At 42.6% G+C, this 57,671-nt stretch carries 47 protein-coding genes and 2 pseudogenes (2 of these 49 only partly in view); 21 read left to right on the top strand and 28 right to left on the bottom strand.

What is annotated here, in order from left to right; translation table 11 throughout:
- Nucleotides 1–111: the 5' end (the start) of a 50S ribosomal protein L14 gene (rplN, locus tag C2M25_RS19990; RefSeq protein WP_010378257.1), read on the bottom strand. 258 nt of this gene lie to the left of the window's left edge; only the first 111 of its 369 coding nucleotides appear in the window; the start codon lies at nt 109–111; its stop codon lies off the left edge, out of view.
- Nucleotides 112–386: 275 nt separating this feature from the next.
- On the bottom strand, nt 387–2,330 hold the full coding sequence (locus C2M25_RS19985; protein ID WP_063702332.1) for an AsmA family protein: 1,944 nt from the start codon (nt 2,328–2,330) through the stop codon (nt 387–389).
- 229 nt (nt 2,331–2,559) lie between these two features.
- On the opposite strand from C2M25_RS19985, the gene C2M25_RS19980 reads away from it, so the two are divergent.
- The 4 genes from C2M25_RS19980 (at nt 2,560) to C2M25_RS19965 (ending at nt 5,471) form a co-directional block, all read left to right on the top strand.
- Complete coding sequence (locus C2M25_RS19980) at nt 2,560–2,979, top strand: hypothetical protein (protein WP_063702334.1); 420 nt, start codon at nt 2,560–2,562, stop codon at nt 2,977–2,979.
- 8 nt (nt 2,980–2,987) lie between these two features.
- The gene (locus tag C2M25_RS19975) at nt 2,988–3,188 is read left to right on the top strand and encodes a helix-turn-helix transcriptional regulator (RefSeq protein WP_063530018.1); all 201 of its coding nucleotides are present in this window, start codon (nt 2,988–2,990) and stop codon (nt 3,186–3,188) included.
- A gap of 151 nt (nt 3,189–3,339) precedes the next feature.
- Nucleotides 3,340–4,506 carry a hypothetical protein gene (locus tag C2M25_RS19970; RefSeq protein ID WP_063702344.1) on the top strand — a complete coding sequence of 389 codons (1,167 nt, stop codon included), beginning with the start codon at nt 3,340–3,342 and terminating at the stop codon, nt 4,504–4,506.
- Nucleotides 4,507–4,793: 287 nt separating this feature from the next.
- A complete protein-coding gene (locus C2M25_RS19965) occupies nt 4,794–5,471 on the top strand; it encodes a TorF family putative porin (protein WP_063702346.1) in 678 nt (225 codons plus the stop codon).
- A gap of 63 nt (nt 5,472–5,534) precedes the next feature.
- On the opposite strand, the gene C2M25_RS19960 is transcribed toward C2M25_RS19965, so the two are convergent.
- Complete coding sequence (locus C2M25_RS19960; protein ID WP_199775199.1) at nt 5,535–6,431, bottom strand: aldo/keto reductase; 897 nt, start codon at nt 6,429–6,431, stop codon at nt 5,535–5,537.
- 167 nt (nt 6,432–6,598) lie between these two features.
- On the opposite strand from C2M25_RS19960, the gene C2M25_RS19955 reads away from it, so the two are divergent.
- The 4 genes from C2M25_RS19955 to C2M25_RS19940 are packed head-to-tail and all read left to right on the top strand — an operon-like array spanning nt 6,599 to nt 10,461.
- The gene (locus C2M25_RS19955; protein WP_105174358.1) at nt 6,599–7,309 is read left to right on the top strand and encodes a YIP1 family protein; all 711 of its coding nucleotides are present in this window, start codon (nt 6,599–6,601) and stop codon (nt 7,307–7,309) included.
- A 47-nt stretch (nt 7,310–7,356) separates the two neighbouring features.
- Nucleotides 7,357–8,523 (top strand): efflux RND transporter periplasmic adaptor subunit, encoded by a 1,167-nt coding sequence (locus tag C2M25_RS19950; RefSeq protein ID WP_063702349.1) that lies wholly within the window; start codon nt 7,357–7,359, stop codon nt 8,521–8,523.
- Complete coding sequence (locus tag C2M25_RS19945) at nt 8,523–9,230, top strand: ABC transporter ATP-binding protein (RefSeq protein WP_063702351.1); 708 nt, start codon at nt 8,523–8,525, stop codon at nt 9,228–9,230. The genes C2M25_RS19950 and C2M25_RS19945 overlap by 1 nt, the downstream gene beginning before the upstream one ends.
- Nucleotides 9,223–10,461 carry an ABC transporter permease gene (locus C2M25_RS19940; protein WP_063702354.1) on the top strand — a complete coding sequence of 413 codons (1,239 nt, stop codon included), beginning with the start codon at nt 9,223–9,225 and terminating at the stop codon, nt 10,459–10,461. Before C2M25_RS19945 ends, C2M25_RS19940 begins: the two co-directional genes overlap by 8 nt.
- Here C2M25_RS19940 and C2M25_RS19935 read toward each other — a convergent pair whose 3' ends face one another.
- Both C2M25_RS19935 and C2M25_RS19930 read right to left on the bottom strand, forming a co-directional pair.
- The gene (locus C2M25_RS19935; RefSeq protein WP_063702356.1) at nt 10,462–10,785 is read right to left on the bottom strand and encodes a Bor/Iss family lipoprotein; all 324 of its coding nucleotides are present in this window, start codon (nt 10,783–10,785) and stop codon (nt 10,462–10,464) included.
- Complete coding sequence (locus C2M25_RS19930; protein WP_054554401.1) at nt 10,782–11,096, bottom strand: Bor family protein; 315 nt, start codon at nt 11,094–11,096, stop codon at nt 10,782–10,784. Before C2M25_RS19930 ends, C2M25_RS19935 begins: the two co-directional genes overlap by 4 nt.
- A gap of 175 nt (nt 11,097–11,271) precedes the next feature.
- Between C2M25_RS19930 and C2M25_RS19925 the strand changes: the two genes are divergently transcribed.
- From C2M25_RS19925 to C2M25_RS19915, 3 genes are read left to right on the top strand one after another with little or no spacing between them, the layout of a single operon-like run.
- A complete protein-coding gene (locus C2M25_RS19925; protein WP_105181967.1) occupies nt 11,272–12,126 on the top strand; it encodes an endonuclease/exonuclease/phosphatase family protein in 855 nt (284 codons plus the stop codon).
- Nucleotides 12,127–12,134: 8 nt separating this feature from the next.
- On the top strand, nt 12,135–12,497 hold the full coding sequence (locus tag C2M25_RS19920; RefSeq protein ID WP_063702541.1) for a DUF5329 domain-containing protein: 363 nt from the start codon (nt 12,135–12,137) through the stop codon (nt 12,495–12,497).
- A 29-nt stretch (nt 12,498–12,526) separates the two neighbouring features.
- Complete coding sequence (locus C2M25_RS19915) at nt 12,527–13,204, top strand: nitroreductase family protein (protein ID WP_054554404.1); 678 nt, start codon at nt 12,527–12,529, stop codon at nt 13,202–13,204.
- Here the strand turns inward: C2M25_RS19915 and C2M25_RS19910 are convergent.
- From C2M25_RS19910 to C2M25_RS19900, 3 genes and pseudogenes are all read right to left on the bottom strand, one after another.
- Entirely contained in the window at nt 13,197–14,258 is a 1,062-nt protein-coding gene (locus C2M25_RS19910) for an efflux RND transporter periplasmic adaptor subunit (RefSeq protein ID WP_063702361.1), read from the bottom strand. The two genes, C2M25_RS19915 and C2M25_RS19910, sit on opposite strands and share 8 nt — an antisense overlap.
- A pseudogene (locus C2M25_RS19905) lies at nt 14,248–17,534 on the bottom strand (efflux RND transporter permease subunit). Before C2M25_RS19905 ends, C2M25_RS19910 begins: the two are co-directional and overlap by 11 nt.
- A 7-nt stretch (nt 17,535–17,541) precedes the next feature.
- Nucleotides 17,542–17,844 (bottom strand): ArsR/SmtB family transcription factor, encoded by a 303-nt coding sequence (locus tag C2M25_RS19900; protein ID WP_063702365.1) that lies wholly within the window; start codon nt 17,842–17,844, stop codon nt 17,542–17,544.
- Between the two features lie 133 nt (nt 17,845–17,977).
- Between C2M25_RS19900 and C2M25_RS19895 the strand changes: the two genes are divergently transcribed.
- Both C2M25_RS19895 and C2M25_RS19890 read left to right on the top strand, forming a co-directional pair.
- Entirely contained in the window at nt 17,978–18,166 is a 189-nt protein-coding gene (locus C2M25_RS19895) for a YgaP family membrane protein (protein ID WP_054562832.1), read from the top strand.
- A 1-nt stretch (nt 18,167) separates the two neighbouring features.
- Nucleotides 18,168–18,512: a rhodanese-like domain-containing protein gene (locus tag C2M25_RS19890; protein ID WP_063702368.1), complete on the top strand. Its 345-nt coding sequence runs from the start codon at nt 18,168–18,170 to the stop codon at nt 18,510–18,512.
- Here the strand turns inward: C2M25_RS19890 and C2M25_RS19885 are convergent.
- The 6 genes from C2M25_RS19885 to C2M25_RS19860 all read right to left on the bottom strand — a co-directional run bounded on the left by C2M25_RS19885 (nt 18,509) and on the right by C2M25_RS19860 (nt 27,775).
- Complete coding sequence (locus C2M25_RS19885; RefSeq protein ID WP_105174363.1) at nt 18,509–19,051, bottom strand: PH domain-containing protein; 543 nt, start codon at nt 19,049–19,051, stop codon at nt 18,509–18,511. The genes C2M25_RS19890 and C2M25_RS19885 overlap by 4 nt on opposite strands.
- 99 nt (nt 19,052–19,150) lie before the next feature.
- Nucleotides 19,151–23,467: an alpha-1,6-glucosidase domain-containing protein gene (locus tag C2M25_RS19880; protein WP_105181966.1), complete on the bottom strand. Its 4,317-nt coding sequence runs from the start codon at nt 23,465–23,467 to the stop codon at nt 19,151–19,153.
- 22 nt (nt 23,468–23,489) lie between these two features.
- Nucleotides 23,490–26,384 carry a TonB-dependent receptor gene (locus tag C2M25_RS19875; RefSeq protein WP_105181965.1) on the bottom strand — a complete coding sequence of 965 codons (2,895 nt, stop codon included), beginning with the start codon at nt 26,382–26,384 and terminating at the stop codon, nt 23,490–23,492.
- A gap of 188 nt (nt 26,385–26,572) precedes the next feature.
- Nucleotides 26,573–27,190, bottom strand: coding sequence for a LysE family translocator (locus tag C2M25_RS19870; RefSeq protein ID WP_063702377.1), 618 nt, complete (start codon nt 27,188–27,190; stop codon nt 26,573–26,575).
- A complete protein-coding gene (locus C2M25_RS19865) occupies nt 27,190–27,369 on the bottom strand; it encodes a DUF4177 domain-containing protein (RefSeq protein ID WP_054554414.1) in 180 nt (59 codons plus the stop codon). Before C2M25_RS19865 ends, C2M25_RS19870 begins: the two co-directional genes overlap by 1 nt.
- A gap of 1 nt (nt 27,370) precedes the next feature.
- Complete coding sequence (locus tag C2M25_RS19860) at nt 27,371–27,775, bottom strand: DUF3224 domain-containing protein (RefSeq protein WP_063702379.1); 405 nt, start codon at nt 27,773–27,775, stop codon at nt 27,371–27,373.
- A 77-nt stretch (nt 27,776–27,852) separates the two neighbouring features.
- On the opposite strand from C2M25_RS19860, the gene C2M25_RS19855 reads away from it, so the two are divergent.
- Entirely contained in the window at nt 27,853–29,625 is a 1,773-nt protein-coding gene (locus C2M25_RS19855) for an ABC transporter transmembrane domain-containing protein (protein WP_105181964.1), read from the top strand.
- A gap of 61 nt (nt 29,626–29,686) precedes the next feature.
- Here C2M25_RS19855 and C2M25_RS19850 read toward each other — a convergent pair whose 3' ends face one another.
- Together C2M25_RS19850 and C2M25_RS19845 are read right to left on the bottom strand one after the other, a co-directional pair.
- Entirely contained in the window at nt 29,687–30,319 is a 633-nt protein-coding gene (locus C2M25_RS19850) for an OmpA family protein (protein WP_063702385.1), read from the bottom strand.
- Between the two features lie 80 nt (nt 30,320–30,399).
- Entirely contained in the window at nt 30,400–31,179 is a 780-nt protein-coding gene (locus C2M25_RS19845) for a substrate-binding periplasmic protein (RefSeq protein ID WP_063702387.1), read from the bottom strand.
- 122 nt (nt 31,180–31,301) lie between these two features.
- Here C2M25_RS19845 and chrA point away from each other — a divergent pair, with 122 nt between their 5' ends.
- Entirely contained in the window at nt 31,302–32,438 is a 1,137-nt protein-coding gene (gene chrA, locus C2M25_RS19840; protein WP_063702389.1) for a chromate efflux transporter, read from the top strand.
- Here chrA and C2M25_RS19835 read toward each other — a convergent pair.
- From C2M25_RS19835 to speA, 4 genes are read right to left on the bottom strand one after another with little or no spacing between them, the layout of a single operon-like run.
- A complete protein-coding gene (locus tag C2M25_RS19835) occupies nt 32,435–33,685 on the bottom strand; it encodes a mechanosensitive ion channel family protein (protein WP_063702391.1) in 1,251 nt (416 codons plus the stop codon). The two genes, chrA and C2M25_RS19835, sit on opposite strands and share 4 nt — an antisense overlap.
- On the bottom strand, nt 33,682–34,605 hold the full coding sequence (locus C2M25_RS19830) for an acetyltransferase (RefSeq protein WP_063702393.1): 924 nt from the start codon (nt 34,603–34,605) through the stop codon (nt 33,682–33,684). Before C2M25_RS19830 ends, C2M25_RS19835 begins: the two co-directional genes overlap by 4 nt.
- A 28-nt stretch (nt 34,606–34,633) precedes the next feature.
- Nucleotides 34,634–35,512, bottom strand: coding sequence for an acyltransferase (locus C2M25_RS19825; RefSeq protein WP_063702395.1), 879 nt, complete (start codon nt 35,510–35,512; stop codon nt 34,634–34,636).
- Between the two features lie 21 nt (nt 35,513–35,533).
- Nucleotides 35,534–37,414 (bottom strand): biosynthetic arginine decarboxylase, encoded by a 1,881-nt coding sequence (gene speA, locus C2M25_RS19820; protein ID WP_063702542.1) that lies wholly within the window; start codon nt 37,412–37,414, stop codon nt 35,534–35,536.
- Between the two features lie 198 nt (nt 37,415–37,612).
- Here speA and speE point away from each other — a divergent pair, with 198 nt between their 5' ends.
- Nucleotides 37,613–38,476, top strand: coding sequence for a polyamine aminopropyltransferase (gene speE, locus C2M25_RS19815; RefSeq protein WP_105181962.1), 864 nt, complete (start codon nt 37,613–37,615; stop codon nt 38,474–38,476).
- Nucleotides 38,477–38,531: 55 nt separating this feature from the next.
- Here speE and C2M25_RS19810 read toward each other — a convergent pair whose 3' ends face one another.
- From C2M25_RS19810 to C2M25_RS19800, 3 genes are all read right to left on the bottom strand, one after another.
- A complete protein-coding gene (locus tag C2M25_RS19810) occupies nt 38,532–40,133 on the bottom strand; it encodes a methyl-accepting chemotaxis protein (RefSeq protein ID WP_063702398.1) in 1,602 nt (533 codons plus the stop codon).
- 74 nt (nt 40,134–40,207) lie between these two features.
- Nucleotides 40,208–41,437 (bottom strand): hypothetical protein, encoded by a 1,230-nt coding sequence (locus tag C2M25_RS19805; protein WP_063702400.1) that lies wholly within the window; start codon nt 41,435–41,437, stop codon nt 40,208–40,210.
- Nucleotides 41,424–42,041, bottom strand: a complete 618-nt coding sequence (locus tag C2M25_RS19800; RefSeq protein WP_063702401.1) for a methylamine utilization protein — start codon at nt 42,039–42,041, stop codon at nt 41,424–41,426. The genes C2M25_RS19805 and C2M25_RS19800 overlap by 14 nt, the downstream gene beginning before the upstream one ends.
- A 160-nt stretch (nt 42,042–42,201) precedes the next feature.
- Here C2M25_RS19800 and C2M25_RS19795 point away from each other — a divergent pair, with 160 nt between their 5' ends.
- Nucleotides 42,202–44,244 (top strand): glycoside hydrolase family 97 protein, encoded by a 2,043-nt coding sequence (locus C2M25_RS19795; protein WP_063702403.1) that lies wholly within the window; start codon nt 42,202–42,204, stop codon nt 44,242–44,244.
- 134 nt (nt 44,245–44,378) lie between these two features.
- Here the strand turns inward: C2M25_RS19795 and envZ are convergent, their stop codons facing one another.
- Both envZ and ompR read right to left on the bottom strand, forming a co-directional pair.
- A complete protein-coding gene (gene envZ, locus C2M25_RS19790; RefSeq protein ID WP_063702405.1) occupies nt 44,379–45,674 on the bottom strand; it encodes a two-component system sensor histidine kinase EnvZ in 1,296 nt (431 codons plus the stop codon).
- A gap of 5 nt (nt 45,675–45,679) precedes the next feature.
- The gene (gene ompR / locus C2M25_RS19785; protein WP_063702407.1) at nt 45,680–46,399 is read right to left on the bottom strand and encodes an osmolarity response regulator transcription factor OmpR; all 720 of its coding nucleotides are present in this window, start codon (nt 46,397–46,399) and stop codon (nt 45,680–45,682) included.
- A 156-nt stretch (nt 46,400–46,555) separates the two neighbouring features.
- On the opposite strand from ompR, the gene greB reads away from it, so the two are divergent.
- The 4 genes and pseudogenes from greB to C2M25_RS19765 all read left to right on the top strand — a co-directional run bounded on the left by greB (nt 46,556) and on the right by C2M25_RS19765 (nt 50,540).
- Nucleotides 46,556–47,038 carry a transcription elongation factor GreB gene (greB, locus tag C2M25_RS19780; RefSeq protein ID WP_063702409.1) on the top strand — a complete coding sequence of 161 codons (483 nt, stop codon included), beginning with the start codon at nt 46,556–46,558 and terminating at the stop codon, nt 47,036–47,038.
- 114 nt (nt 47,039–47,152) lie between these two features.
- A complete protein-coding gene (locus tag C2M25_RS19775) occupies nt 47,153–47,458 on the top strand; it encodes a hypothetical protein (RefSeq protein ID WP_063702411.1) in 306 nt (101 codons plus the stop codon).
- Between the two features lie 50 nt (nt 47,459–47,508).
- A complete protein-coding gene (locus C2M25_RS19770; protein ID WP_063702413.1) occupies nt 47,509–48,090 on the top strand; it encodes a CBS domain-containing protein in 582 nt (193 codons plus the stop codon).
- A 135-nt stretch (nt 48,091–48,225) separates the two neighbouring features.
- Nucleotides 48,226–50,540, top strand: a pseudogene (locus tag C2M25_RS19765) (Tex family protein).
- A gap of 143 nt (nt 50,541–50,683) precedes the next feature.
- On the opposite strand, the gene C2M25_RS19760 reads toward C2M25_RS19765, so the two are convergent.
- From C2M25_RS19760 to C2M25_RS19750, 3 genes are all read right to left on the bottom strand, one after another.
- Nucleotides 50,684–55,714, bottom strand: a complete 5,031-nt coding sequence (locus tag C2M25_RS19760; RefSeq protein ID WP_105181961.1) for a S8 family serine peptidase — start codon at nt 55,712–55,714, stop codon at nt 50,684–50,686.
- Nucleotides 55,715–55,996: 282 nt separating this feature from the next.
- Nucleotides 55,997–56,728: an outer membrane beta-barrel protein gene (locus C2M25_RS19755; protein ID WP_063702419.1), complete on the bottom strand. Its 732-nt coding sequence runs from the start codon at nt 56,726–56,728 to the stop codon at nt 55,997–55,999.
- A 217-nt stretch (nt 56,729–56,945) separates the two neighbouring features.
- Nucleotides 56,946–57,671, bottom strand: partial view of a putative metalloprotease CJM1_0395 family protein gene (locus C2M25_RS19750; RefSeq protein WP_105174372.1) — the 3' portion only. 141 nt of this gene lie beyond the right edge of the window; 726 of the gene's 867 nt are visible here — the last part of the coding sequence; the start codon falls outside the window, past its right edge; its stop codon occupies nt 56,946–56,948.

Here is a 57,671-nt window from a genome sequence, read left to right as displayed (position 1 = left end):
ATCGCCAACCGCTGCGTAGCGACGGTGCGAACCGCCAAGGACTTTAATACACTGCACTTTGCGAGCGCCGCTGTTATCAGCAACGTCCAGCTGAGTTTGCATTTGGATCATGTTAATGACCTCCGGTGTAGAAATTACAACACGCCTTAATTTTGTTTAAAATCAAGACATTTCGGTTAAATTCCACTCAAAAAACAAGCAAGTTGTCTCTTAAGGGCGGGCAATTGTAGCAGCAATGGCAAGGAAGTGGTAGGTTATTTTTTAATTAATTTGGAATTAATCGCAATGCCTGCATTGAGGAATTACAGCAGCTTGCTGGTTTGTTATTGATTATAAAACAAACAGGGCGCAAATGCGCCCTGTTTTAGTATTTAATTAAATTTTAATTAATTACCAAATAGACCTTTTAATTTGTCTTTAATTTTATCTTTAGCTTTTTCTTTCACTTCTTCTTTCGCCGCATCACTAACATCTAAGCTATAGCCAACATCATGAAATGGACCTTTGATACGCAGTGGAATTTTAAAGCCTGTGCTGTCATCGGTCGTGCCTTGACCTTCGATTGAATCAACAATACCTGTCACTAAACGGTAATCAACAGTCGTCATTGGTAAATCAACCTTACCTGAACCAGTAATACGGACAAGCGGGCTAAGTAGCGACAAGTCTTTATTTTCACCTACACCATTAGTGAATACAAAACTGCCCTTCAATGCCGAGAAGTCTGTTTGCTGTGAGTTATCAAAGCCAGTATCTAACCCTTCAGATACTGCACTTAAGTTACCTTTTATAAGCTCTTTTGCTTTACGAACCATCTCTGCGATGTTGGCACCTTTTACCGCACCATCTGCAAACTCAAAGCCTAACTTACCATTTAATGCATTAATAAAGCTCTTTTGACTTTGACCTGTGGTCGTAAGATCCCAGTTTAGAGAGCCTTTACCCATCAACTTATCGAAACCAGCTGCATCAGTCAGTAATGGCTGTGCATCAATTTTATCTAAAGCAAAGTTGGTACTAATTTTATACGGTGTTTGCTTGGCATTGACGGTGATCACACCTTTACCATTGCCTTCATAAGCAACAAACTTATCTAGGCTGATTTTAGCCACTGCATTTTTTAGGTTCACCGTTAACTGGTTTTCACCAAGAGTAATATCATTTGCTTTTAAGCCACTTGAACGCACGACTACATTTGCATCCAATGCATTTAAGCCGCTCATGTCAATTGCAGTATCATCCCAAACAATTGGCTGTGCAGGCGCATCTGCTGCAGGCTCTGCTTGTTCTTCTTTAGCTACGCCCTCCGGTAAGTAAGGGTTTAAATCAAGCATCCCTAAATCAATATCGGCATTTACAGCTAAACGGTCACCAAGCTTAATATCGCTTTTACCTTTAATTTGCAGCTCATCTAGCGTGGCTAGTAGCTCAGTAAGCTTAAACTGCTGTCCTTTTAGGTGCATTGAACCTTTTACATTAAAGGCATTAAACGCATTTTCTTTTGCATTAAGCTCTACACCTTGCCAGCTCGCAATGTTTTTAACAGAGTCACCACTAACAGAAAGAAGCCCTTGCACATCATTACCCATTTCTGCAATTGCACCTTTAAAGTTCAAGTCGACTAAGCGAGAATCAACCTCAGTGCTGACATTAAAGGTTTCGCCTTCAATTGCTTTTACCGGTGTATCTAGCGTGACATCTAAGTTAAAGCGCTCACCCATATAGGTAATACCGCCTTTTAACTCTAAGGTCTTACGAAGAGAAGGTAATAAGATGGCTAACTCTAAATCGCTTATCTGTTGTTTTGCCCCGGTTTTACCGTCTAGATAAGTAAAAGTACCGCCATAGATTGCCACTTCACCAAGCTCGATATCAAAGTTATCTGGTAAGTTAACTGCGCTAGAACTCTTTTGCTGCTCTGTCTGTGGTTGCTCAGCAACCGCATCAAATAATTGCCAGTTTGCTTTACCATTTTTATCGGTTTCTAACAAAATCGTTGGTTCGTTAATCACAAATTTATCTAGCTTAAACTCACCGCCAAATAACGACATCCAAGGGATACGAATAGCAAGTTGTTGCATGCTCGCCATATCTTTTTGCGAGCCCGTTTGCATATTGGCAAAGTGCACATCATTCAATTCGAGTTTTAATGATGGAAATACCGACAACTTTTTATCGCCGTTAATAGTCAGACTACGACCTGTGGTTTGTTCTACTTGCTCCGATACTTTATTAAATATCGCGTCTGTAGGTATGAGAAATGGTGCTGCGACTACCAATGCAATCAGTAATACGAAGATGACACCAACGATTTTCAGTAAGGTTTTCATAATCATCCTTAAAAATGGGCAAACAATGTTCATATCATAGCGGGAGTTAGGCGCAAATGCATTGCCCAACACATAAAAAGGTTCGTAAACAAGCTTAGGTACAAGAATATGAATCAGCGCTGAAACTTTTTGATACCTACAGGTTACAAAAAAACTTGACCACATGATACCCTAGGGTTACATTGATACCTATAGGTTACATTTGAGTTGAAAATAAAAGGAAACGATTATGTCTAAGCAAGATATCAAAACGGAAGAAAAGTTTATGAGTCATAACGCATGGTTTTCAATATTCATGGGGGTCACGTTATTAATTATTAGTGTTTACCCAATGCTCAAGCAAACATCAGTGCCTTTACTGTTTATTGGTGGTGCCGCATTTATTGGTTCATTCTTTATGTTTGTAATTAGAGGTGGATTTACATGGAAACTTGGCTATCGCCTTACATATAAGGATGAATTTTTAAATACGGTTGATACCATCGCTTATAAACATGTTGTGCTTGGATTACTTTTTAGCATGGGGGCTATTTTTTTATTAGCTGATGAACTTGCTTTAAATGTATCTCATAGCATGATGGCCACATTTTACCTTGCCTTGATGTGTTTGATATATGGCGTATCAATTATTTGGCAAAGTAGAGACTAGGTGTAAAAGTGCAAAATAATATCGCTAAATTCCGTAAAGATAAGGGGTTATCGCAGCAAGAACTTGCTGATGCCATTGCAGTATCACGTAAAACCATTAGCACAGTTGAAACAGGCCGCTTTATACCCTCGGTGATTATCGCGTTAAAAATTGCTGCTCACTTTGAGCTCAGTGTTGAACAATTATTTACACTCGATGACAATGATTAATTAACCACGTCAGACGCAATCTTACTTATAAATTATCAGTAAGATTGCATCATTTCATTACTTCGGTATGATGCACGCCCCTGTTGTTTTTGCACCCTGTGTACTAAAATTAAACAACCCAATTTAGTCAAAACTGGAGTATCGATTAAGCATGAAGAAACTGCTTATTTCACCGTCAAAAATGGCGCTTGGCGAGCAAGAAAGTCAAATTTATCAAAACATCCTCAAGCAAGCCTCTGATATCAGCTTAAACCTAATGGCAGTTAAAGTAGAAAATCACCCTGAAGACTTTTTAGGTTGGTGCTATGAGCTATTAAGTGCAAGCCGCGATCGCATTAACTACGATCTGTTAGAAGATAAGCAATTACCGACACTTAAAAAACTTCATGACTTATTAATTTCTGCAATCAGCTTTTTGCAGCTAAAAACACTAAGGGTTGCGCCATGGCCTGTTATCGCAGGCTTCATCGAACAGCATAAAGAACTGATAGCGCTTGATGAGCAACTACGCTTGGCTAATTACCTTGCAGCAATTAAATCGCAATCACTCAAAGAAATGATCCCTGAAGACCGTTTAGCGTTTTCAGGTAAACACAGTGCTTCACTAGACCCAAGCAGCTATAACTTCGACGTTGAATGGTTTGCTTCTACCAAGAACGCAAAAGGTTTCCACCAAATGTTGAGTGATTTACCTGGCGCATTTGATGAAGCGCTTGCACACATTCCACTCGAGGGTGAAGTAACGCAAGAACATTATCAGCATTTTATGGTTGCTTACTTCATGGCATTTAATGGCAGCGATGAAAAACCAACGCTTGCTCCTGCTACTCGCTTACTTGCGATGCGCCGACCTGACGTGTTTACACCAATCGTAAATAGTAAGCTCGATGCTCTTTGTGCGGCATTAGGCATTACTAAGCTTAATAACCGCGATTTTGAGCGCTACTGGCAAGATGTTGTCGAAGCCATTCATAGTATGCCTTGGTTCAAAATGGCCAACGCAGCAAATGAGCTTGAACACTCTCTGGTTGAAATCAAAGCCCTATTACCGAGCTTCTTTTATTATGCAGATAAAAGTACCGCTGATAACTCAAACTATATTAAGTTGTTAAACAAACCTAAGAGTACCACGAGCTCAGCAGGTAAAAAGACCGTACGCCGTGGCAAAGAATCAGCTGAGATACTGGTAGACCGTGCACTAGCAAGCGATGATATCCCTGAACATATCAAAGCTAAGCGCGATTCAATCATCAGTGAAGTTGAAAAAGGCCGCAGCGTCGAAGAAACAATTAGTCTAATGCGTGCAATTTTCGGCTAAGTCACTCTCAAATAAGCAAAACCCGGTTGCTTCGCAATTGTGCAATCGGGTTATTTATTGCACCACACGTGTGCGCATGAATAATTCAAATAACCACCCCTTCCAAAATTAAACAAGCTTAAAAGTCTGTTTTTAAAGCGTTTAAGCATAAAATATCCCATACAAAATGAACTTGGCACAACCAGTGCAATATCGTATCCAGACAACACATAGAAAATGTCCTCAAATAATAACCAGACTGCAATCTGAAATGGGACAAAATCAACATAACAACAGGATACAGAAACATGCTAAAACTAAAAAAAACGGTCGCAGCAAGCGCCCTTGCGCTATTAACTTTGAGCTCAACATATAGCTATGCAGAAGTCACAGCAAACGCTGCGGCAACTTCAAACTACTTATGGCGTGGTCAAGAGCAAGGCGGTGGTGATGCTGCAATCCAGGGTGGTATCGACTACGCAAGTGAATCTGGCTTTTATGCAGGTACTTGGGTGTCGAATGCTAGCTGGGCTGACGACATGACTTACGAGCTAGACCTTTATGCTGGTTTTGGCGGTGAAATCAATGAAACCTTTAGCTACGATGTTGGCTACATTTATTATGCATACCCAGATGCAGCATCTTACACAGATGCAGACTTCTCAGAAATCTACGGTAGCATTAGCATGGGTAGCTTCACCTTTGGTGCAGCAATACTAGCAACATCAGCAGCAAGCGGTGACGGTACAGATTTTGGTGATTCACTTTATTTAAATGCTGACTACAGCTTCCCAGTTGGTAGTACCGGTGCAGAAATGGCCCTTCATTTAGGTCATTACTCAGGGGATTTCATTGGTGATGATGACATCATCGACTACGGCGTTTCAGTGTCGAAAGACGGCTTTACTTTCGGTCTTTCAGACAATGACATCGATGGTTCAGATGTAAAAGTGTACGTCGCTTACGCGGTTGACTTCACTTTATAAAGAATGTGTTACTTGCTGCAACACGAAGGGCCGTAAGGCCCTTTTCTCATTTTGGGCTGTACGTTAAGGCACACTATGACCAGTTGAGCCTTGCCAAATGCGATACCATTGTTCACGGTTCATTGTAAGCTGCTTAGCTTCAACCGCTGATTTAACACGCTCAATATTCCCCGTACCGAGTACCACAGACGGTGCACTTGGGTGCATTAACAGCCAAGCATAAACAACTTGATCAATGGCTGTGGCGCCAATTTCAGCACCAACCTGCTCTAGCACTGCACGTAAACGTACCGCTTTTTCATCATCACTTGAGAATATACGACCCCCAGCTAATGGTGACCAAAGCATAGGTTTGATATCGAGCAATTGGCATTGGTCTAAGCTGCCATCATCAAGCGCTTTCATTTCGTAAGGAGAAAACTCAATTTGATTGGTCACAAGCTCAAAGTCTAAACGCGACTGCAACAGGCTAAGTTGCGATGGCGTAAAATTAGATACACCAAAGTCAAGCACATCACCATTTGCTTTTAGGGTATTAAATGCTTGTGCCATTTCATCGGCGTTCATTAAGTAATCAGGGCGATGGATAAGTAATACATCTAAACGATCAGTGTTGAAGTTTTTAAGTGACTGCTGTGCTGAGGCAATTATATGCGCGGCACTTGAATCATAATGGTTTGCTTTGCCTTGCAATCCTAGGCTTGCAAACGCAGGCTTGATACCACACTTAGTGATTATTTTGATTTCATCACGAATACTTGGTTTTAGTTTAAGTGCTTTACCAAATTCGGCTTCACAACCGTATTCACCGTAGATGTCAGCATGATCGGTATGTGACACCCCCATCTCTATTGCATTTTCTAAAAAACTTAAGCATTGCTGTGGCGTTATCTGCCAATCTAACAAGCGCCAGAATCCTAATACCAACTCATCAATACAACGACCTTTGCTATTCACCATAACGACCTACTATTCCTAATAAATTCGACTCAAATTAATCCTTAAACCATATCACAGATTTACTAATCACAGCTGTTAACATACAGTTACAAAACAAATTGCTAATTTGTTACTAAACAGGATATTTTAGTACCTAAAAACAAATGTTATAAAACAAGGAATAAAAAATGAAATCATCAAATGTCATGACTGCTTTGGTTGATATTTTTATCAGCCCGAGCAAAGCTTTTAATGGCTTAAAAGAAGCAAAAGGTTGGTCTTTTGTTGCCTTTATCTTACTTGCCGGCATTCTCGCTGCCAGCATGTTTGCTTTTTACAATAAAGCTGACCCGCAATTTTTAATCGATCAACAAGTCGCTGTTGCCAGTGTAGATGCCACTATTGCAGAACAAAAAATGATTCGCCAAAGCATGGAGCAAACCATTGATTTGCAAGTTTGGTTTGCAATGTTTGGTGGCATTATTGGTCTAGCTGTTATCAATGCCCTGATGGCAGGCTATTACCTATTTGTATCGAAGCAAGACCCAGAAGCTAATTATGGTTATGGGGCTTGGTACGGCTTTGGTGTGTGGACTATGATGCCAATGATTATCTCAAGCCTTGGTTTACTCATCTTAGTATTAACTGCAAGTACTGACCAAATATCACAATCATTATTTAACTATGCTTCAATTAACCAACTTTTGATTGGCTTAGAAATTGGCCACCCATTTTACACCTTACTTGAAAGTCTCAATATCTTTTCTATTTGGGGCATTTTCATCGCAGCTATCGGTTTGAAAAGTTGGACTAATTTCACTTTCAATAAAGCGCTACTGTTTGCAGCCCTACCAAGTATTGTTATTTACGGTATTTGGACTGTAATCGCGCTCGTTTAATTCTGCTTTGAGCGGCAATATGCCGCTCTTAACATCAAGGAAGTAACATGAAAAAAGCCATTATAATTGGCCTCGCTGTTACAGCATTTGTCGCTTTACTAATCTCAAAACAAGTCACCGGCAATAAAGATGCACCAGAAATGCATATTGCAGAAGTTGAACAAGGCAATATTGCCGATTCAATTTTAGCCTCTGGTAACCTAGTCTTTAATACCCAAGTGCAACTGCGCTCAGAAGTGACAGGCCGTGTAGCTAAAGTGTTTGTCGAGGAAGGTGAAAGTGTCACTGAGGGCGATATTTTAATGCGCCTAGATACGACCGCGTTTGAATCTGAAGTTGCCCGCAACAAAGCCGTGCTTCGCGCGACCGAAATCGACATTAAGCATAGCGAAACCCGATTAAAAAATATCGAGCGTCAATTAAGCCGCCAAAAAGAGCTTTATGAAGTTGGCCTTGCTGGCCAAGAAGTGTATGAAAACCTACAAAATGCCCGCGATTTAGCAAAAATAGATATTGAAGCAAAACGTGAAGCTTACAACCAAGCCCAAGCATCATTATTGATTGCTGAAGACCGTTTAAATAAAAGCGTGTTTCGCGCTCCAATGAGTGGCCTACTTGCTTCGGTAAATATTAAAGAAGGTGAAACCGTTATTGCGGGAACAACCAACATTATTGGCTCAGACTTGATGCTAGTAGCCGATCCAAGCGCAATATTAGCCGAACTTCGAGTGGATGAAACCGATATCGCCGGTATCAAATTAGACCAACATGCAGATATCTATGCTGCCGCTTACCCAAATCAACCTTTTACTGGCAAAGTAATAAACATTGGCACATCAGCAAAAAATCAAGCCGGTTCACAAGGCTTATCATTTAAAGTCAAAGTACTACTTGATGCCACTGACCGCCAGCTATATGCCGGAATGAGTTGCCGCGCAGAAATCGCCACGAGCATTGCCGAAAATGGCTTAAAACTCCCCATCGAAGCCATTCAAAAAGAGGATGATAGCTACTTTGTCTGGAAGCTTAACGCAGATAACACAGTAACTAAAACAGCTGTTACGGTAGGTATTTCTTCAGATATCGAACAAGCGCTAACCAGTGGAGTTTCTCAGGGAGATCGTATTGTTATCGGCCCTGCTAGACCACTTAGTTCACTTAAAGAGGGTGATACGGTAGCCGTTAAAAACAGCCCTGAAAAAGGTGCTAAATAATGTCTGCGGTGATCAAGCTCAGCAATATCAATAAACAATACAAAATGGGCGAACAAGTTTTCAAAGCCCTTGATGATATTAATATTGAAATTGCTCAAAATGAGTACGTTGCCATTATTGGCCCTTCGGGTTCAGGTAAATCAACCCTGATGAACTTGCTTGGCTGTTTAGATACTCCCACCAGTGGTGACTACTATTTAAAAGATAAGTTAGTAAAGCGCATGACCGAAACGGAGCTTGCTCACCAGCGTAATGAAAGTGTTGGCTTTATTTTTCAAAGTTTCAATTTATTACCACGAGCATCCGCTCTTGAAAATGTTATGCAGCCTTTGGTGTATCGATTTATCTCTGCCAAAGAGCGAAAACAACAAGCGCTCGAATCATTACAACGGGTCGGCCTTGGCGATAAGGTCAATCACCTTTCGAGCCAGCTTTCTGGTGGCCAACGTCAACGTGTCGCTATTGCACGCGCACTAGTTACTAAACCCCATATTCTACTTGGTGATGAGCCTACCGGTAACCTGGATAGTAAAACCACCACTGAGATCATGGCGCTATTTGATGAGCTTCATAACGAAGGGCACACCATTATTTTGGTTACTCACGAACAAGATATTGCTGATCACTGCCAACGGGTTATTCGTTTGGTTGATGGCAAGGTTGTCAGTGATACCCGAAAAGGTGAAGGAGCAAGGCAACATGTTTAAATCTGCTATCGCTGTAATGGAAGGAACAAAAGCCGCATTGATGGCAATTAAAGCCAATGCAATGCGCAGTGCACTTACCTGCTTGGGCATTATTATTGGAGTTGCTGCGGTTGTGACCGTGGTGGCAGTAATGCAAGGGTTTACCAAACAAATTAATGATCAGCTTGCTGATATGTCTCCCGATGTCACCAATATCAAACCTTACACAAGTATGGAAAAAGAAATGGTGGGGCAACAAGCAAAGCTGACTTACAACGACTTTTTAACTCTAAAAGCACGCGTTAAAGAAGCCGAAACCTTTACTGCACTGATGTTTACTTGGCGCTTTTCTGGCGCAGCTGAGTATGGCAATAAAAGCCATGCTTCTCGGGTAATGGGCACCGAGCAAGACTACCAAAAAGCTTACCGCACCTACCCAGAACTCGGCCGATTTATTCGCGCAGAAGATGATGAAAAACGCCGTCGAGTGGCATTTATCGGCCCTTCAATTATCGAAAAGCTTAACCTACCTGAAAACCCTGTAGGTGAATATATCAAACTCGGTGGTGAGTGGTTTCGCATTATTGGTGTTGCTGAAAAACAAGGTAGTTTATTAGGTTTTGACCAAGACGATTACATCAATATTCCGATAAGTACCATGAGTGCATTAGAAGGCGGCAGTGTTGATACCAATGTACAAATGATGTTTCGGTTGAAAGACGATGCTAACGAAGCGCAAGTACTGGGTAAAATTCGCCGCATCTTACGTCAATTACATAAACTGAAAGACGGTGAAGATGACGACTTTGAATTTGAAACAGCTGAAAAAGCCCGTGCTAATATCGATAAATTTACCGGAAGTGCTACCGCAATTACCGCGGGGATAGTGGGTATTAGCCTGGTAGTTGGTGGTATTGGTGTGATGAATATCATGCTGGTTTCGGTAACAGAGCGTACTCGTGTGATTGGTACTTTAAAAGCATTAGGGGCAACACCAGGCTTTATAATGCTGCAATTTTTAGTTGAAGCGGTGGTGCTATCACTGTTTGGTGGTTTAATTGGTTTAGCGATAGGGTATGGTGCCGCGGCACTGATTTCGTTATCAGTGCCGAGCATGCCAGATGCCTACATACCGGGTTGGGCGATTATGCTGTCATTTGGCTTTACTTCATTGATTGGTATTGTATTTGGCTTAGCACCCGCTATTAAAGCGGCACGCTTAAACCCAATTGATGCACTGCGTTATGAGTAACTAGTCTGGCTTGTAAGGTACTTGAGCACAGCTTATTTCAACTGTTTTTGGGTACCAAATAGGCCCAACTTGGTTTACTGCAACTTCAGCTAGACCATTAGTGAACGACTTATAAGTGTGAACGGTTTGCCACTCGGAATCTGGGCACTCCTCAGATAAGTCGACTGGCTTTGAACCTTCGTAAAGCGCCGCGGCAAAGTTATGATGCCATTGCTCTGTTGCAGCTGCTTTATTAGCTTGAACGGCACTGCCGTTATCAAAGTAGATATTTGTGCAACCACTTAAGGTTGCCACTAACACAGTTGTTATTAGTAGGCTTTTCATAGTTGTTGCTCCTGTGCTTGTTGCTCACACCATACTTTTACTGTGTGAGGAGCATAAATTCCGAGTGTAACGAGTCCTAATGCGCCATCAGCGAATGTTTGTTGCGATTGCATTTGGGCAACTTTTTTATCTTGGCAAATAGCCTTTACATCAACGCGCTCTTCACCAACGAGGCCCCACAAAAAGAATGGGCGGCTATCTTGGTAATCAGCTTTAGTGGCTAATTTATTGGTTGTTTTTTCTGGCACTATGGTGACTGATGAACACGCTGTCACCGATAAGGCAAGCAGCATACAGGCCATTTGTTTCATGAGTAGTTCCTTTGTCTGAGTTGTTAAGCTCAGTAAGTATAAGAATATGAGTACTCATTTTGGGTAAGAAAGCGTATAGAAATTGTAGAAAATACTACAGTTTCTAACATTTAGCCTTTGAACTAAACTGAGGCTTACAACGACTAACTCTCAAGGAAAGTAACTAAAGGTTATTATGACGGCATATCTGCGTATATTTTTATTACTTGTGTGTTTTAGTGTGCTGTCTTGGTATAGCTTTTCAAGCGATCCTAGCTCTGATGAGCAACAAGGTATCACCAAAACCGCTGAAAACCTTGCTAATTGCCAACAGCAGTTAGCACAAAGTCGCATGCAAACTTACGCAGAACATTATATTTTGCCCTATCAGTTTAAGTTATTGAGTTGGAATATTTACAAGGCACAAATAGATGGCTTACTCACCGATTTGCAAAACCTAAATGCCGATGCTGATATTGTGTTACTGCAAGAAGCTATCGAAGAACCCGCGCTTACAAAACTCAAACCCTATTGGCGCTTTGCTAAAGGCTATAAGAGCGGCGGCGTGCAATCTGGGGTTATGACACTCAGCCGCTGGCCCGCCGCAGTGCATTGTACACTCACCCATAAAGAGCCTTGGCTACGTAGTCCAAAAGCGACCAATATTGTGGAGTATGCGCTGCCAAATCAACAGTTATTACTGAGTATAAACCTGCATGCCATTAACTTTACGATGGGTGTTAGTGACTTTAAACAACAGCTCGACGATGCCGCCGCTATTATGCGAACGCATAAAGGCCCTATCGTATTTGCTGGTGATCTCAATACCTGGAGTGATGAGCGCCAAGCCTTATTACAGCAAACATTAACCCAGCTAGGTTTACACGAAGCTATTTATTTAAATGATAAACGCACCAAAGCATTTGGATTAGCACTTGACCAAGTATGGGTGCGTGGTGTCAAAATAGAGACAACTATAGTGCCTGAGCTTGTAAGCTCAGATCATAATCCAATAATTGCAACCCTAACCATAGAGCAAAAAGTACAGTGAAAGTAACAATGAAAGGATATTGGTTAATCGCATTAATGTTATTGAGCATTAGCCAATTCAGTGATGCAGCAACCCCAGAACAAGAGATAAATCACCTCATTGATTTTGTCGCTAAAAGCGATGCCGTATTTATTCGCAACGGCACCGAGCACTCAAGCCAAGATGCTGCCGAACACCTTGCTATGAAGTATCGAAAAGCGACCCGCTATGCAAAAACGGCCGAAAAATTTATCGAAAATTTGGCGAGTAAAAGCTCATGGAGCGGTAAGCCCTATAAAGTAAGACTCAGCAATGGGTCGTTACTCAATGCAAAAGATTGGTTGAGCAATGAATTAAAAGAGTACCGCCGAAACCAACATATTCATAATTAAAATCATCAACACACAAGAAGCGAAAAGCCATGCAAGAACACAAAAATCAGCCTCTCAATGACTTTATTGAGTACCCTCATGACGAGATGCTAAAACGCGCCGAAGAGTTTTTAGCCGTGAGTCAGCGTCGCCACAGTATTCGCAGCTTTAGCGATCGCCCAGTGCCAAAAGAAATTATCGAAACCTGTATTAAAGCGGCAGGCACTGCACCGAGTGGTGCCAATCATCAACCTTGGCACTTTGTAGCAATACACAGCAGCGATGTGAAAAAACAAATTCGTGAAGCCGCTGAAAAACTAGAGCGCTCATTTTATGAAGGTCGCGCAGGTGAAGAATGGTTAGATGCCTTAAAACCACTTGGCACCGATGCCAGTAAGCCCTACCTTGAGCATGCACCTTGGCTAATTGCCGTGTTTAGTCAAAAGAAAGGCGGTATTTCTGCCGATGACAAAAATACCAATTACTATGTTCATGAATCTGTTGGCCTAGCAACCGGCTTTTTAATTCAAGCACTACACAGAGCTGGCCTTGCTACCCTTACGCATACACCAAAACCAATGAGCTTTTTAACCGAAATTTGTGGTCGTGATAAAGATAATGAGCGCCCTTACATGCTTCTAATTGCAGGCTACCCAGGCACAGATGCAACCATCCCTGAGCATGCCTTAGTGAAAAAGTCGCTGGACGAAATAGCGACCTTTATTTAGCTTTAAAATCAACAGCCAGCACATCACCCGGGTTTAAACCTGAAACGATGTGCTGCTTACCATCGAGCATTTCGCCAAGGCGCACATAGCGACGCACTATCTGATTATTTTCAAGTAAATAGACCATACTCAATTGGCCATATTGCTGCACCCAGCTTGACTCAATCAACACCCCTTTTTCAGTGGCGAGTGGTAATTGTAATTGCGCATAAAGACCAGGCATTAACCCAGTTTGGGCATCTGTTTCTAAACGAATTTCCATACTACGCGCAGCACTATCAGCAACGGGCACAATTTCTGTCACTGTGGCAGGCATTGACGTAGATAAAGCAGGTAATTTGACCGTTAGAGTTTGCCCAACATTCAACTTAATTGCTTGTTGTTCTCTGACATTAAATGCTAATTGCAATTGTTGTGGGTTATACAGCGCGAGTAATGGCGTGCCAGGAGTTGCGGTATCGCCAGGCTCTGCAAAACGCTCAACCACAACACCTGAAATCGGCGCTTTAATTTGCGTAAAACTCAGTGCAACTTGCGCTTGTGTTTGCTGCTGTTTAGCAATCGCTAGGTTCGCAGTTAAATTATCGAACCTTGCTTTTGCATCGTCGTATTCGCTAACAGATACCAAACCTTGCTTGTATAAATCGTTAATACGCTTAAGTTGTTTCTCTGCTTGAGTCAGCGACGCATTAATTGCATTTATTTGTGCTTCGCTTTGAGCAAGCCCAGCTTTAAAGTCATCTTGCTGCAAGGTAATTAACACATCACCCTGTTTTACAGTATCGCCAGCGCGTACATTTAAACGCTCAACTTGTGCCATAACCCGTGATGAAATTTGCGTATTTTGTTTTGCAATCACGGTGCCCGGTACAACTTCATCACGCGCAATATCTGCCAGTGTCACTGTCACTAACTGACCAGTGTAATCATTTGCTGATGGGTTTTTCATGCCTGCAGCTTGCTTATCAGAGAAACTGCCCGCCATGTAAAGTACCGCCACAATGATCACAGATAACGCGATGATTGAACCAATAAGTTTCGATTTACCCTGCATGAGCTTGTTCCTCTTTGGCTGCATCCTTTGCAAACACTAAATAATAAACCAATGGCACAACAAATAATGAGAACAATGTTGATGCCACAATACCAAAAATAATTGCGATCGCTAGACCGCTAAATACCGGGTCTAGGGTGATCACCAAGTTACCTAATAAGGTGGTTCCCGCAGTCAGTAACACAGGGCGCATACGCACCGTACCTGCGGCAATCAAAGCCTGTTTAATTGCCATACCTTGGCTGCGAGCTTGATTAATAAACTCAACTAAAATAAGTGAGTTACGAACCACAATACCAGCAAGTGCAATCATGCCAATCATGGCTGTTGCAGTGAATAACACCGGCTCTGGAGCACCAGCAATGCTGCGCTCTCCAAATTGATTTAATAGCCAAAAGCCCGGCATGATCCCTATTACGGTTAATGGAATAGCCGACATGATGATCAGTGACAAACTCGCAGAGTTTGTTTGAATGCGTAAGATGATGAAAATGGCAGTGAGCGCAAACGCAAAGGCAATACCCATATCTCTGAATACATCAATGGTAATTCGCCATTCGCCTTCACCACTAAAGGTCACGTCAGTGCCAGCAGGTAATTGCCAAGCTTGGCTGCCGCCATTATTGAAAAAGTGCCTACTTTGCCAATCAGTTTGGCTAAATTCGTCAGCGCTAATGCCTAAGTCGGCATTGACGTCAGCAATAATTTCAGCGGGTGTACGGCCATTTAGCTCAGCCATTACATACACAACATTACGCTGATCTTTACGCATAATTGGCTTGGCAACATCTTGATGCTGAAATTCACCTAACTCAGATAGCGCCACCAGCGGACGTGGTGCACTTTGTAGCCCAAATTCATCACTGGTTTTTGCAAGCTCCCTTTCACCACGAACTTGTAATGCCAGCAATTGAGCAAATTGGTTACGATCTTGATAAGGCAGTTGTAACTTTATATCGACAGGGTCTGTTTCGCCGCTAACATATAACACCCCAACATTTTGTCCATGTGAGGCAATGGCTAAGGTCTGGGCAATATCTTGCGTAGACACCGCCGACAATGACGCTTTACTTTTATCAGTAACAAAACGCTGTAAGGGCGCATTGGCAGCAATACTGGTATCAACTTCAACCACATGCGGCTCTTGTTTTAACCTTGCAGCAACAGCAAGAGCAGCTTGATAGTGCGTGTCTGTATCAACAAATGGCTCACTGTAAACTTCAGCCACTAAGGTACTTAAAACCGGCGGACCCGGTGGCACTTCAACCACTTTAATTACAATGCCATCGGTTGCCAGTGGCGCTAATGCAGCACGCAAGCGCATGACCACGCCATGAGATTGATGATCACGCTCAGTTTTGTCGAGCAGTAATACTCTGAGTTCAGCAAGGTTCGCGGCTTCACGTCGATAATAACCACGCACCATACCATTAAAGTCCATGCTTGATGGCTGACCAACATAGGCTGCCGCCTCACTTACTTCATTTAATTGCCAAGTGATGGTTTGTACTTGTCTAGTGAAAGCGGCGGTTTGCTCAAGGCTTGTGCTTTCTGGCATATCGATTAAAACTTGCAACTCGTTTTTATTATCAAACGGTAATAGCTTTAAAGGCACTGCACGCATTACGGGTAACATGGCACTGGCGACAAACAAGGCTAATGTAGTCCATAAAACGAGTTTGGCGTGGCCTTTAGACTCAAGTAATGGTGATAATATGCGCTCATATAAGCCATGCTGATTGGCATCAAGTTGTACGCTGTCATCGACTGGCGCTTTAAGTAGTTTCATTGCCAACCAAGGCGTAACAAAAAATGCCACTATGGTCGAAACCATTACACTAATTGGCACATTAAATGCCATTGGTGCCATGTACGGCCCCATCATGCCAGTGATAAACGCAAGTGGGATGAACGCCACCATAATGGTTAATGTAGACATAAACAGCGCCACACGAATTTCGCTCATGGCATCAACTATGCGTTGTTTTTTATCGCCTTTGTGGGTTAAAAAACGACTTATGTTGTCTATCCCAGTAATTGGATCATCAACTAATAACCCCAAAGAAAGTATTAGTGCAAATAGTGTGACTCGGTTAATTGTATAACCAAAGGCAAAATCAAGTGTCAGGGTGATGCCGTAGCAAATAGGCACCGCTAAACCAACCACAATTGCTGGTCGCCAACCTAAAATACGCCAACAAAAATAACCACGGTAAATACCGCAAACACTAAGCTTGAGGTAAGGTTATTTACTTTTTCGTTCGCGGTTTGGCCATAGTCACGCAGTACAGTGTAGCCCACTTCATCTGGCAATAGATTAGCCGATAAAGTGTCCATCATGCTGTGCACTTCGTTGGCCACAGCGACCGCATTGGTGCCAGCTTGTTTAGCGACACTAATGGTCACTAAAGGAAGTTGTTGCTGGTTATCTGATTGAGCCAGCCATTGATAGCTTTGTGCTTCGCTTGGACCATCACTCACCTCGGCGACATCACTTAGGTAAACACTCTTACCGTTTACCACGTTGACAACAAGCCGTTCTATCGCAGATTGAGAACGTAAAACATCACCCACTTGTAAGGCAATTTGCTGCTTACCTTCAACAACACTGCCCACGTTCACCAATTGATTAGATACGCTAAGCGCATAATACACATCGGTTAGGGTTGTTTGATGGGCAGCTAAAGCGCTTGCATCAAGGTTAATCGTTAATTGACGAGTTCGACCAGCAATCACTTTCACTTCGCTGGTGTTTTCGATGCGCTGTAAACTGTTAGCGATTTCGTTGGCAAAACGAGTTAGTTGATAGTCATCGTAAAGTTTTGGATCTTTACTAAATAAGCCCAGCATCACAATGGGCACATCGTTCACTTCAACCGGACGTATTTGCCATGAGCTGATCACTGACGCCATCGTGTGTTGATAGCTATAGAGTTTAGCGTAAGTGTCGAGAATGGCTTGCTCACGATCATGACCGACTTCGAAGCGAAGAGTAACGACAGCAGCATTACTTTGTGTGGTCGAGTAAATATGCTCAACGCCCGTTAACTGCGCCAATAACTTCTCCAATGGTTCAGTTACCAGCCTAGCTACTTCTGGGGCTTCAACGTTTGGTGCTGCCACATATATATCAAGCATCGGAACCACAATTTGCGGTTCCTCTTCACGCGGGGTTTGCTTTAATGCCATTAAGCCAAGCAGCACCGACATAATAAAAATAATAACGGGAAGGCGGCCGCTCAAGCTGTTTTTTACTGCATTATCGATAGCATTCATTGCTTAACTACCTTTTGCAAAATAAACCATGAAGAGTTTCAAGGATTGCCATAACACTTTTATCGACCACGCGATAATAGATAGTTTGGCTTTCACGTCGAGTCGCGACGATCTGAGCTTTTCTCAGCGCCGCTAAGTGTTGCGATAATGCTGACTGCGCCAACGGCACAGCTTCGTTTAATTCGCTCACGCTCATTTCACCATCTTGCAGCGAACATAAGATCATCAAGCGATTTTTATTCGCCAATATCTTTAGCATTTGCTCTGCTTGCTCCACATTGTCGGCCATAGCCGCAAAATCGATGTTCATAATCACACTACTCTATATTCTTAAAATACCACTAAAGTATAGATTGATATATTAGAAAAGTCTAATATTAGAATTTACTAATGTAGTATTTTCTAATATATTAAATACATCACTCTGTTATCGAGGTCTTATTATGAAACTAAATGACGCGCTTCGCCTAATTGCTGGTGTAATGATCTGTATTTCATTGTTGCTACAACAGTTTCACAGTCCGCTGTGGATTTGGTTTACGGTATTTATTGCTCTAAACTTAATTCAATCGGCATTCACTAAGTGGTGCCCAATGATCACTATTTTACGCAAACTTGGCATGGAGGATTAGTATGCTGACACCAATTCCTGACTTAATGAAAATTGTTGCCCCAAACCAGCGCCGCATTAGCGCTGACCAAGCAAAACAAGAGTTAAGCGAAAACCATGGTTTATTAATAGACGTACGTGAGCCTGCTGAACACGCAACTAAAGCAGCAACAGGTGCCATTAATATCCCACGCGGTGTACTTGAAATGAAATTAATGGAAATTGAAAAAGATCCTGCAAGACCCATTTACTTACACTGTGCAAGTAGTGCCCGTGCCACACTGAGTGCCGAAGCACTGACTCGTGTTGGCTACGAAAATGTCACAGTAATCACCTGTAATGCAGAACAAATCTGTCAGGTTTTCTAACGCTTTTCATCTAATAGCGTAACTAACATTTGCTCAATGTTTTTTACGCTATAAGTAAGTGAACGCAGCAGTTCTAACTGACTATCTTCAGCTTGATGCTCAGGTTTTGCACTGCTGCTTTGAGTCATCTCATCTTTTTGCTTTAAGATTGCTTCGCGAAACGCCTCTGCATCAACCACTCCGAGCAATGATACTAGTGCCCCTTGCCCTGATTGACCTGCCGTTTCAAAGCTCAGTCGATAAAGTCCAAATTGACGCATCAAAGGGCCTTGGCTAAGTGCCACATCGGTTATTTTTTCAAGTGGGATCGATTTCTCTTCTTTAAAGAAGACACCGCGTTTTACCACTAACTTACGTGTTAACAACGTGGCTGACATCGCCGCCAAAATACGCCCTGCCACCAGCCAGATTATTAACGCAACAATGGGAATGAAAGGGATACCTACCATACTAATCACACAGGTAAAAATACCCAGTAATAACCAATACTGTTTTACTTTTGGATCAAAGCTGGCACTCAATAAACTGGTTTCTGTCATCATAGGCTCCTTGATAGAGAGTTATGACAATATACAAACTTTTCATTAAACACAAAAAAAGCCGAGCAAAAGCCCGGCTTAAGAGTACTGCAGGGAAAGCTATTCCACTGCTTCAACCGTCACTGTTAATTTACTCAGATCAGGTCCTTGCACTGTAAAACGATAATCGCCAGCAGCTGCAATACTCAGGGCGATATTGGCGCCAACGGCTTCTAATAAGGTCGCTTCACCAATAATAGCGATGGGTGAATCACCACTACCACCATAATTTATGGTGTTCCAGTCGCTTGAAGCGACTTTGAATCCATATTCTCCCACTTCAAGTGCCAGTGTCGTACTATATAAAGCATCGCCAGTATAAATTAACGGATCCACTGGATCCCAATTATTCATGCTGCCTCGCAAATAGACTTGAGTGTCCCCAAACATTTCTGCATTAAATACGGTCATGAGTGGCTCTTCAAGGTTACTAGCATCAAACACAAACTGATATTGACCATCGCTGGCAATATCAATGGTTATGTTTGAACCTTTTACTGCGAGTAATTTCTCTGTACCTACAGTTACTGCTGAGCTACTTTCACCTGAGCCATAATCGACGGTATTCCAATCACTTGAAGCAAACTTAAAGCTATAACTACCTGTAGTTAATTGTTTAGTGAAAGTATAAACACCTTTCCCTTGGTACATTAATTCATCACTGGTATCCCAACTATTGAAGTCACCGCGCACATAAATTGGCGTGCCAACAAATGGCTCTTCGTTGTAGACGTTAAGCACTGGGTTGTCAGTGTCTGTGGCATCGAATGAGAATACATAAACAGCATCCATTGCCGCCGTAAAGGTCATATTGGCACCACTGCGTGTTAGCGGCTCATCTTCACCTTCGATCACTTCAGCAACATCGGCAGAAAGCGCACCAAAATCAACAGTAGACCAATCTTCAGAAGCTACTTTAAACTCATAGCTGCCTGCGGTTAGAGGAATCGCAATTTTGTACTCGCCATTACCCACATATTCAAAGCTATTTGCCGTACCCCAGTCGTTTAACGAGCCACGAACATAAACTGTTGTGCTACCAAATGGCACAATATCAGGCGCCCCCACAGTCGCATCGGCACTTAGGCCTTCGCCTTGAGCATCACCTTGTGGTTTCACAAACACAGCAACAGTATATGGCGGAACATTAAAGGTACCTTCGCCCTCACCAGCTATAAAGCTTGCCGCTGACATACTTGAGTCAACACTTGCTTTTAAAACAGGATGAAGCTCAAAACCCGCAGCCGTTGATACTGTATGCGATAAGCTTTGCTCAGTGCCGTTCATCACCACGACAATGGCATCGTATTGGCTATCTAGATCAGTCAAACCAACACCATCATCGATACTCATCACGACTAAGCCTTGCTGTTGACGCTTACCAATATTGTGAAAGCCAACGCGGTCTAAGATGCCTTGCTCTGTGGTTAAGCTAAATAATGGGCTGGCACTACGAATTGCTAAGAACTCAGTAAATACATTACTTGCGTACTCAATGTCGCTAGCCATCGCTTGCGCATTCGTATTTGCTGAAATAGGTGCGATTTCGCCCCACTTCGCTTGGTTATCTTGCGCAGGCGGTAAACCTACATTCCAGTTGTTGGTTTCTTTACTGAAATCAACAAAGTTGAACCAATCACCAGAATCATAACTGTTACGATCCATCGATTTAGAACGCAGCATATCAGCACCCATTTGCATAAATGGAATACCTTGGCTCATCAGCGGCATAGCTAAAGCCATATTGTGAACACGCACACGCTCTTCAATACTTAAGTTAGTGCCATGTTTATATTGCAGCTGATCCCAAAGTGTTTCGTTATCATGCTTAGAGACATAGTTAATGCTGTCAGCCGGGTCAAGGGCGTAAGCCGCTGGCTGACCTCTCCAGCTAAAGCTGCTACCTTTTGCTGAATTACCTTTAAAGTCTTTAAGAATGTAGTTTTGTAAGTTACCTGCCAGTGATAAACGCAACGTATCTTGCTCAGATAAATTACCATCTGTGGCACTATTGCTAAAGAACGCACCACCACGAACCGCTTCACGAATACGATCATTAAAGGTGCCTACTTCAGTGCCAGCCATATCCATTTGTTTAGCTTGAACAAATAAACGGTTATCAGCGACTTCCTCAAAGTTCCACCCTTCACCATAGAAGTAAGTATCAGGGTCAACTGCTTGCACTGCACTAAGCGCGGTCATAATTGATGCTTTTGGCATATGCCCCATCACATCAAAGCGGAAGCTATCGTAACCAAAGTCGCGGGCTAATATCACCATAGAATCAGTGACGAACTTGTCCATCATGACATGTTCTGTTGCTGTATTCTCACAACATGTTGAGCGTTCCATTACGCCTGATGTTTCGTTATATCTGTGGTAGTAACCTGGTACCAGTTTATCGAAGACTGATTTATCCCAAACACCTGATGAGGTCGTGTGGTTGTAAACAACATCAAGCACGACACGTAAACCAATTTCTTGTAAAGACTGGATCATCGCACGCGTTTCTTTGACTCGTGCAATACCTTCAGGCGATGAAGCGTAAGAGCCTTCAGGCGCAATAAAATGATGCGGATCATAACCCCAGTTAAAACTATCAACACCACGTATTGCATTGGCAAGTGCTTGAGCATCATCAGAGCCAGGTAGGTAAGACGCCATTAAATCAACTATCAATGCACTCTTATCTTCGGTTTTACATGCATCGGCATCATCGTCAATGCGGCTACATAAATCACCTAAGGTCGCAGTGATATCAACACGCTGACTGGCATCTTCATCTATGGTGCCAATATCTGTCAGTGGCAGTAAATGGAAATGGGTTAAACCATTATCTGCTAGCTTTTTAAGATGTTGCATTGGTGCGCTATCAAGCTCAGTAAACGCAAGATACTTACCACGGTTTGCTTCACTGACTGTTTCATCACGCACACTAAAATCACGCACATGACCTTCATAAATTACCGCTTGCTCAGGGTAATCAATCGTTGGCACCATACGCTCATCCCAGCCAGTCGGTTTAGTATCTTCATCATCAAGGTTAATTAGTTGGCTATATAAACCATTGGTTGAAACGTTTAATGAATAAGGATCTGTGCTCCATAAGCTTTCAATTTTCTTAGTCGTCGGATGATAAACATCAAACATGAAACGGTAGTAATGGCGATCGTGACTGATATCGACATTGCTAGACCAAATACCCGTTGCGCTATCAAAGGTCATAGCAAGTTGTTCAAGCTCTGTTTTATTAGCATCATAAAGCGCTAATTTCATATTGCTTGCAGTCGGTGCCCATACCGACACATCAATACCATTATTGGCGTAATGCACACCTAGTTGTGCTTCATTAGCGTCACTTTCGCCACTGGTGTATAAGTCATCAAGGGCTTTAGCGGTTTGCACATAAGTGGCTTCTGTTAGCTTGCCATCAGCATCATAGCCCGCAACAACTAATTGTTGTTTAATAAGCTCTTTTGCAGCGGCTGCATCCCAGCTACCTTGGTACGCATTCCATCCAGCAAGGTGTGGTACTTTAGCGATTTGCTCATCGCTTAAAGATGTCGATGTAAGCTCAACCACTTGACCATTTAGCTCACCGGTATCTTCATCGACAGCTAAATCAGCACTGCTTGAAGAGTGTAATTTAATGATACTTGTCAGCTCATTACTTGGCTGATAAATCACAGTAGATAAATCAATCCAATGCGCTGAGGCACCAGAAATACTCACTGGACGCTCACCTAAGCTTATAATTGGATATTCAAATACTGATGGTTCACCATGAATGGTAAAGTTCATACGTTGGAACTTTTCATCGTCCTGCATCAATGGCATTTTTAAATCGACATCACCAAACGCTTTGCCAGACCCTTCTGTGCCAATATGCACGATAAAGTTAGCACACTCGTTGTAACCCTCTTTTAGTTTTACAATCCAGTACGCGCCATAGTTAGGATCAATACCATCGTATTCATGACCATTTGCCCAATCAGTGGCATCAAACGGCGCTGCGTACGCATCACAGTCATCGTTATTCCATGAGTGTAATCGATAGCCTTCGTAGGCATCATCACTGGTGCGGTTATAGAATAAGATGGCTTCGTCATCTGCAGGGAAAACCACAGGATCAGGCAAAGTGGGATCAGCGCCTACTACGCAGCTCTCATTATTCTCATCGGGTACCGTTGGTGCCGGACAACTAATCGGTGGTGGATCAACACATTCAGTCCCCGCTTCATTGGGAACTTGCGGGACACTACAGGTCAATAAAACTTGCCCAGAATCTATATCGTTACTTGCGCCACCACCACATGCTGCTAGCAATACCATGCTACATGCAATCAGTAAGCGGCTAAAATTAGCTATTATTTTCATATTATTATCTCCAGCTTACTGATCAATGGTTATAGGTAAAACCTAGATAAAACTGACGACCAAAGAATTGCGTGGTGCCTGTTTTACTGGTTGTTCCAAAGTAGCTTTGTGTAGGTTCATCAGTTAAGTTATTCACTTGTAATAACATGCCGAATGAATCTGTGAACTGATACGATGTTTGGAAATCGATAACTGTTTCCGCATCAAAGTTCACCACTTGCTCATTGACAGCAACTTGCTCTGAAACGAAATCATCGCGATAACGCACATTCAAACGTGTTTCAAAGTTTTCATAGCTGTAAAAAAGAGTGCCGTTAAAGACATTATTTGACAGGCCAGGCAAGTCTTGCGATACAGAATCACCACCTAAATCGGTAATAGATTGCACCTCACTCTCGGTATACGAGTAACTGGCGTTAATACCTAGGCCTTCAAACGGTGAGGGTAAGAAAGAGAAAACTTGCGTATAGGCAAGCTCAATACCGCGAATATAACCGCCTTTGGCATTGTTAACCGCAGTGGTGTACACACCATTTGTGGTTTCGATTTGCTCACCACTGACAGGGTCAACAATGTATTCTGGTACGTTAAAACCATTACCCTTAAAATCAAAGTTCTCTATAGCTACCGTATCTATGAATGAGTCGATATTCTTATAAAACGCAGCAACTACCAGTGCACCATCGGTGTCTTCAAAGTATTGCTCGTAGGAGATATCGTATTGATCAGCATAGAAAGGTTTTAAGAATGGGTTATTAGTACTTGAACCGTTAATTTCGCCGTCATTGTTAACCGATGCACTGGCATCACCCGCTAAACGGTTAATCGGAGCACGTGCCATCACTTTTGCCGCAGCAAAACGAATTTGTGTCGCGTCACTGACTTTAAAGTTCAGGTTTAATGAAGGCAGGTAATCAGTGTATTTAATGCCTAACACGCTTGGTGCATAAAGGTCGTTAACAATGCCATTGTCATCGACAATATATTGCGCACCGAGTTGTGGATTGCCACCGACGTTTTCGAGTACCGTCGCAGACTGATCGGTGTCTACTCGGCGAATACCAATATTACCTGTGACTGGCAGCTTGCCAATTTCGGTATCAATATTAAGCATCAGATAGGCTGACACCACTTCTTCATACACTGAACCACTTTGTAACATGGTCCATGAGTAGTTAGTGGTATAGCCTTGTGCATCTGGCTCACCATCACCATCTAAGTCAACAACACCATCGGCATTACCCCAGGTTTGTACTGGTTGCGGAATACCATTTGGGAACCATGCGTTGAGTGCTTTATCTAAATCTATCGCTAAATATGATGGGAAATAGCTAAACTCGCCTTGCCAATCGACTACTGTAGTCATGTCATCAGTAAGACGAAGCGGTGGTTGAGTCGAGGAGAATGCACCGTCGTTACCGTATTCAAATACAGAGCGATTATTGCTGTACTCACGGTCTGAATAACGAGCACCAAATTCAATTGAGCTAAACCAGTTATTCTCTAACTCATATTTAAAATCGAGTCGAAATGCTTTTACTTCATCTTCATTTTCATACGGATAAATACCGTATTTACTCACCATAACTCGGTCAATATCGCTAAATGCGTCTGCTTGGTTAAAGCCGACATCAGGCAAATTTAAGCCGTTCAATTGATAGTTAAGCGATACATTGGTATCGAACACTGGGTTCTCAACGGTAGCATCTTCTGCTACCAATGCCCAAAGTAAACCATTACGGAAATTACTCTTCGCACGTGATAGCGACACATCAGCATTGACGTTCAAACGCTCAGTAATTTGCCAATCGGCATTAATGCCGTAGCTGTCTACTTCATCAAAGTCTTGGTTATCATCATTAACGATTTCAACACGGGTAAAGCTATTTGATGTGCGGTTAATCGCACCACCAATCACCGCATTACCGTCAAGTACTGGATTAGCATACACCGCAGACGGACCACCAAACTTAACCCGAAAACCACGGGCAAATGATTCGCTATCAAAACGCGATAAAAACGCATCCCCTTTTAGTTTAAAGTTATCGGTTGGCGCCCATTCAATTGAGGTTAAATAACCATTACGGGTTTCTTCACCACCTAAATGCTGAAGCTCAAACCCTTCACTGATGTATTCATTAGCAGGGTTATCAGCTGGGCCATCGGTATCATTGGCCAGCCCATCAACATCTTTATTACCGTTATAAGCAAAACCGATAAATTGCGTCGCCACACTCGGCTGGAATAAGCGCGCGTAACCTAGTGCGACACCTAGCGTATCGTCAAGAAACTTGCCTTGGTAAGAAAAACTAATACGGTCGCCATATTCGGTGGCATCAAATACCTCTGAGGCACGGTCGTTATACATACCGCGCACATTCGCGGTAAATTTGTGTTGCTGATCATTATCCAAAGGGCTTGCTGTTTGTAGCTCGACTGTACCCGCGACGCCCCCTTCAATGAGCGATGCCTTAGGCGACTTGAAGACCGCCGCTGAGCTGATTAACTCAGACGGATATTGGTCAAACTCAATACTACGGCTACCACTGGTAGATACTTGCTCACGACCATTTAATGTCGAAAAAACAAAGCCACCAGATAAACCGCGAATGTTGATTTCGGCAGCTTGACCACCGGTACGTACCGCCGAGATCCCCGGTAGACGTGTTAATGCATCAGCCATAGATACATCAGGTAATGCCCCTAAATCATCGGCTGAAAGTTGCTCAGAGACAGTGTCGCTAAAGCGTTTTTGATTTAATGATTGAATTAAGCTGCGACTAAAGCCGCGCACTTCGATTACTTCAAGCTCAGGATCGATTTCCTTTGCTGATGTGCGTTCTTCTTCCGTCGCCGCCATTGCACTGTTTGCCGCTACTAAAGCTAGCATAAGCGCACTTAGCTTGAATTTCCCCATTGGATTTCCACCCTGTTGTCGTTGGAGGTGTTGTATTTGTGGTTATTGTTGTTGTCAAAAAAACAACCAATAAAGTGTAACCAAAAGGTAAATATTGTGTGATGAATACGTATGCAATAGGAGCTTGCTGGGGAGAGCAGCGATCACAACCCTTTTTTATTAGTGATGGAATCGCAATATAGAGGGATTTATAGGGTAATAACGACGCGAACAGCTAAGGCAATAAAGATCACCCCTAGCAATTTTTCGAGCCATGGATTCGTCTTGGTAAAGCCAAAACGCTTTTTTGATATGTCGGTTAACAGTGCAACAAGTAGATACCAGCCTGTATCAAGCACAAATACCGTTAAACACATGATTAACCCAACTTGCAAAGTCAGGTTCTCAGGGTCAATAAATTGCGAAAACAGCGCTAAAAAGAACACCGCTAGTTTTGGATTTAAAAAGGCAATGGCAAAGCCGTCTTGCAGCGCGCTGCGAGGGCTCGGCTTAGTTTGCTCAACATTCAGTGTTTGCGAGCTGGGTTTAGCTAACAGAATACGAATACCCAAATATGCGAGATAGGCTGCACCGCCATAGACCAGCACTTGATAAAGCGTTGGTAACTGAGTCATCAGCGCACCTAAACCTAGTAACGAGGCACACGCATAAAAACCAACCCCAATACCATGGCTTAACGCCGCCAACATGCCGTTCTTCATACCGCCATGTAAACTGTGTTTTAAAACCACAGCTAAACTCGGCCCCGGCGACATTGCCCCCATCACGCAAATTAAAACTAAACTCAACCACTCAGTTAGTGTCATTATTCGTTATTCTCGATTAGTAATAAAACGGATGTTATCTGACCATAAACCCCAGTGGCAGTGGTGATTGTTTTCACTTGCCAACCAGCTTGGCCTAATTCGAACACCCGTTGATTTAATGCATCAATATCGATGCCGCCGAAAAAGCGCTTCTTTTTAAACTCAACTACTTTTTGCATGTTAGTCCATCAGTTGGTATTCAAAGTCATAATGATGAATACCCGATTCAATTCGAATTGCCATTTTACCAGAAAGACCTTCAAGCTCTCCTGCGCCTGAGTCTGGCACCACTTCTAAAATCAATCGGTCAGCACCTTTATCCATGGTGCCAAAATGTTGCAGCACAAAACTGCCTTGTTTACCTTCTAAACTACCAACAACTTGTTCTATCGCTACATAACCTGCACTACCTTGAGTTGCAGTTATGGCACTGAGCATTTCGCCTTGGCTTGTTGCTTCTAAAGGACCTGAAAACTGTTTATCAATCGACATGCGTCCTAAATTTACGCCATCTTTACCTGTTGCATAGCCACCAATTGGGTTTAATTTTACGGTGAATTGACCACTGATCGTTGTAGATTCCATACTAATCCCTTAATAACTGTTGAATTTTAGAGCATTGATAACCATATCTATACCCTATTCACCAACAAGAATCTAGCATGTCTAACAACAAAGAAAAGGCCGCATTTAGTAGCCTGTTACCGATTTTAGCTTTTATAAAACCTTATAAATGGGTGGTGTTTGCAGCCCTTGGCGCCTTGTTGCTTACGGCCGGTGTTAACTTATCACTCGGACAAGGCGTTAAATTTGTTATCGACCATGGCTTTATTGCAGGCTCGCAAGCTCAGCTTCAACAAGCGGTGATGGTGTTGATTGGTTTGATTAGCTTATTAGCAGTAGGTACTTTTTGTCGCTTTTATTTAATGTCGTGGATTGGTGAGCGAGTCAGTAACGATATCCGTAAAGCCGTGTTTGATCGCATCGTTACATTACACCCGAGCTACTTTGAAGAAAACCGCAGCGGCGAGCTGATGTCGCGCCTGACCACCGACACCACCTTGTTGCAATCTATCATTGGCTCCTCTTTTTCGATGGCATTACGCAGTAGCTTAATGCTAATTGGTGGTTTGGCAATGCTACTTATCACCAACCTAAAGCTAACCCTTGTGGTTGTTGCCTGCGTACCTGTGGTACTACTGCCGATGATGATTTTTGGCCGAAAAGTGAGAAAGCTGGCAAGCTCCAGCCAAGATGCCATTGCCGATATCAGTACCTATGCCGGTGAGATCATTCAAAATATCAAAGTCGTGCAAAGTTATAGTCACGAAGAACGTGAAAAAGCAGCATTTAGCGAAGAAACCAACAAAGCGTTTCAAGTCGCGAAGAGGCGTATCAAACAGCGCTCGTTTTTGATTGCAGCGGTTATATTTCTGACCTTTAGTGCTATTAGCGTGATGCTGTGGGTCGGTGGCAGCGACGTATTAGCTGGCACCATGACTGGTGGTGAGCTCGGTGCTTTTGTGTTCTATGCAATTATGGTGGCGATGTCTGTAGCAACGGTTGCCGAAGTGTACGGTGAGTTACAAAGAGCAGCAGGTGCAGCTGCACGATTATTAGAACTACTCGCCGTTGAAAGCATGATAAAAAGTCCAGATACAAATCATGATGCACAACTTGAGGAAAACAAACTTAATCACCCTGCTATCGAGTTTAATGAAGTGTCTTTTCATTACCCTTCAAGGCCAGATAAAGCCGCTTTAAATGCGCTTAATTTACAAGTAAAACAAGGGCAAACTGTTGCGATTGTTGGCCCGTCAGGCGCTGGTAAAACAACGTTGTTTGAATTACTGCAGCGCTTTTATGACCCAAGCTCTGGGAGTATTTCGCTGGCAGGAATAAACATAAAAGCACTCTCTCTTGATTGCTTACGCCAGCAAATGGGGATGGTGGCACAAAACCCAATTTTATTTAGCTCAGACGTAATGCATAACATACGTTATGGCAACCCAAGCGCCAGCGACGAGCAAGTATATGCGGCGGCCAAATATGCCCATGCTGATGAGTTTATTAATCAACTCCCTGATGGTTATCACAGCTTTTTAGGGGAGCAAGGTGTTAGGCTTTCAGGTGGGCAAAAACAACGCATAGTGCTAGCGCGCGCAATATTAAAAGATCCTGCAATTTTGTTGCTTGATGAAGCAACCAGTGCACTCGACGCACAAAGTGAGTTTCATGTACAAGCAGCCCTTGAGCATCTGATGAAAGACAGAACAACACTGATCATTGCCCATCGTTTAGCAACGGTTAAACACGCCGATGTGATTGTTGTGATGGATAAAGGAGAAATTATTGCAACGGGTACGCATCAGCAATTGTTTGAAACTAATCCATTGTATAAACAATTGTGCGAACTACAGTTTAATCGAGATTAAGAAGAGAAATGTCAGGTTTGAAAGGGCATATCAAACCTGACCACAAATCTAGATGTAATATCTAACCTTGTGTATTCGGTACGATTTGAATTTCTACGCGGCGGTTTAAAGCTCGACCATTTGCTGAGTCATTGCTCGCCACAGGACGTGTTTCGCCATAGCCTTGCGTGCTGATACGTGCAGACATTATTTGATGATTAACTAAGTAATCTTTTACGCTTTGCGCACGTTGTTGAGATAACGTCATATTGTAGCTATCTTTACCTGTGCTATCGGTATGACCTTCAACGCTTAAGTAGGTTTTTTCGTATTTGTTCATCACCTTCGCAATCGCGTCTAGGGTACTGTGAAAACCCGACGAAATATAAGATTGGTCAGTTGCAAAGGTAATGTTAGATGGCATGACTAAACGAATATTGTCGCCTTCACGAACCACTTCAACACCTGAACCTGCTAGCTCATCGCGAAATGCTTCTTCTTGCTTATCCATATAATCACCAACAGCGGCACCCGCTAATGCACCAATAGCCGCACCAATAAAGATACGTTTATCGTCGTGGTCGCCAGTTGCTTTACCTAGCACGGCACCTGTTGCAGCACCAATCGCTGCGCCTTTACCTGTATTAGTTGTCTCACAACCTGTTAAAAGAACGGCTAAAACGCCCACTGTTAAAACTGATTTTGTAAAAGTCATGTGTCTCTCCATGGCAATTATTCAAATTGAATTGTTTACAATTATGAATCAGTTTCTATGAACAAGCGATGAAGAAAAGATTACTTATCAAGTGCTACAGCAGTAACCGGAGGTAAGTTATACCCTTTAACCAGCTCGGTTAAACGGCCATTGAGAACTAATGTATTGAGGCGGTCTTGAATTTTATCTGCCAGATCTGAGCGTGCAAACTGTTTACTTAAAGCAATGTGGCCATAAATAACATCTTTATAGCGATAAGGCATTTTTACGATTTCTTGTGAAGGTCGCTGCAAAAATACAGAGGCGTGATCAGCTGTGGTTTCAACAGCAATTACCAGCTCAACACGGCTTTTTAACAACATATCAAAAGCATTATGCTCGCTTAACGCTTCAACTTTAGTGAGTGTTTTATCATTATCGAAACGAGGAAAATGCGCAGCGCCTCGCATTACCGCAATGCGCTTACCAATTAAGTCTTGATAGTTGTTGATTTCAAGTCCGCTGTCAGCTCTGGCATAAAACACAAAAGAAGATGACAGCATCATGTACGGCGGAGTAAGAAATTGCATTTTTTGCTCACGCGCTTCTGTGCGAATAAGCCCGCCCATTACATCTAGCTCATTTTGCTCGAGCATTTTTAAACAACGAGAAAACGGGCAAGCGACGTATTCAAGCTTGATTGGCAGAGTACGCTGTATTTCGCGCATAATATCAACTATTGCGCCACTGACTTTACCATCTTCAGAGACCATGCCATAAGGAGGCGCATGATCAACCGCCACCACAACCTTTTCAAACGTGGTTGCAAGTGCAAAGCTGCTGCAAAGTAATAACAATAAACTTGTAAAATACAATTTCATAGTGATACTCATGACTACGTTCACTCGTTACATATATTGTAGTCGCGCTTGTGTCATAAAAACCACAAAAATGTCATACAATTTTGTCATAATAGAAACAATCACCCATTAACGGCAAAGCAATGTTACTCGTTATCTTTAAGCAATTCTTTTTATTAGGCTGTATGAGTTTTGGCGGTCCTGCGGCACACCTTGGTTATTTTAAGCGCTACTTTGTTGATAACTTAAAATGGCTTAGTGCTGAGCGCTATGCGCAATTGATTAGCCTAAGCCAAGCATTACCAGGGCCTGGTTCGAGCCAAGTTAGTTTTGCGATGGGGGTTGAAAAAGGGGGCATTTTAGGCGGCCTATGTGCTTTTATTGGTTTTACCCTGCCCTCATTTTTGATTATGTTTTTTCTAGCTCTCAGTGCTCACCAATTTGGTGATATTTACTTTGCAGTGATTGCCGGGCTTAAACTCTTTGCTGTGGTCATTGTTGCTGATGCAACCTACAGCATGGCAATGAGCTTTTGCAAAAACCATTTACACAAGCTTATCGCGGTATTGAGCACGATTGCACTCATTGTGTTCTCAGAGCTATCAAGCCAGATTCTCGTACTCATTGTTGCAGCAACCTTGGGCTGGTTTTATCCTCAGCTTAAACTGCCAGAGAACCAAGAACATAAACCATTAACAGTCGCTTGGGTACCGCTTGGTTTATTTACCACCTTGTTACTAATTAGCTTTTTACCTTTGGGTGAATGGTTTTCTGTGTTTGCCCCATTTTACCAAACTGGTGCTATGGTTTTTGGTGGCGGCCACGTTGTATTACCCGTTTTACAAGCGGGTGTGCCGAGTCTTGACACTGAGCAGTTTTTATCTGCCTATGCCAGTGCTCAAGCCATACCTGGGCCAATGTTCACAATCGCCACATACTTAGGTGCACAAGTGTCGCCAAATACGCCACTTATAGGTGCAATTGTCGCTACGGCACTTATCTTCTTACCGGGATTTTTGTTGATGTTAGCGTTTATGAAAAGCTGGCTACAATTGGCGGATAAACCTCGCTTTGCGGGCAGCATTGCAGCGTTAAATGCGGCCGTGGTGGGCTTTTTAGCCGCTGCTCTTTATTCACCTATTTGGCAATCAGCAGTGCAAAATCTATGGCAAGTTGCTTTAGTCATTGCAGCATTTACGTGGCTAAGAATGGCAAAGCCACCTATTTGGTGGCTATTGTTAGGTTTCATTGCAATTAGCTTACTGATTGCTCAGCTTTAAGCTTTTTCGCGGGGCGGATTCGTTACCTTGATACTCGGTTTTAAGCCTATTTGAGGCTCACTAGCCGTTAACTGCCCAGTGACACTTTGATAAGGTCGAAGCGCAAAAATTGGCAACACGGCAAGAAGATGATCCATGATCTCTGCTTGCAAATGCTCGTATGAGATCCAGCGTTTATCTTCACTAAAGCAATAAAACTCAATGGGTAAACCATGATTGATTGGTTGTAGCTCACGTACCATTAGGGTTAAATCACGATTAATTTTTTCGTGTTGTTTTAAGTAACCTTCGGCATAGCGGCGAAATAAACCTAGATTAGTAACTGGATCAGGCAAAGCCGTTACTTTGATATAGTCATGCAATGGAATAGCAGCATTTATTTGCTCACGAAACGCATCATCAACCAAACGAATACTATTCATATCAATGTTTAAAGAACGTTTGATACGGCGACCACCCGACTCTTGCATTCCACGCCAGTTCTTAAATGACCCAGCAACTAACATGTAGGTTGGAATAGTTGTGATAGTGTTATCCCAGTTGCGTACTTTTACCGTGTTTAAACCCAGGTCAATCACCTCACCATCGGCACCATAGCTGTCGACTTGGATCCAATCGCCATAGGTCACTAAACGATTAGCTGCAATTTGAATACTGGCAACAAAACCCAAAATGGTGTCTTTAAATACGAGTAAAGTCACCGCCGCTATCGCACCAAAGCCAGACAAAATATAAGTTGGTGACTTTTCTAGCAAAATACTCACAATAAGGATGGCGCAAACCATAAAGGTGATAAGTTTTACAACTTGGATCAAACCCTGAATCGGAATATCACGGGCAAAATCAAGTTGGTTATAGATGCCACCAGCAATGCTCACGACACTACTTAAAATGAAGCCACCATAAATGATCAGCGCAACTTGCCCCACCGTTTTTAGTACTAACGCAGCGACATCATGAACAGGATAAACATAATCGAAGGTTGCTAAATACAGTACGCAGCACAATATCCCCGCGAAACGGCGGTTTAGTTTATTGAGCATGGGTGTTAGCGCACCGATGCGCTCAGGAGATAAACGTGTAACAACCTTTTGAATGCCCGGCAGTAATAAGCGGCGGGTAAACATATAGATTATTAGTAATGAGCCAACACCAATCGCTGTAGCCGTTAATGCGCTTATTAGCGTCGCGTCGGGCATTGATTCAAACCAAGGCATCACCAACTCTTGCAGGTGAGTTTGCTTCATGGCGCTTCAACCTCTTTATTGATGGTAGCAAGGTATTCAGCTTGCTGGGTTTGATGATAAGTTAGTAGCTGAGCATCTTTTTGCAACCATAACTCATTAATATGTTGCTGAAAAGCCGTTCTAAATGCACGGTCATGCTGATAATCACCAATCATCTCTGCGCTAATTGCTTGTACATGCATTTCAACTTTGATCACGTTGAGACGACCACGCATCAGATTACGACAAATATGGTCGCCTTCGCCTTGGTAAATAATCGAGGTATTTAATAATGCATCAAACTGCTCACCTAACACCTCAAGAGCAAATGCAATACCGCCCGCTTTAGGCTTTAAAAGGTAAGTGAACGGGCTGTTTTGCTTTTTGTGTTTTTGGCACGTAAAGCGTGTGCCTTCAACAAAGTTGATAATGGTAGTTGGATGATTACGAAAGTCGCGACAACTGCGTTTGGTACGCTCTACATCGAGTCCTTTCAGCTTAGGATTTTTTGCCAGCTGCGCTTTGCTAACACGCTTCATAAAAGGCATGCCCATCGCCCACGCGCCGGTGCCAATAAATGGCACATATTTTAATTCATCTTTTAGGAAGAACTTTGGCGCAGGTAAAACATCAATCGCACTTAAAACAACAATATCTAGCCAGCTCATATGATTAGAGATAAGTAAGTACCAACCATCTGTGCTGACTTTGCCTTTAATATCAACATCAATTGTAGGGCAACCTAGCCACAGAGCTAAACGATTCCCCTTACACCAACCGCGATAAGCCACATGAAGAATATCGCTAACCACTTTAAATGGCAGTAATAATTTAAGCACACCAAGGAGCAGCACAAGCGTGCCCCAGATAATTACATTAGCAAACAAGACAATGCTCACTAGAACGCCTGTTAACCAATTAGGTAAAAATTTCTTTAACATATGTGTGCTCTCGACTGCATAAGCAATTCTACTGCGATTTTGCTTCTAACTCGGCTAGTTGCTGATTTTTTTCATTCCAAATGCGATTTAACTCAGCTTGAAAGTTAACTCTAAACTCTGCATCACCGGTGTAATCACCGATTAAATTAGGGCTTACTTCCATCACCTCGACTCGCACTTCGACCTGTTTTACACGACCACTGGCGAAGTCCACAAAGCTAGGAATACCATCCGGGTAATGAATAGTGACATTAACCACTTTTGAAATTTGCTCACCCATTGCTTGCATAACAAACGCAACCCCACCTGCTTTTGGCTTTAATAAGTGTTCAAAAGGGCTGTTTTGGCGTGAGTGTTTTTGCTCTGTAAAACGCGTACCTTCAACAAAGTTAACGATGCTCACTGGCATTTCTTTAAACTTTTCACAGGCTTTACGCGTGGTTTCTAAGTCTTTACCACGCAATTTAGGGTTTTTCTTTAACTGGGCTTTACTCGTGCGAGTCATAAATGGGAAATCCAACGCCCACCAAGCAAGGCCTAAAAAAGGAACGTAGATTAGCTCTTTCTTCAAGAAAAAGTTTAAAAACGGAATACGACGATTAAATACGCGTTGCATTACAACAATATCTACCCAGCTTTGATGATTTGCGATCACCAAGTACCAGTCTTTCGCTTTTAGTTGCTCAAGACCTGTTACGTTCAGCTTATATGAAGCAAATATGTTTTGGTTGATGTTATTGCAACTCACCCACATAGTGGCGCATTGCTTAGCAATCCAACTCATTAATTTTTGCAGAGGCTTAATTGGGATCAGTTTAATCACGCCACAAATAAAGATGGGCACAAACCAAAAAAGTGTATTGAGGGTGTAAAATATAAAACTGAACACACAACGGATCATGGACATTACTACTTATTCCTTTAATGCTTAATCTTCAAAATACGTGTAGCCAGCAAGGCCTGCATTTAGTTCTGACAAATATTGTGCCTTAGATTGCTCATCAATTGCCAGTGAGTTAACCCGTTTTGCAAAGTTTTCAGCAAGAATGTCGCTATCATAATCAACAAACTTTAATACGTCCTTAACGCTGTCACCTTTAATGGCGTTAGTCAGCTGGTAACCTGCGTCAGTGAGTTCAACATGTACTGAATCAGTGTCACCGAACAGGTTATGTAAATCACCTAAAATTTCTTGATACGCACCCACTAAGAACATCGCAATGTGATATTGCTGACCTTGTTTGTACTCAGGAATAGGTAAACTGCTCTCAATACCTGTACCTTCAACATAGTTACGAATTTGCCCATCAGAGTCGCAAGTAATGTCTTGAATAATGGCACGCTGCGTTAATGGCTGATGAAGATTTTCTACTGGCATCACTGGGAATAACTGCTGAATACCCCAGACATCAGGCAATGATTGGAATAAAGAGAAATTAACAAACAACTTGTCGGCTAGTTTTTCATTTAAATCGTCTAGCACTTCACGGTGGGCACGGGCATTTTCGCTAAGAGATGCACGAACACGGTGTAAAATGGTGAAATACAGCTGCTCGAGCTTCGCCCATTCAAGCATAGTGAGTAGACCATGCACATATTGGTCATGGGCTTCACTGAATAAATGCATAGCATCATGATAAATTTCCAGCGCCATACGCGGTGTTAAACGCTGTAAACACTGCCACATTTCATCTAGCACCAATACGCTGTCAGCCTCAGGCGCCGTTGGATTTGCATGATTAGGCGCACGCTCAACATCAATCACATCTGTAATTAATACTGCGTGGTGTGCTGTTAACGCACGACCTGACTCAGTAATAATCGCAGGGTGTTTAAGGTCATGTTGCTGACACACTTCAGCAAACGCATTCACTACATTACGGGCATACTCTTCAACACTGTAGTTCATTGAACACGAACTGCGCGAACCAGACCCTTCGTAATCAACACCTAAACCGCCACCTACATCCACTGTATTAAGTGGTACACCTAACTGCGTTAGCTCAGCAAAGTGACGAGCACATTCACGCAGTGCACGGTGAATATCACGGATATTGGCTATTTGAGAGCCAATATGGAAATGCACTAATTGCATTAAATGGAGCTTATTACGTGACTTAAGTAGCTCAACAGCAGAAAGCACTTGGCCTGCAGTTAAACCAAACTTGCCTTTTTCGCCACCGGTATTCTGCCATTTGCCCTTACCAACCGAGTTTAAGCGAATACGAATACCAATTGACGGCTCAATGCCTAAGTCATCAATTTCAGCTAACAAAGTAGTTAGTTCAGAGAGTTTTTCTACAACAATGTGAACCTTGTGACCCATGCCTTGACCGATACAGGCCAAGCGTAAAAATTCACTGTCTTTGTAGCCATTACAAACAATGGTAATTGGCTCTTTAGCAACACCTAAAATCGCCATAAGCTCAGGTTTTGAGCCGGCTTCAAGGCCCACTAAACCACTTGGGTGAGCAAGTAATTTACTTACTACAGAACGTTGCTGGTTAACTTTGATTGGGTATACACAGGTATAACTACCTTGATATTCACGGGCATTGCGCGCCTTAGTAAATGCACTAGTCAGCGTCTCGACACGATTTTGTAAGATATCAGTAAAACGCACCAAAACAGGTAAGGTAAGACCTTGCTTTTTAAATTGCTCAGTAAGTTCAGATAAAGACACCGCAGCTTTAGTTTGATCGCCATCTGGATAAGCTACCAACTCACCTTGTGCGTTAATGTCAAAATAACCGTCGCTCCAATGAGCAACATTGTATGTTTCGCGTGCTTTGTCTAAACCCCAAGTCATGGCAATGTCTTCTGTAATTTCGTTAAATATAAACGCACATTTTAATACGCTAGGGCTGACCACGCTAACAAAAATTGCGCTATATGCCAAAGTGATAAAAAATATTCGCTATACTGATTAAAATTTGATTGAGCAATTGGCCAAGCACTGGCAGAATTGCACCCCTTTTTTACCATTAACCAAAAGTGTATAAGCAAGATGGCTAATTTAGATCAAAACAACTGGTTCACTGAAATTAGTGACCGTGATGGTAGCGCCTTTTCACTACGCATTACTAAAAAGCTTGATGAACAGCAATCGCCATTTCAAAAAGTAGAAATGTACGAGACAACTGACTTCGGTAATCTAATGATTATTGACGGTTGTACTATGGTAAGTAGCCGTGAAAACTTTTTTTATCACGAGATGATCAGCCACCCGGCATTGCTTGCACACCCAAATCCGAAAAACGTTGTGATTATTGGTGGTGGTGACTGTGGTACTTTACGCGAAGTATTAAAACATCCAGGTGTTGAAAGCGTAACGCAAATCGATATCGACGAAGTTGTGACGCAAATGTCACTTAAATACTTCCCTGAGCTATGTGAATCAAACCAAGATCCTCGCGCTACAGTGATGTTTGACGACGGTATTAAATACATGCGTGAAGCGGCTCCTGAATCAATCGATGTGGTCATTGTCGATGGTACAGATCCAGTTGGTCCGGGCGAAGGTTTATTCAACCACGCTTTCTATACTAGCTGTTTAACTGCACTTCGCCCTGGTGGCATCTTAATTCAGCAAAGTGAATCTCCACTTATGCATATGCCACTATTAGTAGAAATGCGTGATGCAATGACAGAAGTGGGTTTTGTTGACCTACAAACGTTGCCTTTCCCGCAACCAATTTACCCAAGTGGCTTATGGTCAGTCACGCTTGCTCGTAAATCTGAAGCGTTTGCTGGTTTTCGTGAAGATGATGCAAATACACTCGCGCAAAGCACAGAATACTACAATGCAGGTATTCACCACGGTGCATTAGCAACACCAAATTATATGCAACGTGCTTTTGAGAAAAAGTAAGCGTTTTAGCTAGATACAAAAAAGGGCTCATTGAGCCCTTTTTTATTAGCTTTAATTACACTTTAAATCGATTCACTAAATGATTTAGCTCATTCGTGAGTTGGTTCATACGATTAGCCACTTCTTGTGTTGAACTTGCTAAGCCGCCCCCTTGCTGGGTTTGATCGTTTAAGTCTGATAAGTTTTGGCTAATTTCATCTGCTACAGCGGTTTGCTCTTCTGTTGCCTGCGCGGTCTGCATCGCCATATCATTGACTTTAATTGATGACTCTTGCATTGAATTAAGCACATCATTGGTTTGTGTGAATGACTCAACCGCTTCATCGGCGTAACGCTTACCACTATTAATAGCTTGCAGTGACTGCTCAACACTGCTTGCAAACTGCTCAACCATAGTTTGAATATCATTGGTGCTCTCTTGCGTACGAGTTGCAAGTGTTCGTACTTCGTCCGCAACGACCGCAAAACCACGCCCTTGTTCTCCGGCACGAGCCGCTTCAATTGCCGCATTGAGTGCAAGTAAGTTAGTTTGCTCGGCAATAGCACGAATAACTTCAAGCACTTTGGCAATATTGTCTGAGCTTTGTTGCAACTCAGTTGAACGCTGACTGGCATGCTCCATGTTGTCTGACAAAGCAATAATTTTACGGCTTGAGTTATCAACCGCAGCTAAACCTTGTTTAGCAAGCTGCTGTGAATTATCAGCTTCGTGGGATGAGTTTTGCGCCACATTGGCCACTTCGCGACTTGCTACACTCATTTCGTGTACAGCGCTAACTATCGACTCAGACGCTTGGCTGAGCTTTTGGTTTACTTGGTGGTTTTGATTTGCAAAGTTATCTAAATCATTACCTAGATTATGCAGCTCTTTCGCTTGCTCTAAGATATCTTTGATTAACTGCTGCAAATTATCTAAGAAGCGATTAAATGCGGTTGCTAACTCAGCAAATTCATCTTGCGTTTTAACATTGATACGACCTGTTAAATCGCCATCTCCAGAGGCTATTTCGTTAATTCGTTCTGTGACAAAGTTAATTTGTTTTGTAAGCTGACGCGGCACAAAATAACTAAACCAACCAGCCACTGCCAGAACCACAGCAATCATCACCATTAGCATCACTTTAAAGCCCATCACTTTATCCATTAGCTTTTCAGTTTCTGCTTGAGAGGTCTTTTCGGCGACTTCACCGGCTTTGTCTAAAATATCACGAAGCGCCGAAAAGCTTTGCTCAGACGCTTGTTGTTGCGCAGCATTTGCGGGGTTATTGATGTAAGCTGTTGACGCTGTATACCAAGTATCAAACGCGCCATCAAAGTTACGAAACTGACCCACAATCTCAGAGTATGGCGACATATAAGATAAGTATTGCTTAAAACGGTCTTTCACTTGATCGGCATTGTCTTGGTGATCAGTAAGCTGGCCTTTATCGCCTTTCATTTGGGTAACCAGTTGTAGCTCTGCGACTTTAGCTTGGTATAGGTCTCGGTCAGCATTAACAACCACAGAGACCGCATTTAAGAAACGCTCTGATTGTGCATCAATCGCTTCTTTTTGAAGGTTAATTAGATAGGTATAGCCTGCAATTAAAATGACGATAGCAATGCCGAGCAGCACAATAGGCAAAGAACTTTTGACGCGAATGCTTTGTAACTTCATACATTATCCTAATTCAAATTCTAATCAGCACGTTCATTAGAATGTTAGTAGAAAAACTAAAAAAGTGTATGAAATTAAAAGTGCCAACTCGCTGAAAATTGCAATTGCTGCTGCGAGTTATGCTCATTGAATCCCATACCGGGTCTATTTTGAGCGTCACTGCTCAGCACTGAATATTCAGCACCTACTTGCCACTTGGTTGACAGTTGATAACGCCAACTTGCGGTTAAAGCTTCTCCACGACTTTGGTTAGGATCAAATTGCCAATCATCATGATCGCTAACCTTAAAATAATCATACCTAATTGTGAGACGATGCTGGTCTAACTTGTGGCTTAATAGAACAAAGTGACTATAAAAATCATTGTCTACCCCACGATTTTTGCCCATTGCAGTTTTGCCATCGAGTATCTGCACTATGACACGCGTTTGGCTGTTAAATTTATACAACCACGCCGCACTTAAAAAACGTGTATCCCATGCATATTGACCAGTACGAGTATTCAACGCACCTGGATCGCCATTGTTGTCATAATAATAAACACGTAACTGCGATTTCTTTTGATAATCCCAGTGTGCACCAAAATAATAGCCAAAGCGCCCATCTACTTCTTCGAAAGGCTCCACATGCTCAGCTTGCTTATCTAACTGCGTCCATTCAAAAGAATGTGGAACAGCAAAATCGATTTGTTCGTTAAAGGTGGTTTGCCGGTCATGCATAGCAAATCCTCGCCATGACAGGAGTGTTCCGGCTGGGTCGTTACCTTTAAAAACCGAAGCAAAGCCCTCAAAGGTATGATCACTTCTAAATTGTCGACCAGGGCGCTTAATGCTTGCCTCTAAACCAAAAGCGCGCACCTCTTCGCCAATCCAAGTATTAATTGCAGAATTAGTGTAGTTATAAGGTGACATCCAGCCATTTTGCGGGTTTTCAAGTGACATTTTCGGATAAAAGCCACCGGCTTTCACTGCCCATTTGTAACGACTTGCCGTGAGCGGTTGATATTGTAAATAGGCCTGACTAAAGCCAACGGTTAGTTCAGGATCAGGATGAGCATTAAGCACAGTGTGCGCAGACCAATCACTCGTTAACTCAAAACGACTACTCAGCATAGCTTGGGATATCACAACACCATCATGCTCTTGGTCATAACGGTATAAGCCAATTCCTTTGCGCTGATAGCTCGTTAGTTGGTCACCACGCACAGCCGAAACCGTTACCAGCCCATCATGCTCAGCAAATGCCACTGCAGGCAACCCAAAAACACTCGCCAATGCTAAGGCTTGCCATTTATTCATAATCATCAAACTCGTCGCTGCTTAGTTCTAGTTTTGGTAATAAGGCTTGTTTTAACTGATAACTCAACGGCTTCGCATTGCTCGTCATCTCGATGGTTTCCGGTGTGCTGATATCGTTAAAGCGATCATGCCAAACGGCCAAAGTAAACGTCCCATCGGGTAAGTTTAGATCAACCATGCCTTGCTCATCCGTTTGCCCATAAATCCCACCATCGACGACCACAATGTAACCCAGCATCCAGTCATGAATATTACAACCAAGCTCAACAACTCCCGTTTGTGCAAAGTTAATCGGTTGCTCTGGTTTATCGTGGTAAAGCTTTAACTCAAATTGTTTTGTTTTAGAAAATGAATAAACGTGGTGCATGATTGAATCAAGGTTAGGAAACTCAACATTAGCCCCTTGCGGTACTGCCAATACATGAGGCACAAAGGCACGCTTTTTTTGGCTCATTGTGTAATGGCTATCAGGAGCAGCAAGTTGTTTTGAACCTTTAATCCAAACCACGGCATTTTTGACAGGCTGATTCTGCTTATCCACTATTTGTATTTGCTGTGCCAATAAACTTTGGCTAAACAATAGTAGTAGCAACAGGGTTATTCTTATCATTTTGCTAAACCTTTTTCAGTGCTGGGCTTGATATCGCGACGTTCACTTTGTTGAATACGTATGCAGATCCCTCGTATTAACCGGCAAGTCACTTTATGCTTTAAGGATATATGTGAATACGTGACAACAATCCATAACCATAAGCCGCCAAGGAACAACAATGCGATTAACTGCCTTAATGTTAGCAGCCTTTTCAGGTACTTGCCTAGCACAAACCACAACCGTCAGCTCACCTGATGGGCAGATCAAAGTAACCATTTCTGATGAACAACACACACCTAGCTACGAAATCAGCTTTGCAGGTAAACAGGTCATCGCTAACTCAGCGTTAGGCCTTGTTTTTAAACAACAACCAGCAATGAGCGAAGGTTACAAAATTAGCGGCCAAACCACTGATTCTGTAAAAAGTAGCTGGGAGCAACCTTGGGGTGAACGCCAAACGGTAGTTGATAACCATAACGAAGTTGCTGTTACTTTTAAAAAGCCACAACCACAAGGTGGCACGTTCACAGTACGCTTTCGCGCTTTTAATGATGGTGTAGGCTTTCGATACGAATTACCAAAGCAAGCAGGCTATGATGATGTAGAAATCACCAAAGAGCTGACTGAATTCGCTATTACAGACTCATCAGATGCAACAGCATGGTGGATACCTGCGCGTGGTTGGAACCGTTATGAGTATGTTTATAACACCACGCCACTACATAAAGCTGCACTTGTGCACACACCATTTACTTTAAAAAATAAAGAGGGTGTGCATATCAGTATTCACGAAGCTGCCCTTGTTGATTATGCAGGCATGGTATTAAATCAACGCCGTGATGGTACTTTCCAAGCTGATTTAACTCCTTGGTCAGATGGTGTCGCGGTTAAAAAGCACGGCGCATTTAATACTCCTTGGCGTACAATTCAAATTGGCGATGAAGCTGTTGATTTAATCAACTCAGATATCATCTTAAATCTAAACGAACCAAATAAACTGGGCGATGTATCTTGGGTTAAACCGGGTAAATACGTAGGTATTTGGTGGGGTATGCACATCAATGAAAATACTTGGGGTAGCGGTAAAATTCATGGTGCAACCACTGCAAACACAAAATATTACATGGACTTCGCAGCTAAATATGGCTTCGATGGTGTGCTAGTCGAAGGCTGGAATATTGGCTGGGATGGTGACTGGTTCTATAACGGTGATGTTTTTAGCTTTACGCAACCTTATGACGACTTTGATATCGAAGAGCTGACACGTTACGGTAAAGAAAAAGGCGTGCAACTTATTGGTCACCACGAAACGTCGGGCAACGTAACAAACTACCGCAACCAAATGGAAGGCGCATTTGAGTTATATGAAAAATCAAATGTAAGCCAAGTTAAAACAGGTTATGTCGCCGACGGTGGCAACATCAAGCGCATCGATGAAAATGGCATTGTACGCAAAGAGTGGCACGATGGTCAGTTCATGGTAAACGAGTACCTATACAACGTGAAACTTGCTGCTAAACATAAGATTAGTATCAATACGCATGAGCCAGTAAAAGACACCGGTCTACGTCGTACATACCCGAACTGGATTGCCCGTGAAGGTGCTCGTGGCCAAGAGTTTAACGCATGGGGTACACCGCCGAACCCACCTGAGCACATTCCAATGCTTGCTTTCACGCGTATGCTTGCAGGCCCTATGGACTTCACGCCAGGTATTTTTGATATGAGCTTTAACGGTTTAGGTGCCGATACCAACCGTCCGCAAACAACCCTAGCGAAGCAATTAGCGCTATATGTTGTAATGTACAGCCCAATTCAAATGGCCGCAGATTTACCTCGTAACTACTTAGCGAAGCCTGATGCATTCCAGTTTATTCAGGATGTACCGACTGATTGGCAACAAAGTATTGCATTACAAGGCGAAGTTGGCGATTACGTTGTGTTTGCACGTAAAGAACGCAAGCGTGATCAATACTCAGGTAACGACTGGTATTTAGGCGCAGTTACAGACGAAAAAGCCCGCACTTTAGAAGTGAAGTTAGACTTCTTAGATAAAGGTAAAAAGTTTGAAGCGCAAATCTACCGCGACGGTGACAAAGCTGAATGGGTAAATAACCCTTACGACTTAAAAGTAGAAAAACGCATAGTGACTGCTGATGATAAGCTAACGTTAAAGCTTGCCACCAGCGGCGGCACAGCGATTCGTTTTAAAGCAATCTAAGCTAAAAGCTGTAAGTTTTAAGCTTTACGTAAAAAAGAGCGCGGCATTTGATGTCGCGCTTTTTTATGGCAATAAAAAAGCAGCCTACTCGGGCTGCTTGAAACTTATAGCTTAAGGCTTAAAGCTAAATACTTTTAAAACGGTAAATAAATCTGGGCACTGAGGCCACCTTCTGGGCGATTAAGTAGCTGCACTCGGCCGCCGTGCATATCGACAATACGTTTAATTATCGCAAGACCTAAGCCACTGCCTTCACTACCACGTGCCGCATCACCTTGTTTGAACGGTTCAAATACGGTTTCAAGTTCGCTTTCAGGGATCCCCGGGCCGTGATCATTAACCACCACCATGGCAAACTTTTTATTACTGCTCACGCGAGTTTCGACCTCGATATCACCATCTGAATAGCGAATTGCGTTTTCAATCATATTAGTAACAACACGCTTTATTGCTACCATACTCACCGGCACTTCACCTAAGCTTGGGTTTTCTTTGAAGGTAATGGTGCGATTATGCTTTTGCTCAGCCTCAACGACCTCTGAAACAATCGCGTTTAAATCTTCTAACTCAAGTTCTTCACGTTTGTGATGACGTAAGTATTCAATGAATTGGTCGATAATCGCGTTCATGTCTTCAATGTCATGAATGATCCCTTCTCGCAGGTAATCTTCATCGTCCGACATCATTTCAGTGGCTAAGCGAATACGTGTAAGCGGCGTGCGCAAGTCATGAGAAACACCTGCCATTAATAATCGACGGTCGTTCTCAAGGGCAGCAATCCCCCGTGACATTTGGTTAAACGCACGGGTTACTTCAATCACTTCAGTAGAGCCTTGCTCTTCTAGCTTGGTAGAAAAGTCACCCACACCGACTTTAACAGCCGCTTGTTGCAGTGCTTTCAAAGGTCTATTTAGATGACGCGCGAATAACCACCCACCGAGTACACTTAAAAAACCAATACTCGATAAATAGAAGGTTAGAAACTTTAGGTTGTTTTCTTGCAGGCCAGTGAGCGGCACGCGCACCCAATAACCCGGAGCTTGAGGGGCTTCAACCCAATAAACAAGTGGATCGGTCTGACTAATGCGTACCCGAGCAGAACCATTTAGCTCTTTCGACATACTGCGCGACAGCATAGAATACTCGCGAGTTTCAGCAAGCCCCTCACTCATGGCTTGGCGCTGCGTCATCACTTCTATGCCGGTGATCTCAAAAAACTTGTCAGAGGCTTCTTTGCTAACCTCAACCCCCTCTTCCCATTCAATAAACACGGTTTTCACCTGTTTCGATAGGATCAAGTTAACTTGCTCTATGGTGGGTTTAACAACATAAAAACTGACAGTGATATAAGAGACAATTTGATTGATTAACAGCAGGGCCGCAACCAAAAATACCGTTTGTCCAAACGCACTACGTGGAAACATGCCCATTACTGTTATTTTTCACCATCTGGCACAAATACGTAGCCTAAGCCCCATACTGTTTGGATATAACGAGGATTTGCCGCATCCACTTCAATCATACGACGTAAGCGCGATACCTGAACATCAATACTACGCTCTAGCGCACTGTAGTCACGACCACGTGCTAAATTCATTAGCTTGTCGCGACTAAGCGGTTCACGAGGATGTGTTACCAAGGCTTTTAATACTGCAAACTCACCACTGGTTAACGACATTGTTTTGTCACCATGACTCATTTCGCGGGTCGCAAGGTTAAGAGTAAACTCACCAAAGCTAATTTCGTTTTCTTCGGCAGCTGGGGCACCCGGCACTTCTTTAGCACGACGACGTAAAATTGCTTTGATACGCGCGAGTAATTCACGTGGATTGAATGGTTTAGGAATGTAATCATCTGCACCGAGCTCTAAACCAATGATGCGGTCTACTTCATCGCCTTTCGCTGTGAGCATAACAATAGGAATGTCATTTTCTTTTTGACGTAAACGACGGCAAATTGAAAGACCATCTTCACCTGGTAACATTAAATCTAATACAATCAAGTGGAAGTTTTCGCGCTCTAATAAGCGATCCATTTGCTCTGAATTTGCTGCTGTACGAACAATAAAACCTTGTTCTACAAGGTAACGCTCTAGCAAACTGCGTAAGCGCATATCATCATCAACAACCAATACTTTTGTTGTTTCGTGTCCCATAACTTTCATTCTTTTTGTAATATGTTACTTCTTAATATAAATGAAAAAGTTAAGAATAAAAAACGAATTACGCGCTTAGATTGTTACTGAACATTTCAAAATCCCACTCGACAAAGGGTATACTTTGCAGCTGGTTTTCTTTTTTGGCTAAGTAAAATGGCAAAGACAAATTTAATAACCCGTGAAGGGTATCAACAATTACAACAAGAACATGATTACTTATGGCATGAAAAGCGCCCAGAAATTACCAAAATTGTTACTTGGGCGGCAAGCCTGGGCGATCGTTCTGAAAACGCCGATTATCAGTTTAATAAACGTGTTTTACGACAAATCGACCGCCGTGTACGCTATCTTCGTAAACGTATGCCAGATCTTAAAATCATTGATTACAATCCACAGCAAGCGGGTAAAGTTTTCTTTGGCGCTTGGGTCGAAATTGAGAATGAACAAGGTGAAACTAAGCGTTTTCGTATTGTCGGGCCTGACGAAATTTACGAACGTAAAGACTACATTTCTATTGATGCACCGATGGCTCGAGCGCTACTTGGTAAACAGGTGGATGATGACTTTTCGGTGATGACGCCTGAAGGTGCAAAGGAGTGGTTCATCAATGAAATAACGTATCCAGATGCAAAATAATTTTTCCCAGAAAATTCAGAAAGCGTTAATTAGTGATTGTTTAGTCTAAAAATGTGATCTATAACTAAAGGTACTCAAGATAAATCATTACTTGAGGTTTAGAAGGTAGTAACTATGTCAAACGCAATACAACGCATAATAAGTAATGCCATTGTATTCGCACTTTTAATGAGTGTGAGTTTGATATCTTATGCCAGCGACATAGAAAGCCATTCAGACAGTGTTACGCCAACCGCTCATTTTATTGCGTGTGATAGTGCAGAGCCTGCCAACGTAGACACCGACCTCGACAAACATACTGCTGCGTTCATCGCTGATGTAGCCCAACCACTGCCAGATGCACGTGTTGTTTTGTATGTTAATGCTTGTTCTAAGGCGTCTGTTTATAGCGCGCACCAGCGAGGGCCACCTGTTTTTTAATTAACTCAAATTTTTCTATTTCAGTTTTATTAAAATGTATGGTGACCAAAATGAATAATTTCAAAGAATTACGTCTTCAAGATATCTCTAATGGCGCATTATCTAATGCAGTGAATGAAGTTGAGCCAACACTCGATCTCACTTCTCCAGCTTTAAAAGTACTTAACAGCTTTACGCAAAAAGACCCATTACGCGCTCATTACGGCACAACCATTGTTGATGCGTTAAAACAAACGAATAGCTGTTGCTCAGATTTTATTTTAGTTGTTGATAACGAAGATAAACTACTCGGTATTACTTCTAGTGCAGACTTACAAAGCTCAAAAATTATGATTCTTGCGCAGCGTTTAAACTTACATCGTGACGAAATCACCTTGCATGATGTGATGACTCCTCTAGGCAATTTAGCGGGTGTGAGCCTGCAAAGTATCAGCTACGCTTGTATTGGTGATGCGCTACAAACAATGGAGCACCAAGGTATGATGTTCCTACTGGTGACCAGTGCTAAACAAGAAATTTGTGGTTTGATTTCAGCCCGTGAAATCGCTAAAAAATTACATATCCCTGTTAATATCAACCCAATCGCTAATGGCTTTAGCGAAGTATTACAACAGGTAGATCACCCACACTAAGCGTTAAAAACTGCATTGTGTAAGACTATTTTTGCAGGCCTTAAAAGCAGTGCTTTTAAGGCCTTCTTATTGTGATATTATTCAGGCAATTAATCTTCAGTTTTACTGATTTTCTATTTTTAAAAAGGTTTATGCATGAGCAATATCTCTGCACGCTTAGCGACCGAGCTAAATGCCCAGCAATCACAAGTTGTTGCTGCAATCAAATTACTTGATGAAGGTGCCACAGTCCCTTTTATCGCCCGTTATCGTAAAGAAGTGACTGGTGGTCTAGACGACACCCAATTACGTTTACTTGAGCAGCGTCTATCTTATTTACGTGAATTAGAAGAACGCCGCAGCTTTATCCTTGCTACTATCGAAGAGCAAGGTAAGTTAACTGCCGAGCTAAGTGCTGACATTAATAGTGCTGACAGTAAAACTGAGCTTGAAGACTTATATCTGCCTTTCAAACCAAAACGCCGTACGAAAGGACAAGTAGCCATTGAAGCAGGTATTGAACCGCTTGCTGATGCACTATTTAACGACCCTAGCCTCGACCCAGAACAACACGCGACTGATTACATTAACGCAGAGGCAGGCTTTGCTGATACAAAAGCGGTACTCGATGGCGCTAAATTTATTTTGATGGAGCGTTTTGCAGAAGACGCCAAACTACTTGCTAAATTCCGCAGCCACATTGCTCAGCATGGTCAAATTGAAAGCACTGTAATCGCTGGCCAAGAAAATGAAGGGGCTAAGTACCGCGACTACTTTGAGCATCAAGAACCACTGAAAAAAGTACCATCACACCGTGCACTTGCTATGCTGCGTGCTCGTAATGAAGGCGTATTACAACTTAGTATCAACCCTGAGCCAAGTGCTGAAAATCCGGCACAAGTGTGTGCACAAATGATTGCCGATCATTACCGCTTAGATGTTAGCAACTCGGCAGCAAGCAGTTGGTTAATGGGCGTAGTGCAATGGGCATGGAAAATTAAGTTAAGTCTGCATCTTGAGAATGAATTTTTAGGTGCAATGCGTGAAAAAGCAGAAACCGGCGCCATTGATGTTTTTGCGAAGAACTTAAAAGATTTATTAATGGCTGCACCTGCAGGTCCACGCACTACGTTAGCCTTGATCCTGGTTTACGTACTGGTTGTAAAATTGCCGTTGTTGACAGCACAGGTAAGCTATTAACAACACAAACTATTTTCCCGCATGCACCGCAAAACCACTGGGAAAAATCACTTCGTACTTTAGAACAACTATGCCGCCAGCATAAAGTTGAGCTAATCGCTATTGGTAATGGTACGGCTTCACGTGAATCTGACAAGTTAGTTGCAGAGCTGATCAAAGCGAACAGTGAGCTTAAGCTAAATAAAATTATGGTTAGTGAAGCCGGTGCATCTGTTTATTCAGCGTCTGAGTTTGCAGCTAATGAATTCCCAAACCTTGATGTTTCACTACGTGGCGCAGTATCTATTGCGCGTCGCCTTCAAGATCCACTTGCTGAGCTGGTAAAAATTGAGCCTAAATCAATCGGTGTAGGTCAGTATCAGCACGATGTATCGCAAAGCCAACTTGGTCAAACGCTAACATCAGTCGTTGAAGACTGTGTAAACTCAGTGGGTGTAGACTTAAATATGGCGTCGGTACCACTATTGACTCGCGTATCTGGCTTAAACAAAACATTAGCGCAAAATATTGTTAGCTACCGTGATGCGAATGGCTCATTTAGCAAACGCTCTGAACTTAAAAAAGTTGAACGCTTAGGTCCAAAAGCCTTTGAACAAGCGGCCGGTTTCTTACGTATCAGCACAGGCTCAGATCCTCTCGATAACTCGTCAGTTCACCCTGAAGCCTACCCTGTTGTTAAGCGTATCTGCGAGAAGAACAGCTTAGATGTAAATAGCCTAATTGGTAATTCTGACATTCTAAACAAGCTCGTTGCGAACGATTACACAGACGAAAAGTTTGGTTTACCAACCGTTACCGATATTATCAAAGAGCTTGATAAGCCGGGTCGTGACCCGCGCCCTGAGTTTAAAACAGCTGAGTTTAAGGCCGGTGTTGAAACCATTAACGACCTAAAACCAGGTATGATTTTAGAAGGTGTCGTGTCTAACGTTGCTAACTTTGGTGCCTTCGTTGATGTGGGCGTACACCAAGACGGGTTAGTGCATATTTCTGCAATTACTAACAAGTTTATCTCTGATCCGCGTGAAGTGGTTAAAGCTGGCGATATTGTTAAAGTAAAAGTCGTTGAGGTAGATGCTGCGCGTAAACGTATTAGCTTTACCATGCGTTTAGACGATGATGTTGATACCAGCAACAAAGCCACACCCGCTAGCAAACCTAAGCCGGCTGCTAAAGCGAAAAGTGCACCTAAGCAAAAACGCGAATTTGGCAATGTTGCCATGGGTAATGCCTTTGCAGATGCATTTGCCAATGCAAAAGTGAAAAAATAATACCAGTTCAATTAATCAAACTGGTATCAATCGATAATAAAAAACCGCGTGAGTGTAAACTTACGCGGTTTTTTATTTGTATAACAACTTACTTAATCAAATACGTTGCTATGAAAGGCTCATGAGCTGAGCCTTTATCGCTATTACTTACGACGACGAAGTGCAAGTAATGGCAGTAGTAACACTATAAAGTGACCTAATGAGCCGCTTGAAGAGCTCTTAGCTTTCGCTTCAGTTTCTGGTGTTACTTGTGAAGCGTATTCACAGCTACCATCATCTTCATTCGCTGTCGCATCATAGTTAGATGCTGCAGTATCAGTACAACCAAGCTCTACACCATCAGATTCAACCATAAGTAAGAACTCTTTACTTACTTTGTCTGCTGGGTTTGCTTTATCTTGCACTGTGACAGTCACCATTGTTTCACCATGGAAATGTGCATCAGGGATTAGGTTAAACGACATTCCGTCAACTTCAGCCGTTACATTCTCACCCGTTACCACTAATTCATTTGGCGACTGATCTGCATCAACAACCATCACATCAACACCATCGATACGGCCATTTTCAGCTACCGTCATATCAGCAATGTCGCTCATTTTCAGGTTGCTTTGCACACCGATAGAGTGCATTAACGACCCACCTTCTTGGCTACCAAGTTGGTAATCAAGAGTGATATCTTGCACTGAACCTTTCGCATCAGGCATAACCGTAGCAGTAAAGTTAAACTCAACTTCACTTTGCTCTGGGCCGACATAATCAAAACAGATCACTAAGTCATCTTGTAAGATCTTGCCAAGGTCGTCATAACCAATCACATTGCTTAATGCACCCTCTTTAAAGCCAGCCGTTGTTGAATAAACACTATCGCCACCTTCAATAAAGATGGTTCCTTCGTCAACACCAGCGCCTAGGTTATCGTAAGCAAAGATAGCTTCGAACATACCTTCATGGTCATCAATACCACTACGCAAAATCACTTCGTAGTCGAACGTGTCACCGGTATTTTTATCAGTCACATTATCGAATTCCATGAATACGAGATCACCTAAGTCAGGACGCTCTTCTTTGTATTGAGAAGCAATCGTTAGGCCTGTTGGATCGGTCGGATGGCGAAGGTTTTCGATTTCAAACGAACCACGCCAGAATGGTGCCAATGCTTCAACTAAGAAACCAGGACCACGGTGCGCACTCATCATCCACCAGATAGGTGTGAACTGCATTGCTCCTGTTGGGTGTAAACGTACTTCGTTATTATTTACTTGATTGTAAATTTCAAACTTCGCACCATTTTTATAGAATAACCAATCGATTGGAACATCAAAGAACACATTTGAACCACCTTCATACCAAGCAGCTTCAGGTTGAATGCGGAAATCACCCCATAAATCGATATATCCTCCTGTCGAGAATTCATCAATCATTGGCGTTTTACACATTTCGTTAGTGATGTTGTTGGTTACCACATAATCACGTTGTACGTTACGTGTTGCGTCTTGTGTACCTTGAATTGTCAGGGTATTGCCTTCAACGATTAACGAAGCAGCCACCGACTCATTATTTGAAGTTAGTGTTTGTGGCCAAACTTGCATGCCCTCAGGAATCGTCAATGACAATGAATAGTCACGCGCTTTTGATTCATAGTTGGCTTTAAGTTTTACATTAACGTTAACTAGGTCCATAGCCCGAGCCGTGTCTTGGTCAACATTTAGTGTGAGTGCTTCGGCATCACGCTTTAAGTTAACCGATGTAAAACCGAGGGTGCCTTCAGCACCTTCAGCATTACCTAATGCAAAGCCGCCATAGTAAACATCATTCGGTTGCGCTTCAGGTAGGTCCCAATTTACCGCAATTTCATAGTTACCATTGCCGCTGTGCTGCTGTGGCGCTGATACACTGAATTCACCGGTATTTTGCTCTTTAACAATCGCATAATGTGTAACGGTTTGATAACCAACATCACGTAAACCTGCTAGAGCTGCGGTCGCAAACCAATATTTACCAGGCTTAGGATCGATAATGTTACAGTAGTTATCTTCAACACTACTTGAAGAGTAACAAATCATCTCTTCATTAAGTGCTTTGATCAGTGCTGTAGAATCTTCCGAAATCTCTTCATCAGACACCATGAATGAGCCACTTTCATTAGCATCATAACCCACTATTAAGTGTGCTTTTTTCATTTGCCAACGAGGTTCAACAAGGTCTGCCAAATCTGTAGTTTGTTCGGTAGATGCAACTTTAACCATTAAGCGTTTTGTACCTTCTGGTACTTCAAACGATTGAATATCCCACGCTTTTTCAACGCGGTCTTTCGTCACGTAAGGTGCAACACCTAAGATATTTGCAGTAACTTCAGTTGGTTTTACAAGACCATAATAAGTCGGCGTAAACTCACTGTAGCTATCGGTATTAACAACGAATGATTCTGATGCACTGGCACGTGCCATATCGATATCAACCATAGTTGGTAGCTCATCAATAACATTCTTAGCAACCAATGTGAAATGAGCGTCTGGTAAGTCGCCGTCAGTGTTCTTAAATAGCACTTTGCCGTTGAACCAAGCATCTTTATTTAAGATGTTATCCCAAGGCGCACCCTCTTCAACGGGATCAAGTTTAGACTCGATGATATTTGGCAACTTCATAGTAACCATTACATCTTGTGTCTCCCCTGCTTTCAGCGTGAAGTTACTTGGTGTTACGCTAACTTCTACACCAAAGCTTTCGTCTTCACCCTCAACAGCCCAACCATAAGCAGTTGCATCCCAAGTACCATCTTTTGTTGCCTTTACAGTACGCATCCATGAACATTCAAGCTCACAGTCTTTGTTCACTAAAGAAGGTAAATTCAACCACTCAACTAAACCACCGTTACGAGGGTTAGCATTATGGTAGTTTTCAATAGTCTCATCCATGATAAGACCTGCATTTGCAGCTTGTGCTACGTCAATTGCACCGCCACCAGCCATAAAGTTGTAATATGGGTCAATTAAAGTCACACCGTTAGAAATACGTACTTTATTTGCAGTCATCATTAGTGCTGATTGAATTTCTGCTGGCGTCCAATCTGGGTGCATTTGCATCAATAGCGTCATTGCGCCGGTAACATGTGGCGTAGCCATTGAGGTACCGCTCATGAAAGTCCAATCTGATGCACTTGGGTAAGCTGTAAATGGTTGGTCATCAGCATTCGCAGCATAAATATCAACACCCGGTGCAGTCACGTCCGGAACAAGGTTATTGATGTAATAACTTGGTCCCATAGAACTAAAGATAGCAAGCTGATTACCCGCTTCTGCATCAAATGAATAGTTATTTTCTGGCTCGCCAATCGTCGCAATAGCAGCACCACCAGGATTAGCATTCACCCAGTTACGAATTGTGTAACGAGCACTTGCTGGTAAGTGAATACCCGGGATCACGTAGTTATCAGCAACAATACTCTCTGCCGAACTAATGTTTTGTAAAATGAAGCCACCTGCTCCACCTGCAGCAACGTTCTTGGCTTTATCAACACGCGCAATGTCACCACGTAAACATACTACAATTTGGTCAGCCGTAAACGTGCCTGCAGGGAAAGGTGCGTTACAGCTTGCAGCATCGTAACCATCACTTTCATTAGGGTCGTCGTATTTTTCAGCAAGAACAACTTCGCCAGTAATACCGCCAGAGAAACTCTTACCTGTGTACTCACCAGCATAAGGCGTGCGAGTGCCTTGGAAGTTATTAATGGTTTTAACACCTAAATCCATCACGCGGTCATGGGTTGATGCACCAACAGTGGTTACCCAAGGTGATGTATGATCCGCTGAAATATAATAAGGACCCGAGTTACCCGCTGCCGCTGCCACTGAAATGCCCGCTTCGCGCGCACTTAAGAAAGCCATTTCCATTGGATCTTCCCATGGGAAGCTTTCGCTACCACCAATTGAGAAGTTAATAGCATCGACACCATCTTCAATCGCATCTTCAAATGCAGATAAAATTGCTGATTCAGGACAGCCTGAGTATAGATCGCCAGAACGGCCAGCATAACAAACTTGGTACGAAATGATATGCGCACGCGGTGCCACACCGCTGGTGCTTTCAAACGTGAATGGTAAGTTTTCACCATCACTGACTTTCTCACCGGTTGCAGCTTGAAGTGGCGTGTTTTCTATGTAGTTACCCGCCGTGCTACTCGCTGTGTGAGAGCCGTGACCATTGTAATCTTCACCATTTTCAGCACGACGATCAGCTCGGGCAAATTGATAATCCGCATTCATCGCTGTGACTTCTGGATAAGAGCGAACACCAATCAGCTTGTCATTACATAGCTCAGGTTCTTCTTCACAGTCACCTAAAAAGTTACCGGCACCTAATGGATTTTTTTTGCTGTACTCTTCGTCGCTTGCAAATGCCGGGTGGTCTGTATTGATACCAGTATCAATAATACCGACAACCATACCTTCACCTTTAACACCAACCGATGAAGCAGGTGTTGAACCCTGCCATAATTGGTCTGCGCCAATAAACTCAGGACCGCGGTCTGTGCGTAATTCAAAAATACGGTTAGGAGTAATACGCTTTACGCCTGATTGCGTCGCAAGAAGCTCTGCATCAGCTTGTGTCATTTCAACAACAACCGCGTTATTTGCAAGGGTAAATTGCTTTTTAATCGCAATATTGGCACCCATTGCACGCGCCTTACTTAATACTGTTGATTGACGCTGTTTTAAAAAGCTTTGATACGCGCGCACGCTTTGCGAAGCTGTATCAATGCGCTCTTTTACCATTAAAGAACGTGACTCTGTAATGGCTGTAGCGCTGAAGCCTTGAATATCACCTTGATAACTTGCTACAGGTTCATCATGCATTTGTACAATGTATGTTTGAATACCTGTCACCCCATCTTGAGGTTGAAAAACATGTTCCGGCTGCTGACTTTGGTAATGCTGATTTAAGCGCTGAGCACTCCCCTTTAATAAGCTTGGATGATCTTCGATTTGTTTTTCTTGTTGATAATTCGCGATATCTTCCGCTGTAAATGTTGGCTGATAAAAGCCTTTATCTGACACTTTGTTAAAGCCTGGCTCTGCCGCAGCATAGCCTGTAGCACCGACGTACAATGCTGTAAGTACGGCAACTGAGCTTTTCTTCAAGTGTGTGATTTTCTTATTGCAAGGTTGCATATGATTCCCACTGATTTAATTCTAAACAGCTCATAAATTACTTGAGCTGACACACTAAATTATTTAGCAGGCAAACATATACAGAGGGGGTTTTGCATGGTCAAACCGAGTCGTACACAGTTAGGATACAAAATTAACAGCAAATAAACATAAGAGTGTTAATAACAAACGCTTTGCGGGATATTTATACAAAATGTAGCATTTTGTAGAGAATGCGATTACAGAAACAAAAAATGGGGAAGGGAAAGCAGCTAGAGAAAAACTTCTCTAGCCGCTAACTAGTTAGAAATTGTAACGAACTGCCAGTGAGATATCTGAGTAATCATTTGCATCACGATAGCTTGCGCTGACAAGCCAAGCTGGCGTGAAGGCATAGTTTGCACCTACATGAAATACTGCATTATTTTCGCTCTCTTCATCATGTAAACGCTCGTAGCCAACGCCTCCATTGATCTCAAATGAATCAGTTAATAAGTGCCTGATTTGTACGTTAGCAGATAAAATATCTGCAGTTTCTGAATCTGAGTAGCTATCTGAGTAACTTTCAAGTACATAATCTTGATATGTTTCTTCCACTGAAAAACTTGAATCCACCTCAAATTTAAGCTGACCAATTTTTGCTGAGAAATCAAGGTTAGTGCGATCAGAAAGAGAGTAGATATAGCCTAGGCCTAGCTCAAAGCGAGTAATATCAAGGTCGACTTTGCCTAAATATGAAATTTGAGATTCACCAATCAAATTGCCAAATGAATCATAGACGTTATAGCCATCGTAGTAGCTTGATTCTTTATCGTCATCCGAAGCTGTTGAGTAGTGTCCTAATACAAACCAATTCTCAGCAAATTGCTTACTAAAATTAATACCAATACCTGAAAGAGAAAAATCGTTTAGCTCATCAATTTCTGTCTTTTTATATCCAGCTTCAACATAGTCATAGCTTAATGGTGAAGTGTTTTCTGCCATTACTGTTGTCGAGGCAAGTGATAATGCGCAAGCAAGAAGAGTGTATTTCATTGTTTAATCATCCTAATTATAAATCGGGCACAATCTACCAAAGCGAAGACAAACCCACAATAGAAACAACATTCATTTTTGTAGGCTAAATGTAAGAAATTGTTATAAAAATTCGATTAAAAACTTAATTAACTGAGCTATTTTGAGGTAATAAAACCTCGTTAAGAATAGGTTTAACCCACTAAATGATGAATTATTAATGTGAATTAGTATGGGCTTAAATAAAAGCAGAGAACTGATTTTGATTAGCAGGAGAGGTTGCTGCTTGATAAAAATTAGCGATACGTGCGGCGCGCTCATCGACTTCTACATCACGCTTTGCTGTTTTTGTTTCGCTACTTTGAGCTGCGCTATCTTCAGCATACTCATTATGAATTTTAAATGTTGATTTGCCTGAATCAGCATCGTCATCATCAGATTGATTGGCAAGCTCAGCCTGCGCTGCAACGAGTTTTTGTGTGGCATCTGCGGCAATAGAGCGATCTGCACCTGATGGTTCTTCAGGGGCGAGCGCTGCTGCACGCACTGTTTTCATTTTTTCGATTGTGGCTTGCGGGTCACCGTTGATTTCAGCAACATCAATTTGTACCTCGCCGCCCACAGCATAGTTTGTACCATCAGGGCCGCGCTGATACTCATAGCTTGGTGAGCCAGCATATTGCCCCCCGACTGTTGCATGCGCTTGTTCATGAATACGCACTTCGGTATCGCGGGCTTTTAGCTCTTTAATTTGCTCAGCGTCTTGTTGCTCTTGCTCAGCAACCTTTTGCTCTTTTTGCTGTTCTTGCTTAGCTTCTTGTTGCTCTTGTTCTGATTGCTCAGGCTCGCCTTGCTCGCTACCTTGTTGGCGTTCTTCAATCACTTTGTCTTCAGCAAGACGACCTTTAGCATCATAAGTACCCGCATCAGTACCTGGTTGTTTTGCTTTATCACCATCACTCAG

It is taken from the genome of Pseudoalteromonas sp. T1lg21 (genome assembly GCF_002964625.1).
Lineage (GTDB): Bacteria > Pseudomonadota > Gammaproteobacteria > Enterobacterales > Alteromonadaceae > Pseudoalteromonas > Pseudoalteromonas gelatinilytica.
Note: the sequence above shows the minus strand (reverse complement) of the source record. Positions and strands in the feature narration are given on the sequence as shown.

Bases quoted from the DNA above. Each gene is read 5' to 3' on its own strand.
- C2M25_RS19920 (WP_063702541.1), top strand. From the start codon at position 12,135: ATGAAAGGATATTGGTTAATCGCATTAATGTTATTGAGCATTAGCCAA.
- C2M25_RS19805 (WP_063702400.1), bottom strand. From the start codon at position 41,437: ATGATTATGAATAAATGGCAAGCCTTAGCATTGGCGAGTGTTTTTGGG.
- speA (WP_063702542.1), bottom strand. From the start codon at position 37,414: ATGACTTGGGGTTTAGACAAAGCACGCGAAACATACAATGTTGCTCAT.
- C2M25_RS19775 (WP_063702411.1), top strand. From the start codon at position 47,153: ATGTCAAACGCAATACAACGCATAATAAGTAATGCCATTGTATTCGCA.
- C2M25_RS19755 (WP_063702419.1), bottom strand. From the start codon at position 56,728: ATGAAATACACTCTTCTTGCTTGCGCATTATCACTTGCCTCGACAACA.
- C2M25_RS19955 (WP_105174358.1), top strand. From the start codon at position 6,599: ATGAAATCATCAAATGTCATGACTGCTTTGGTTGATATTTTTATCAGC.
- C2M25_RS19870 (WP_063702377.1), bottom strand. From the start codon at position 27,190: ATGACACTAACTGAGTGGTTGAGTTTAGTTTTAATTTGCGTGATGGGG.
- C2M25_RS19830 (WP_063702393.1), bottom strand. From the start codon at position 34,605: ATGTTAAAGAAATTTTTACCTAATTGGTTAACAGGCGTTCTAGTGAGC.
- C2M25_RS19980 (WP_063702334.1), top strand. From the start codon at position 2,560: ATGTCTAAGCAAGATATCAAAACGGAAGAAAAGTTTATGAGTCATAAC.
- C2M25_RS19895 (WP_054562832.1), top strand. From the start codon at position 17,978: ATGAAACTAAATGACGCGCTTCGCCTAATTGCTGGTGTAATGATCTGT.
- C2M25_RS19770 (WP_063702413.1), top strand. From the start codon at position 47,509: ATGAATAATTTCAAAGAATTACGTCTTCAAGATATCTCTAATGGCGCA.
- ompR (WP_063702407.1), bottom strand. From the start codon at position 46,399: ATGGGACACGAAACAACAAAAGTATTGGTTGTTGATGATGATATGCGC.
- C2M25_RS19875 (WP_105181965.1), bottom strand. From the start codon at position 26,384: ATGGGGAAATTCAAGCTAAGTGCGCTTATGCTAGCTTTAGTAGCGGCA.
- C2M25_RS19890 (WP_063702368.1), top strand. From the start codon at position 18,168: ATGCTGACACCAATTCCTGACTTAATGAAAATTGTTGCCCCAAACCAG.
- C2M25_RS19930 (WP_054554401.1), bottom strand. From the start codon at position 11,096: ATGAAACAAATGGCCTGTATGCTGCTTGCCTTATCGGTGACAGCGTGT.
- C2M25_RS19925 (WP_105181967.1), top strand. From the start codon at position 11,272: ATGACGGCATATCTGCGTATATTTTTATTACTTGTGTGTTTTAGTGTG.
- C2M25_RS19885 (WP_105174363.1), bottom strand. From the start codon at position 19,051: ATGACAGAAACCAGTTTATTGAGTGCCAGCTTTGATCCAAAAGTAAAA.
- C2M25_RS19850 (WP_063702385.1), bottom strand. From the start codon at position 30,319: ATGACTTTTACAAAATCAGTTTTAACAGTGGGCGTTTTAGCCGTTCTT.
- C2M25_RS19855 (WP_105181964.1), top strand. From the start codon at position 27,853: ATGTCTAACAACAAAGAAAAGGCCGCATTTAGTAGCCTGTTACCGATT.
- C2M25_RS19835 (WP_063702391.1), bottom strand. From the start codon at position 33,685: ATGAAGCAAACTCACCTGCAAGAGTTGGTGATGCCTTGGTTTGAATCA.
- C2M25_RS19810 (WP_063702398.1), bottom strand. From the start codon at position 40,133: ATGAAGTTACAAAGCATTCGCGTCAAAAGTTCTTTGCCTATTGTGCTG.
- C2M25_RS19985 (WP_063702332.1), bottom strand. From the start codon at position 2,330: ATGAAAACCTTACTGAAAATCGTTGGTGTCATCTTCGTATTACTGATT.
- C2M25_RS19760 (WP_105181961.1), bottom strand. From the start codon at position 55,714: ATGCAACCTTGCAATAAGAAAATCACACACTTGAAGAAAAGCTCAGTT.
- C2M25_RS19865 (WP_054554414.1), bottom strand. From the start codon at position 27,369: ATGCAAAAAGTAGTTGAGTTTAAAAAGAAGCGCTTTTTCGGCGGCATC.
- C2M25_RS19960 (WP_199775199.1), bottom strand. From the start codon at position 6,431: ATGGTGAATAGCAAAGGTCGTTGTATTGATGAGTTGGTATTAGGATTC.
- envZ (WP_063702405.1), bottom strand. From the start codon at position 45,674: ATGGGCATGTTTCCACGTAGTGCGTTTGGACAAACGGTATTTTTGGTT.
- C2M25_RS19880 (WP_105181966.1), bottom strand. From the start codon at position 23,467: ATGAAAATAATAGCTAATTTTAGCCGCTTACTGATTGCATGTAGCATG.
- C2M25_RS19845 (WP_063702387.1), bottom strand. From the start codon at position 31,179: ATGAAATTGTATTTTACAAGTTTATTGTTATTACTTTGCAGCAGCTTT.
- C2M25_RS19900 (WP_063702365.1), bottom strand. From the start codon at position 17,844: ATGAACATCGATTTTGCGGCTATGGCCGACAATGTGGAGCAAGCAGAG.
- C2M25_RS19950 (WP_063702349.1), top strand. From the start codon at position 7,357: ATGAAAAAAGCCATTATAATTGGCCTCGCTGTTACAGCATTTGTCGCT.
- C2M25_RS19800 (WP_063702401.1), bottom strand. From the start codon at position 42,041: ATGATAAGAATAACCCTGTTGCTACTACTATTGTTTAGCCAAAGTTTA.
- C2M25_RS19940 (WP_063702354.1), top strand. From the start codon at position 9,223: ATGTTTAAATCTGCTATCGCTGTAATGGAAGGAACAAAAGCCGCATTG.
- C2M25_RS19860 (WP_063702379.1), bottom strand. From the start codon at position 27,775: ATGGAATCTACAACGATCAGTGGTCAATTCACCGTAAAATTAAACCCA.
- C2M25_RS19945 (WP_063702351.1), top strand. From the start codon at position 8,523: ATGTCTGCGGTGATCAAGCTCAGCAATATCAATAAACAATACAAAATG.
- C2M25_RS19825 (WP_063702395.1), bottom strand. From the start codon at position 35,512: ATGTCCATGATCCGTTGTGTGTTCAGTTTTATATTTTACACCCTCAAT.
- C2M25_RS19935 (WP_063702356.1), bottom strand. From the start codon at position 10,785: ATGAAAAGCCTACTAATAACAACTGTGTTAGTGGCAACCTTAAGTGGT.
- chrA (WP_063702389.1), top strand. From the start codon at position 31,302: ATGTTACTCGTTATCTTTAAGCAATTCTTTTTATTAGGCTGTATGAGT.
- C2M25_RS19965 (WP_063702346.1), top strand. From the start codon at position 4,794: ATGCTAAAACTAAAAAAAACGGTCGCAGCAAGCGCCCTTGCGCTATTA.
- C2M25_RS19910 (WP_063702361.1), bottom strand. From the start codon at position 14,258: ATGCAGGGTAAATCGAAACTTATTGGTTCAATCATCGCGTTATCTGTG.
- C2M25_RS19970 (WP_063702344.1), top strand. From the start codon at position 3,340: ATGAAGAAACTGCTTATTTCACCGTCAAAAATGGCGCTTGGCGAGCAA.
- speE (WP_105181962.1), top strand. From the start codon at position 37,613: ATGGCTAATTTAGATCAAAACAACTGGTTCACTGAAATTAGTGACCGT.
- greB (WP_063702409.1), top strand. From the start codon at position 46,556: ATGGCAAAGACAAATTTAATAACCCGTGAAGGGTATCAACAATTACAA.
- C2M25_RS19795 (WP_063702403.1), top strand. From the start codon at position 42,202: ATGCGATTAACTGCCTTAATGTTAGCAGCCTTTTCAGGTACTTGCCTA.
- C2M25_RS19915 (WP_054554404.1), top strand. From the start codon at position 12,527: ATGCAAGAACACAAAAATCAGCCTCTCAATGACTTTATTGAGTACCCT.